At 37.2% G+C, this 57,671-nt stretch carries 48 protein-coding genes (1 of these 48 running past the window's edge); 12 read left to right on the plus strand and 36 right to left on the minus strand.

Annotated features, from left to right (window positions below; all coding sequences use genetic code 11):
* Positions 1–149: 149 nt before the first annotated feature.
* Positions 150–938 carry an IS3 family transposase gene (locus C1634_RS18115; protein ID WP_394337106.1) on the plus strand — a complete coding sequence of 263 codons (789 nt, stop codon included), beginning with the start codon at positions 150–152 and terminating at the stop codon, positions 936–938.
* Positions 939–1,195: 257 nt separating this feature from the next.
* On the opposite strand, the gene C1634_RS18120 is transcribed toward C1634_RS18115, so the two are convergent.
* From C1634_RS18120 to msrB, 8 genes are all read right to left on the minus strand, one after another.
* Positions 1,196–1,687 (minus strand): hypothetical protein, encoded by a 492-nt coding sequence (locus C1634_RS18120; protein ID WP_109738883.1) that lies wholly within the window; start codon positions 1,685–1,687, stop codon positions 1,196–1,198.
* Entirely contained in the window at positions 1,687–5,136 is a 3,450-nt protein-coding gene (locus tag C1634_RS18125; protein WP_109738884.1) for a DUF6443 domain-containing protein, read from the minus strand. The genes C1634_RS18120 and C1634_RS18125 overlap by 1 nt, the downstream gene beginning before the upstream one ends.
* A gap of 4 nt (positions 5,137–5,140) precedes the next feature.
* Entirely contained in the window at positions 5,141–8,554 is a 3,414-nt protein-coding gene (locus C1634_RS18130; protein ID WP_123921508.1) for a hypothetical protein, read from the minus strand.
* A gap of 6 nt (positions 8,555–8,560) precedes the next feature.
* On the minus strand, positions 8,561–10,180 hold the full coding sequence (locus C1634_RS18135; RefSeq protein WP_109739007.1) for a T9SS type A sorting domain-containing protein: 1,620 nt from the start codon (positions 10,178–10,180) through the stop codon (positions 8,561–8,563).
* Between the two features lie 480 nt (positions 10,181–10,660).
* Positions 10,661–11,473 carry a ferritin-like domain-containing protein gene (locus C1634_RS18140; RefSeq protein WP_103233458.1) on the minus strand — a complete coding sequence of 271 codons (813 nt, stop codon included), beginning with the start codon at positions 11,471–11,473 and terminating at the stop codon, positions 10,661–10,663.
* 24 nt (positions 11,474–11,497) lie between these two features.
* The gene (locus tag C1634_RS18145) at positions 11,498–12,208 is read right to left on the minus strand and encodes a ferritin-like domain-containing protein (RefSeq protein ID WP_103233457.1); all 711 of its coding nucleotides are present in this window, start codon (positions 12,206–12,208) and stop codon (positions 11,498–11,500) included.
* Positions 12,209–12,290: 82 nt separating this feature from the next.
* Complete coding sequence (locus tag C1634_RS18150) at positions 12,291–12,860, minus strand: fasciclin domain-containing protein (protein WP_103233456.1); 570 nt, start codon at positions 12,858–12,860, stop codon at positions 12,291–12,293.
* A gap of 119 nt (positions 12,861–12,979) precedes the next feature.
* Positions 12,980–13,495, minus strand: coding sequence for a peptide-methionine (R)-S-oxide reductase MsrB (msrB, locus tag C1634_RS18155; RefSeq protein ID WP_103233455.1), 516 nt, complete (start codon positions 13,493–13,495; stop codon positions 12,980–12,982).
* A gap of 90 nt (positions 13,496–13,585) precedes the next feature.
* Between msrB and C1634_RS18160 the strand changes: the two genes are divergently transcribed.
* Both C1634_RS18160 and C1634_RS18165 read left to right on the plus strand, forming a co-directional pair.
* Entirely contained in the window at positions 13,586–14,155 is a 570-nt protein-coding gene (locus C1634_RS18160) for an RNA polymerase sigma factor (RefSeq protein WP_228410106.1), read from the plus strand.
* A 1-nt stretch (position 14,156) separates the two neighbouring features.
* The gene (locus C1634_RS18165; RefSeq protein WP_103233454.1) at positions 14,157–14,981 is read left to right on the plus strand and encodes an anti-sigma factor; all 825 of its coding nucleotides are present in this window, start codon (positions 14,157–14,159) and stop codon (positions 14,979–14,981) included.
* A 281-nt stretch (positions 14,982–15,262) separates the two neighbouring features.
* Here the strand turns inward: C1634_RS18165 and C1634_RS18175 are convergent, their stop codons facing one another.
* The 3 genes from C1634_RS18175 to C1634_RS18185 all read right to left on the minus strand — a co-directional run bounded on the left by C1634_RS18175 (position 15,263) and on the right by C1634_RS18185 (position 18,285).
* Positions 15,263–16,660, minus strand: coding sequence for an alkaline phosphatase (locus C1634_RS18175; RefSeq protein ID WP_103233452.1), 1,398 nt, complete (start codon positions 16,658–16,660; stop codon positions 15,263–15,265).
* Positions 16,661–16,738: 78 nt separating this feature from the next.
* On the minus strand, positions 16,739–17,941 hold the full coding sequence (locus tag C1634_RS18180) for a GTP-binding protein (RefSeq protein ID WP_109738886.1): 1,203 nt from the start codon (positions 17,939–17,941) through the stop codon (positions 16,739–16,741).
* 5 nt (positions 17,942–17,946) lie between these two features.
* Complete coding sequence (locus tag C1634_RS18185; protein ID WP_103233450.1) at positions 17,947–18,285, minus strand: MerC domain-containing protein; 339 nt, start codon at positions 18,283–18,285, stop codon at positions 17,947–17,949.
* An 87-nt stretch (positions 18,286–18,372) separates the two neighbouring features.
* Here C1634_RS18185 and C1634_RS18190 point away from each other — a divergent pair, with 87 nt between their 5' ends.
* Complete coding sequence (locus C1634_RS18190) at positions 18,373–18,762, plus strand: Fur family transcriptional regulator (RefSeq protein WP_034697950.1); 390 nt, start codon at positions 18,373–18,375, stop codon at positions 18,760–18,762.
* A 67-nt stretch (positions 18,763–18,829) separates the two neighbouring features.
* On the opposite strand, the gene C1634_RS18195 is transcribed toward C1634_RS18190, so the two are convergent.
* Together C1634_RS18195 and C1634_RS18200 are read right to left on the minus strand one after the other, a co-directional pair.
* Positions 18,830–19,315, minus strand: a complete 486-nt coding sequence (locus C1634_RS18195) for a hypothetical protein (protein ID WP_109738887.1) — start codon at positions 19,313–19,315, stop codon at positions 18,830–18,832.
* 351 nt (positions 19,316–19,666) lie between these two features.
* On the minus strand, positions 19,667–20,881 hold the full coding sequence (locus C1634_RS18200) for a hypothetical protein (RefSeq protein ID WP_109738888.1): 1,215 nt from the start codon (positions 20,879–20,881) through the stop codon (positions 19,667–19,669).
* 214 nt (positions 20,882–21,095) lie between these two features.
* Here C1634_RS18200 and C1634_RS18205 point away from each other — a divergent pair, with 214 nt between their 5' ends.
* A complete protein-coding gene (locus tag C1634_RS18205; protein ID WP_109738889.1) occupies positions 21,096–21,587 on the plus strand; it encodes a hypothetical protein in 492 nt (163 codons plus the stop codon).
* Between the two features lie 33 nt (positions 21,588–21,620).
* Here C1634_RS18205 and C1634_RS18210 read toward each other — a convergent pair whose 3' ends face one another.
* Positions 21,621–22,475 carry an AraC family transcriptional regulator gene (locus C1634_RS18210; RefSeq protein ID WP_103233445.1) on the minus strand — a complete coding sequence of 285 codons (855 nt, stop codon included), beginning with the start codon at positions 22,473–22,475 and terminating at the stop codon, positions 21,621–21,623.
* 90 nt (positions 22,476–22,565) lie between these two features.
* Between C1634_RS18210 and C1634_RS18215 the strand changes: the two genes are divergently transcribed.
* The 3 genes from C1634_RS18215 to C1634_RS18230 all read left to right on the plus strand — a co-directional run bounded on the left by C1634_RS18215 (position 22,566) and on the right by C1634_RS18230 (position 25,089).
* Positions 22,566–23,549 carry a polysaccharide deacetylase family protein gene (locus C1634_RS18215; RefSeq protein WP_109738890.1) on the plus strand — a complete coding sequence of 328 codons (984 nt, stop codon included), beginning with the start codon at positions 22,566–22,568 and terminating at the stop codon, positions 23,547–23,549.
* 84 nt (positions 23,550–23,633) lie between these two features.
* A complete protein-coding gene (locus C1634_RS18220) occupies positions 23,634–24,020 on the plus strand; it encodes a DoxX family protein (RefSeq protein ID WP_103233444.1) in 387 nt (128 codons plus the stop codon).
* 574 nt (positions 24,021–24,594) lie between these two features.
* Positions 24,595–25,089 (plus strand): DoxX family protein, encoded by a 495-nt coding sequence (locus tag C1634_RS18230; protein WP_109738892.1) that lies wholly within the window; start codon positions 24,595–24,597, stop codon positions 25,087–25,089.
* 911 nt (positions 25,090–26,000) lie between these two features.
* Here the strand turns inward: C1634_RS18230 and C1634_RS18235 are convergent.
* From C1634_RS18235 to C1634_RS18325, 19 genes are all read right to left on the minus strand, one after another.
* Positions 26,001–27,518, minus strand: coding sequence for a TSUP family transporter (locus tag C1634_RS18235; protein WP_103234986.1), 1,518 nt, complete (start codon positions 27,516–27,518; stop codon positions 26,001–26,003).
* A 5-nt stretch (positions 27,519–27,523) separates the two neighbouring features.
* Positions 27,524–30,400, minus strand: a complete 2,877-nt coding sequence (locus C1634_RS18240; protein ID WP_109738893.1) for a TonB-dependent receptor — start codon at positions 30,398–30,400, stop codon at positions 27,524–27,526.
* Positions 30,401–30,786: 386 nt separating this feature from the next.
* On the minus strand, positions 30,787–32,463 hold the full coding sequence (gene cysI, locus C1634_RS18245; protein WP_109738894.1) for an assimilatory sulfite reductase (NADPH) hemoprotein subunit: 1,677 nt from the start codon (positions 32,461–32,463) through the stop codon (positions 30,787–30,789).
* Positions 32,464–32,499: 36 nt separating this feature from the next.
* Positions 32,500–34,212, minus strand: coding sequence for a diflavin oxidoreductase (locus C1634_RS18250; RefSeq protein ID WP_103234511.1), 1,713 nt, complete (start codon positions 34,210–34,212; stop codon positions 32,500–32,502).
* Complete coding sequence (cobA, locus tag C1634_RS18255) at positions 34,202–35,047, minus strand: uroporphyrinogen-III C-methyltransferase (RefSeq protein ID WP_109738895.1); 846 nt, start codon at positions 35,045–35,047, stop codon at positions 34,202–34,204. Before cobA ends, C1634_RS18250 begins: the two co-directional genes overlap by 11 nt.
* 23 nt (positions 35,048–35,070) lie before the next feature.
* Positions 35,071–35,982 carry a cysteine synthase A gene (cysK, locus tag C1634_RS18260; protein ID WP_103234510.1) on the minus strand — a complete coding sequence of 304 codons (912 nt, stop codon included), beginning with the start codon at positions 35,980–35,982 and terminating at the stop codon, positions 35,071–35,073.
* A gap of 29 nt (positions 35,983–36,011) precedes the next feature.
* Positions 36,012–36,842 carry a serine O-acetyltransferase EpsC gene (gene epsC / locus C1634_RS18265; RefSeq protein WP_103234509.1) on the minus strand — a complete coding sequence of 277 codons (831 nt, stop codon included), beginning with the start codon at positions 36,840–36,842 and terminating at the stop codon, positions 36,012–36,014.
* Between the two features lie 4 nt (positions 36,843–36,846).
* Positions 36,847–38,085, minus strand: a complete 1,239-nt coding sequence (locus C1634_RS18270; protein WP_103234508.1) for a sulfate adenylyltransferase subunit 1 — start codon at positions 38,083–38,085, stop codon at positions 36,847–36,849.
* Between the two features lie 94 nt (positions 38,086–38,179).
* A complete protein-coding gene (gene cysD / locus C1634_RS18275; RefSeq protein WP_103234507.1) occupies positions 38,180–39,088 on the minus strand; it encodes a sulfate adenylyltransferase subunit CysD in 909 nt (302 codons plus the stop codon).
* A gap of 12 nt (positions 39,089–39,100) precedes the next feature.
* Positions 39,101–39,814: a phosphoadenylyl-sulfate reductase gene (locus C1634_RS18280; protein WP_103234506.1), complete on the minus strand. Its 714-nt coding sequence runs from the start codon at positions 39,812–39,814 to the stop codon at positions 39,101–39,103.
* A gap of 82 nt (positions 39,815–39,896) precedes the next feature.
* The gene (locus C1634_RS18285; RefSeq protein WP_103234505.1) at positions 39,897–40,313 is read right to left on the minus strand and encodes an RrF2 family transcriptional regulator; all 417 of its coding nucleotides are present in this window, start codon (positions 40,311–40,313) and stop codon (positions 39,897–39,899) included.
* 298 nt (positions 40,314–40,611) lie between these two features.
* Complete coding sequence (locus C1634_RS18290; RefSeq protein ID WP_109738896.1) at positions 40,612–41,103, minus strand: GNAT family N-acetyltransferase; 492 nt, start codon at positions 41,101–41,103, stop codon at positions 40,612–40,614.
* Positions 41,104–41,249: 146 nt separating this feature from the next.
* Positions 41,250–42,227, minus strand: coding sequence for an alpha/beta hydrolase family esterase (locus tag C1634_RS18295; RefSeq protein ID WP_165835358.1), 978 nt, complete (start codon positions 42,225–42,227; stop codon positions 41,250–41,252).
* Positions 42,228–42,364: 137 nt separating this feature from the next.
* Positions 42,365–44,515, minus strand: coding sequence for a M43 family zinc metalloprotease (locus C1634_RS18300; protein WP_103235015.1), 2,151 nt, complete (start codon positions 44,513–44,515; stop codon positions 42,365–42,367).
* 81 nt (positions 44,516–44,596) lie between these two features.
* A complete protein-coding gene (locus tag C1634_RS18305) occupies positions 44,597–45,862 on the minus strand; it encodes an NAD(P)/FAD-dependent oxidoreductase (protein WP_109739008.1) in 1,266 nt (421 codons plus the stop codon).
* Between the two features lie 8 nt (positions 45,863–45,870).
* Positions 45,871–46,869, minus strand: coding sequence for a 4-hydroxyproline epimerase (locus C1634_RS18310; protein WP_109738898.1), 999 nt, complete (start codon positions 46,867–46,869; stop codon positions 45,871–45,873).
* Positions 46,866–48,356 (minus strand): aldehyde dehydrogenase (NADP(+)), encoded by a 1,491-nt coding sequence (locus C1634_RS18315; protein WP_262509923.1) that lies wholly within the window; start codon positions 48,354–48,356, stop codon positions 46,866–46,868. The genes C1634_RS18310 and C1634_RS18315 overlap by 4 nt, the downstream gene beginning before the upstream one ends.
* 16 nt (positions 48,357–48,372) lie before the next feature.
* Entirely contained in the window at positions 48,373–49,278 is a 906-nt protein-coding gene (locus C1634_RS18320; RefSeq protein WP_103234011.1) for a dihydrodipicolinate synthase family protein, read from the minus strand.
* Between the two features lie 91 nt (positions 49,279–49,369).
* Positions 49,370–50,251, minus strand: a complete 882-nt coding sequence (locus C1634_RS18325) for a helix-turn-helix domain-containing protein (protein WP_103234010.1) — start codon at positions 50,249–50,251, stop codon at positions 49,370–49,372.
* A gap of 184 nt (positions 50,252–50,435) precedes the next feature.
* Between C1634_RS18325 and C1634_RS18330 the strand changes: the two genes are divergently transcribed.
* The 3 genes from C1634_RS18330 (at position 50,436) to C1634_RS18340 (ending at position 54,892) form a co-directional block, all read left to right on the plus strand.
* A complete protein-coding gene (locus C1634_RS18330) occupies positions 50,436–51,830 on the plus strand; it encodes an aminopeptidase P family protein (protein WP_109738900.1) in 1,395 nt (464 codons plus the stop codon).
* A gap of 14 nt (positions 51,831–51,844) precedes the next feature.
* Positions 51,845–54,016, plus strand: a complete 2,172-nt coding sequence (locus C1634_RS18335; RefSeq protein ID WP_109738901.1) for a S9 family peptidase — start codon at positions 51,845–51,847, stop codon at positions 54,014–54,016.
* A gap of 270 nt (positions 54,017–54,286) precedes the next feature.
* Entirely contained in the window at positions 54,287–54,892 is a 606-nt protein-coding gene (locus C1634_RS18340) for a DNA-3-methyladenine glycosylase (protein WP_103234007.1), read from the plus strand.
* Positions 54,893–54,895: 3 nt separating this feature from the next.
* On the opposite strand, the gene mug is transcribed toward C1634_RS18340, so the two are convergent.
* Positions 54,896–55,399: a G/U mismatch-specific DNA glycosylase gene (gene mug / locus C1634_RS18345; protein WP_103234006.1), complete on the minus strand. Its 504-nt coding sequence runs from the start codon at positions 55,397–55,399 to the stop codon at positions 54,896–54,898.
* A gap of 276 nt (positions 55,400–55,675) precedes the next feature.
* Between mug and C1634_RS18350 the strand changes: the two genes are divergently transcribed.
* Positions 55,676–55,993, plus strand: coding sequence for a DMT family transporter (locus C1634_RS18350; protein WP_103234005.1), 318 nt, complete (start codon positions 55,676–55,678; stop codon positions 55,991–55,993).
* A gap of 189 nt (positions 55,994–56,182) precedes the next feature.
* Here C1634_RS18350 and C1634_RS18355 read toward each other — a convergent pair whose 3' ends face one another.
* The gene (locus C1634_RS18355) at positions 56,183–56,884 is read right to left on the minus strand and encodes a LytR/AlgR family response regulator transcription factor (RefSeq protein WP_185145146.1); all 702 of its coding nucleotides are present in this window, start codon (positions 56,882–56,884) and stop codon (positions 56,183–56,185) included.
* On the minus strand, positions 56,865–57,671 hold the 3' portion of the coding sequence (locus C1634_RS18360) for a sensor histidine kinase (RefSeq protein WP_109738902.1). It continues 267 nt past the right edge of the window; the window shows 807 of its 1,074 coding nt (coding positions 268–1,074); the start codon falls outside the window, past its right edge; it ends in the stop codon at positions 56,865–56,867. Before C1634_RS18360 ends, C1634_RS18355 begins: the two co-directional genes overlap by 20 nt.

The raw sequence follows: 57,671 nt of genomic DNA on the forward strand, positions 1-57,671 counted from the left end.
TGAAAGAAAAAAACAGGAAGGAAAACATTCCCTCCTGATTATAAATAATGTGAAATGCAAAATTATAAGCCGAGCATTTGCTGTAATATTCCGTAATACACCATTTGTAAATACTTATAAATTTGTAGCTTAAATTTTAAACTTTTTATTTGCTTTTTGTCATAGAATGCGCCAGCGGGGGGGATGAGAAGGTATTGGCAATGGTATTGTCAATTCGTAAAAAGATGCCTAAAATAGGAACCCGAAAACTTTATTTCTTACTTAAAAATGATTTCGAAAAGGAAAACCTTCGTATAGGAAGAGATCAGCTATTTAAGATTTTAAGGGCAAATTATCTTTTAATACCCAGAAGGCACAGTTACTTTAAAACAACAAACTCCAGACATTGGATGAAGAAATACCCCAATATTGTTAAAGAGAAAGAGTTGCAATGTTCAGAAAAAGTCTGGGTTGCAGATATTACTTATCTGAAGACTAAAGATAAAAATTATTATCTTCATTTGATTACCAATGCGTATTCAAAGAAAATTGTAGGATATGAATTGAGTGATAATTTACAAACCAGTTCCACATTAAAAGCATTAAAGCAAGCCATAAATAGCCGGGTATACAGACATTCCTTAATTCATCATTCAGACCGAAGTCTGCAGTATTGCAGTAAAGAATATACAGAAATATTAAAGAAAAGCGACATCCTTATCAGTATGACAGAAAACTCGGATCCTTATGAAAATGCTATAGCAGAGAGAGTAAACGGCATTTTGAAATATGAATTTGGATTGATTGATACTTTTGAAGACTTTAAGAGTCTCTCACAGCAACTTGACCAATCAATTTATTATTACAATAATTTAAGACCTCATTTTTCCCTGAATTATAACATCCCTAGCCAAGTACATATGAAAAACAAAATCAGAATAGGAAAATTCCTACTCTGATTTAAGTATATTTGAAATATTAAACTAGTCAACCTTTTTCAGGACTAGTCAATCTGCGACACGATATAATTGTATGGTAGCAAGGAGGCATTATTTTTTTTTCAATAATGATATTATTATCCATATAATATTAACCAATATAAATAATAAGATAATCCTATATCCTAATATATGGGAAAAACGTCCAATTAGATAGAGAACAATTAAAAAAAATAACACAGCTATTTGTTTTCTAATCATTTTATTTATATTTCAAATTAATTATTACTTATACTAAGATAGTATTCTAAAGAATTTAAGTAATCACTGTTTACGGTTACTATTCTTATTTTGTCATATTCAAATTTTTCCTCTTGGAGATATTCTGCTTTGACACTTAGCATATTAAGAAAAAAAGATTTTTCATTAATATGTTGAATATTTCCTATTATAGAGTAAGAAGAACTTTCTAACGTTAGTTCGACCAATTTCGATTGATTATAATGGTATTTTATAGTATCATAAATCGTATCAAAGGATTTATAACCAATAAAGCTATCGACATTTATTTTATGTTTGAAAATAACCAAGCTAAGTAAATCCTTAGTTTTTTCTATATTTTTTATATATTTTTTATTAATAAAAAATATCCCATCCAACATGTAATCAACTGGATTTGATAAAATTATTAACAATTTCTCATTTTCATATAATTTTACCCCTTTAATTATTTCAGGAAAACGACTAATTTTAATGTTTAATATTTCCATTATTTTCTTCTATATGGCATTTGTTTGGGGTTATCTTTCTTTTCACCTTCCTTATCTCTACTTTTTCTTTCTTGACCTTTTTCATGTGTCCCTTTAGTACTATTTTTTGCACCTTTTTTATGTTCTGCCTCATTTCCCCATTTTAAAGAGCCTCTCCTCTCTATAACGGTTTCTATGTCATCTATTGTTACTGGGTCGTCACTAAGGCTTTCTTTTAGTCGATCATACCAAGCATTATCGCTATACTCTACACCATCTCCCCATATATAGCTATTTCTATCTAAGTCAAATTGACTATTTGAGTCAAGTTCTAATTGTGCTTGATAATCTTCTTCAGAATATTCAGAAGAAGGAATCATTTTCATTACAAAATATCCTCGACGAAACTCTTTTCTATTTTTGGTACTTTCGTTAGCATTAGGATCCTGAACAAACAACCTATTAGGTGTATCATCGCCTGTGTCAACCGTTACTGTTTTTACAGTCTCACCCTTTTTATTTTTAAACAAATACTTATCTTCTCCATCTTCTGCAGAAATAGTATTTTGCATCTTTTCTTGAACAGGGCTAACTTGCATTCCATCAGGATCAGTAAATCTGATTGGGTTATTCACAGTATAACTATAAGGTGAAAACCTACGATATTGTTCCGCCAACGGATCAACTACTCCCCATCTTCCAATATCCGGCATGTAGAATCTTGCTCCATAATCATACATTCCTGTCTCCTGAAGCTCCTTCCCGTTGTACTTATACTGATATACATTCTGCGTTGTCTCTGTATAATTATGTATTAATCCAAAAGGATAATAATTGTTTGTCTCTACAATTTCACCAGGTTTCCAAACATTAAAACATATCGGAGAACTACCATGTCTCGGTCTGTCACAGACTCTTGATAGATATTGCCTTGGTTGTATTATACCATCCTTATTGGTATCAGTATAACTTAATCTTACATTTCCTAAATGGTCTGTAAAATTGTATATATACTGATCCAACAGTGCATCATAATATCCTTCTGTTGTTGGGACAATTCTCAGTATCACCTCAGGGGTTTCATTAGGATCTATTACTCCGTACATTTCTGAAGGTCTGGTAGATTTGTACTGGAATCCATCCAAATAATTCGTTTCTAAATCTCCAAAGAGCTTCTTAACCTTTACTCCATCTGCCCTATAGGTGTATTGGGTGATATTGGTGTTTTGGGTAATCTCTTTAGGTAAATTTAAATAATTATATTGAATTGATGAAATCCCTTTATCAAGATGACTTATCATATTTCCGTTTCCATCTCCGGTATCATTATCATATCCTATTATATTAGGAGTTGATGAGTAAGGATAACCCGATGGGTTCTGCTGCAGCTCAGTAACTTTCACCAACTTGTTCCCTACATAATCATACTTTAGATTATCAATCATTAAAGTAGTATTAGCTCCCGGAAGCAACCCCTCAGTTCTCACAAGATTCAAAATATTTCCATTTACATCATAAGCCAGAAGCTCATTATACTCTTTAGCATAGGGATTCGTATCTTTTTGGTAAAAGCCTGCCGTGAGCCTGTTTAATGGATCATAAGCATATCCATACCTTTTTAAAGGTTCATTATCTTCAGTAAGGGTTTTCCAGGATACTTCAGCAATATTTCCATTGTATTTCGGTTTTACCTTTTGATTAGGATAATCTCCATTAGGAATTTCCAACCCTTCTACTTTGTTATAATTAATCTTATACCCAAACAGATCACTTCCTAAGTTGGCTGGATCATTGATCTGAGTCAGCCACCCTCTGATATTATACTTATAATCTATTTGCTGAAGTGGAGAAGCCGCTGCAATTCCTCCTACCTTTTTAAATTCTAACTGGGAAATTTCATTATACTTGTTTTGAGTCAAGTATTCTACCGGATTGCTGTCAATCTGATGCTTATGAACCAATAATCTGTTCTGATCATCATAATCAAAAGTTTCCGTAATCACTCTTTCCGTATCAGAGTCTAACCGCTTGTGTCTGGTAATGGTTTGTTTTGATAAACCCGCAAAATCAAGCTTGGATTCTGTTCGGGTAAACCCTCCTAAATGATTGATAGAATGGCTTCCAATGGCTTTTCCTTTGTTGTCATAATAAGTATAGTTCTTGGTCCAGTTATCGTCTTCAATATTTTTTACCACGCTCATCAAAGGAAGGCCTTTGGTACTTCTTCCATCAGCAGAAGAGGTATCCGTTAAAACAGTCATATCTGTTGTATTGGCAGGAAGTGCAGGATTGAAATTGTATCCCGGATAGGTGTCATAATAGTTTACAGATAGCAGGCTAACGATAGAGGAACCCTGAGGGTATGCAAAGTCTCTATTTCCATAATATACATCCATTCCCTGGCCGGAAAGACCTACAGTACCCGTTCTGTTAACGTTATTGAATCCAAATGTTTCTGCTTTAGTCTGTTCCTCTGCTCTTGTTCCTCCGGTACTGATTCCTGTATAAGCTACTCTTCCAAGCTCGTCATATTTGGTGAACAGCCATTGTCCTTTTGTATTTAATTCAGCATCCTGAGTTGCCACCAGCTTATCCTGTTTGTCATACACCATAAACTCCCAGCCTTTACCGGGAAGCTTTTTTCCTACCAGTCTATTTCTTCCGTCATAGCGGTATTGATAGGCTAATGCGTCATGCTCAGGTGTTCCCCAACTGGCTAATTGGGACAAAAGCGGAGGAATCACAAAAGCCAACTGATCATATTTATTATAAACGTAATAGGTATCGGCATTTTCTGTAGCGCTGATCACTTTCCTGACCAATACAACCTGACCTCTGCTGTTTTTAAACTCAATCGTTTTATTTTCATCTTCATCAGCCACCGTATTTTTATACAGCTGAAAGTCTCCATAGATTCCATCATTACTGATGGTTGATGTGGTAATTCCGTTGGCAAGGGTTGTGGGAGCTCCAAATTTCCTTACTTTATCACCTGTAGTATTAACGTCATAGCCAAATTTTACAGGTTTTGTATTCCAGTCATTACCCACTTGCTTCTGCTCCAGAACCCTATCTAAAGGGGAGTTTTCAATTATTTTTTCTGTGTAAATCTTTTCCGTACCATACGGAGTACTGCTTACATTACTAAAAGGATCAGAAACAAGGGTTCCATTGGATGTACCACTTTGAGGAATAGGAAGATAGTCTTTTATCTGCCTCCCAAACTGATCATATACAATAGGAACTACTACATCCTTTCCTAGCGGGGATGCTTTTATATTGATTATTTGCTTGGGTCTTCCCAATCCGTCCAGGTACTGAACCGTTTCTGAAGATTTTGTGGCGGAGGCTCCGTTATAATCAAGATACGTTTTGGTCTGAACATAGTTTTCTGTATTGGGAAGCTGGGAAAGCTGGGACTTGGCAGTTCCCATGATAAGGATTCCTATAGGGATTATGATTTTTTTCATCGGTTTAGTTTTTATAATTGTATTTCATTTCCTTCAACACTTTGCCATCCATATTGATCACTTTTTCAAGTCGGCCTGCTGAATCATAGATGTAATTTTCTCTGATTCCGGATGGAGGGGTTATACTGGTTACCCCAATTAATAGGTCGTGGGTATAGGTGATAATTTGAGGAGTTCTTCTTGGAACAGCCTCAATGGCTTTTCTGAAAGTAACCAAATCATTTATTAAAGCAGATTCATTGGCCGGATTGACAGCATCTGCATTGGACGAATTGACGACAGCAGTAATGATGGCTTCAGGAATTTCGCTTAAGGTGATCCCTACGATTTTAGCAATAGGAAGGGTTTTATTATAGCCCCATATAATAACCGTTGAAATACCATCTTTTGTGGCGTATTGCTGAAGATTTCCCTTGGAATCATATTGATCATACGTAACTTCGGTAGAAATAACATTTTGTAAATCAGTAGATACTACAGAGCTTGGAAATAAGTTCAATGGGCTATCATACTTCGTTTCCACATTTGACACCACGACGTTATCCTTTTTGGTGATTGTCTGTAACGGAATCCCTATGATATTGGCGTTGATAAGCCGCTGATCATTTTTCTCATGAGCATAGCTGGAAGTAGTTTCCGAGGTTGTATTATCTGCAAAAGTAGCTTTTTGCTTTATGGGATAATCTCTGGTATTATACGTAATATCTTCAACTGTTTTTAAAGTCTTCCCGTTAAAATATTCTATAGTCTCAGAATGGGTAGGATTTGCTCTTCCTATAATCTCTTCCACCGGAAGAATGCGCATCATGCTGCTAACATTGGTACGGTTATCACAAAATGCATTTAATCCCTGATCTTGTATACAGCCTGCATAATAATTTTCATAGGAGTTAAAATGACCTGCATACAAATACTCTGAGTAAGGTGAACTGATGTAACTTATATTAAGCCCTGTGAGAATTCTTGAATCATAGATCGTATATTCTGTATCTTTTTTATACAGGCTTACATTCGTATTGTCCTTTTTTTCATCCTTTGTCAATAATCCTCTTTTGTAATCGTAGTTATCTACAGGAAGAAATGGAGGTAGCTCAAAATTGATATAGTGTGAATCAGGATTAGGCTTATCAATAGGTGAAGTGTAAGAATATTCTGTTCTACCTTTATCCGTTTCTGAAACCGTTATATTCTGATATCCTACATCAGAACCCTGCGTTTTCTGAACAGGAAGAAAGCTCTGAGAGGAATAGATTGCAAATTCATTGGCATAAGGGTATTGACAGAATCCTATTGACATCCCTCCACAACCCGAAACGAATTTATTACTATATCCATACTGATAAGTCAATAAAGGTTTGGGAAACACCAGAGCACCACTGCTCTTTCCTGAATCCGCAAATTTGTGATAAGAAAAGGTAACTTTCTTTTGAGCAGTGGCATCATTTGGATTGTCATAATAACTGATCGCATTAATTCTTATACCCCCTCCGTTAAGCCATTGCTTTTGTACAGGATTTTTGGTCTTAAATGAATAATTAACGAGAGCAGTTCCCTGATCATTTGAATTCGTCCATGTAAATTTAATTCTATAAAAATATCCGCCTTCTAAGTTGATTTCTGAATTTGTCCCAATTAAACCATATGACTGTACCAACTCATGATTCAGGTTTAATTTTTCTAAGAATAAAAACCCGATGTTATCGGCATTGCTTAAAATTTCACCGCTTTCCAGCACCAATATTTTATTCTGAAGAATCTTTCCTAAACTGTAAGTAGCAGAATCAAAAAAAGTACTCTGTAATGTAACATTATTCACATCACTATACGTCCAGTTTTCAATATTATCATCAAAATTGGTAATAGGTGCTCCCAAATGATCAGATGAATACGTATTGGTTCTAAAATCGAAAGTCCTTAGACCTCCTGAAGGGAGCTTCATGCTTTTGAGGATATTCACATTGATACAATCCGGTGAAACGTATTTTGCCAAAAGAGGATTAGCATTAGGACGAGGACAGTTAAACCACCCCCATGAATCTATTCCCAGCTTACGATCCTGTGGATTGGATGTATAATCCAATACATAATCATATTCTTTATTGGAAGAAGAATCCAACTTTGTTACTTTGGAGAGTGATAACGTTTTGTTAGGTACATTTACTCCTGCTAGATTATAAGTAAAATAGCTGTAAGATAACTGGTGTGTTTCCAATAGCTTTCCGGATGCATCAAAAACTTTAACCTTATCTAGCTTTTGCAGCTGCTGAGGCAGACCATAGTTTGAATCTTCTCTTCCTTGTAGATAAGTAAAATTAATTTTCCCTTTTCCCGGTATTTCTATTTCTTTTAAACTTCGAACAAATGTATTGTTTGTTATCGTGTTCGTTTCGGAAGAAGCCGGCATCTGGCTATCGAAAGTCGTTGCTACAGGCAAAGTGTTTACATCTTCACTTGCCAACTTATTTCTACTTATATTGGAATGATCAGTATATTGGATTTCAGAAGGAGGATAATACTCCAGCTTTACCAATTCTGTATTGGATGTATTTGCAATTTTACTTAGGTGAAAAGCCGTAGTACTTTCACCAGAATCTTTTAAATTGGTTTGATACGAATCATAATATCCTATTTTATTAGATATACTTGATCTTTGAGTTCTCTCTAATACATCAAAAGTAAAACTATTTCCATATTCATCAAGAATTACAAAAGATGCCACTTCTAATGCGTTATTAGGGTTAGTAGAACCTATGGCAATTTTTAGATTATTTTTATCTAACTTTTTAACATATAAATTATTGTCAGAAGATTTTTTAATGATAAATCGACCGGTATAACCCATAAAATTGTATTGATAAAGGTCGTACTCCGTATCATATCGGCTAAAAAATAAGGCATCAAATAAAAGTCTTTTATACTGATCCGTATGATATACCCCACCTACAGCTAATTCATCCAGATATTTTCTTGTATAATTGGTGTGGGCTCCTGCATAGTTATATTCATCATAAAGAATTCCTACCCTTTGTTCAACGCCTTCAAAATTACGGTCATCCGCACTTCCTCTTATGGTTTTGGTGATGGTTCCTCCCGCAAAAAGACTCCATCCTAATCCTTCTTCTCCGGATTTTTCAAGAGGTTTTGCATTAAGAGGGTGATAATTTAAGGAAACATTCATAGCAATTTTAGAATCACTTGTTGGAATGCCTGCAAGTGGGATCTTAATATCCGGGATTCCTGTATAGTAGCTTACAGGAACTTCTTCAAATTTCATTAAACTATTGGCAGTGGGAGCAGCCGGATAAATTTGTTTGATATTATCCAGCGGACTGCTTGCTGAAGCTGGATTTGAATTTGTAGTCTGTGATTGTAAATACTGCATGAAAAACAATGGCAGTATTAAATATTTTTTTCTCATTGTGTTTTATTTCTTGATTAATTTGGCATTCGCTGTTTTATTGGTATCCGTTTTTATCGTCACCAGATAAGCTCCCTGAATCAAAGTTTGGGTATTGATCTTAGTCACTCTGTTCTTGGTTTTTATACTTTGCAGCTGTCTTCCGCTCATATCATACAATAGAATATCAGCATCCTTGAAATCAAAGCCGATTTCTACGTAAGCATAATCAGAGACTGGGTTTGGATAGATCTTGATATCGTATTTTTCGATCAACTGGTCAACCTGTTTATCACCCAGTTTTACAATCTTCCAGTTCTCTTTTCCCAATTCTTCTGCACTGGTTCCGGCCAAAACAATCGAACCATCTCTGTTGAGTTTTAAATCGGAAAGTCTTTCTTCTTTCTTTCTGGATTCTCCGATGATATGTTTTCTCCATTGTTCATTGCCATTTTGATCCAAGTACAGCATCCAGAAGGTTTCATCATCGGTTTGTATCCTTCCTTCAGCCTGAGTATAACCTCCCAACAATATTCCTTTTGTAAAGTCTTGATTCTTGGATCTTGCATCCTGACTCTGAATTACACTCATTCCCATCAAAATATCACGGTTCTTGAAGTTGTAGGATTTCTGCCACTGCTCATCACCTCTTTCATTTAAAGATATCAACCATAAGTCTGTGCCTTCTTCAATGCCTACGGTTTTGTTTCCTGATCTTTCTGATCTGGATTCGCCACCAATGATGAAACCATTTGAAGTTAAAGCCAGTGTTCTGATATGATCATCCCCTTTCCCACCAAAGTTCTTTTCCCATTCTACTTTTCCGGTTTTATCGAGCTTTACAATCCAGTAGTCGCCTTCGCCGAAGTTATCCGTGGATTTTGCGATGCGGGATACGGGGTTCGTGGCAGTGGTTTCACTGGTTTTAGTTTCAGATCCCGAAACACGAACCTCGGAACTTCTGGAGTAGATTCCCAATAAAGCCCCACCATCTTTTGTTGGAATCATTTTCTCGACTTCGTCTAAGCCTTTTCCTCCTAAAATTAATTGTGAAAGTTCTTTTCCATCCTTATCCAGTCTCGTGATCAAAACGTCTTTGGAACCGTAACCTCTTGCAGTATTCTGTACATTTCCGGCAACAAAGAATCCTAAATCGGTCGATTGAATCACAGCTCTAGATTCTTCATCAGAAGAACTTCCCAACGTTTTCTGCCATAGTTCATCTCCGAATTCATTGATTCTAATCAACCAGATGTCTGATCCTCCTTTGGAATCCTCTTTTTTATCCAGCCCTTTTCCTGAATAGGAGGTTCCGGCTAAGAGAAATCCACCCTCCTGCGTGGTAACTGTAGCTGATAAATAATCATGATTTTGTCCGGAAAAGTATTTTTCCCAGACTTCATTTCCTTGCTGGTTGAGTTTGACCAAATGGAAATCATAGCCATTGTTTTGTTTGCTTCCTGAAGTCTGCTGCTTATTGCTTTGAATAGAGCTTCCAGTAATAAGATACTGCTGGTCGATGGTTGTGGTGACCTGGCTTAGAAAATCCTGAGTAGAGGATTTGATATCTTTCTGCCATACCACTTCCTGGGCAGAGATGCCCAAGACAGTGCATACAGTAAATGCACCGGTATAGAATTTTTTCATTCCTGTGTTGTTGTTTTCTGAGTTAGTAATTAGTTTATTGAACCCGTGTGAATTTAATAGTTTTTGAAATACGAAAATCAACTTAATGCAGTTTGCTGTAAATCATACTATTAATAATTAAATCTTCTTTATGATGGAGTAAAGTCTGCGTTATTCTGATGTAAAATTATCTCTATACAACGACAGAACTTCTCGTATAAAAATCTCACCAGAACTTTAACCCCAATTACGATATTATATCATATAAAAAGCGATTACAAGTAAACAATAAAACCTTTATTTATTATTCCTCTACCTTTCCAGTATAAAAATAAAAAAGTACCGTATCATCAGATACGGTACTTTAAGTATGAATTCGGGTGAATTGAAGCAGTTGATTATGTGTTTTTTTAAGGCCTGACGAATGATCTTTTTTGAAAAGTCCATTTCCGGGGGCATCTCCGGAAATGGACACACCACTTTACATCATCCAAATCACAACTAAACTATGAACAGGGAAGCGATAGTTTGTGCATCGCTACCGCTTAAAACTTCGTCGTACGCTGCAGAACCTGCTGCTGCACCAAATAAAGTTGATGTATTGTAACCTGCCTGGTTTACATTGTCTTCTCCAGCATAAACCGGATTGGTGGCTGAAGGCATGCTTCCCCCATCGGCAAGCTCAATCCATCCTTTATTAGCTCTCATTCTTCTTACCTGTGAAGCGTGTCTTGCTTCAACGGAATGAATCTGTAAGGCAGCCTGAAGCACTACTTTATTGGACATGACGTTTCCGGCCTGTCCTTTATAAGCTCTTACTCCGGTATCTTCAAAAGCCTGAGCAAGAATAAGAAATTGATTATAACTTGTAAAAGGGGTGAAATTTCCGCCTGCTGTAAAATCGAAAGTAGGTTTATTCCCCGGAGTTGTTCCTAAAGAAGTGAGGGTACTTTTCAGGAAGCTGACATGAGCTGATTCATGTTTTGAGATCTGCATAAAGACAGTTCTGTCACCGTTGGGAATCAATCCCGGTGTAGATAATCCTATGCTGTAATATTCATTTTCAAGGTATTCCAGTACCAATGCCAATTGTAAAGCATCTGTCAGCGTACTTTTTAGCGCAGCACTTGTTAATGTTTTTGTAGTTTCTGCTTTGGCAGGAGTAGCCATCAGCGCTCCCAAACCAAGCGGCACCGCTGCTGTAGCTGCTTTTTTTCCGAATAATGACATATTCGTAATGGTTTCCAGCCTTGAAGCTTCTGTTGTGAAAAACTTATCATAAGAAAGTTTATCCAGTAATCTAAGAATATTCATAATGTGAGTTTTTAAGGTGAATGATTAGTTGATCCCTCTTTCTTTCCAGGTAAAAGGTGTTTTGATAAATGCTCCGGCAGCCATTACAATGTCTTTAGGCTCTTTAGCCAGATCAAGTCCGTTAGCATCAATGACATCATCTCCTGAGAAGTCAGCAGATCCGGGATTGATTAGATTTCTGATTGCAGAAGCATGTCTTGCTTCCACTGAAACTATTTTACCGGCAATGACAAGGTAAGCGGGATTGGTAATGTATTTTCCGGCACCATTATAGGCTGCTACCCCAGTATCTTCTAATGCTTTCGCAGTAGCCAGCACCGAGTTTCGGTCATTAAAATTCACATTAGGATATTGGAATTCCAGCTTAGGAAGCACATGATCTGTAGCTCCGCTTATCGCTGCTTTGAAAAAATCCCTGTGTATCACTTCATGATGATAGAGATCTGTAAAAACTTCTTTTTCAATGCTGGAAATTCCTGTGTAAAAATTATTCACCACTTTCGTATAGAAATCTGCTTCCAGCTGCTCAAGGGCGTAGGCATAATTTAAAACTCCTACATCTCCTGTTCCAAGATCATACTTGGATTCTTCTATAATCTGAAAATCATCATTGTCATCACAGCCTATTAAAGTCAGACCTGCGACAGCCAATCCTACTCCACTTAGTTTTAAAAAGTTTCTTCTGCTGGTATCGAGAGTTACTCCCTGATTAGAAACCTGAATTGGTTTTTTCATAATATTAATTTTTTAGTGTTAGGATAAATAAAAGAAAGAAAAACAGCATATTGAAATATGCTGTTTGAAATCTTACAAATTGTTATGGCATTAAAACTGTATCTATTACATGGATAACCCCATTAGATTGGTTCACATCAGCAATGGTTACTTTTGCGCTGTTTCCTTTGGCATCTTTTATATAAAGATCTTTTCCTTTTGTCCAGAAAGTAAGCTCCTCACCCTGTACTGTTTTCATCATGCTTTTTCCGTTTCCTGCTTTTACAGCAGCCCATATATCTTTAGCACTGTATTTTCCAGACAAAACATGATACGTTAATATGGAAGTAAGCATAGCTTTATTTTCCGGTTTTACAAGGTTTTCAACTGTTCCTTTCGGAAGTTTTGCAAAAGCAGCATCTGTAGGTGCCAACACTGTAAAAGGTCCTGCTCCCTGTAATGTTTCTACTAGACCGGCAGCTTTTACAGCAGCGACAAGAGTTTTATGATCCTTGGAGTTGACAGCATTTTCAATGATATTTTTAGAAGGATACATAGGAGCTCCTCCTACCATTACTGTTTTTTCTTTCATCGTTTGTGCAGTTACCTTTCCGCTGAAAGCAAATGATAAAGCTACCATTGCTAAAACTGTGATTTTTGATTGTGTGTTCATTGTGTGATTATTTTTTAATTAATTATATTTAGTTGTGCTTTTAATGTCATTTACGAGGTTGGTTTTGTTTTAGATTGAAAAAAAGCAAAACTTATTTTAAAGTACTATAAATCAGCGTATTATTTTTTACCAGGAACAAATTCAAGACAGACAGAATTCATACAGAAACGTTTTCCTGTGGGTTTTGGGCCATCATCAAAAACATGTCCGAGATGAGAATCACATCTGCCACACAGAACCTCTGTACGTTCCATATGATAAGAAGTATCTTTTCTGTATTTGACACTGTTTTTACGAATAGGCTGATAAAAAGAAGGCCATCCGCAGGTGGTTGCAAATTTGGAAGTTGAAATAAATAGAGCATTTCCACAGACAGCGCAATAATAAGTGCCTTTTTCATCGAACTCATTATATTTCCCGGTAAAAGCCGTTTCTGTGGCTCCTTCTCTGGCAACCTGATAGAGTTCGGGTTTTAAAATTTTTTTCCATTCACTATTGCTTACTTTCAGCGTATTTTCTGCGGTGCGGGAGTAATAGGGATTTTTAATTTTAAAAAGGTTGCTTTGTGCTTTGTAGGTCCCTAAGGATAGTGTAAAGCAAAAGGCAAGTATGGTTTTTGAAACTAATGTTTTCATATTGACTATTTTTTAATTATTTTCTTAAAATCATGTACGAAATAAAAGTTGATGCGGATTTTTTTGGGAATATGTTTTATTTTATTACATTTGGAAAGAAAAATAAACGCTATTAAAACAACCTATTCTGAAGAAGAACTTATCGTTTTACTAAAAGAAAAAAACGAAAATGGTTTTCATTATCTGTATGACCACTATTCTGGTGCGCTGTACGGGATTATTCTTCGAATCGTTCAGTCTAAAGAATATACAGAAGAAATTATTCAGGATGTTTTTGTTAAAATATGGAACTCTATTCATCAGTACGATGCCTCTAAAGGGAGATTTTATACCTGGATGATCAATATTGCAAGGAATACAGCCATCGATTATTTAAAATCGAAAGCATTCCAGAATGAACTTAAAAACCAATCACTTCCCGATTTCGTATATAATACTGCAGAGCTTTCAACAACCAATAATTCTTCCGATTATATCGGATTCAATAATGTACTTGAAGGCCTTGAAGTAGACAAGCAGGAGCTTATAAATCTTGCTTATTATCAGGGATATACCCAACATGAAATATCCGAAAAACTGAAAATACCGCTGGGAACGGTAAAAACGAAAATGCGTAATGCATTGATGAAATTAAAAGATTTGTTAAAAGATTATCAATAAATTGAACACTAAAGAATACATATCATCCGGAATTATAGAATCTTATATTCTAGGCCATGCTTCTCCTGAGGAAGCAGGGATTTTGGAGTGTGTGATGAAGAATAATGCTGAAGTAAAAACGGCTTTTGAAGAAGCACAAAAAACTTTGGAAAGTCTTGCTACAGCACAGGCTATAACACCTCCAAGAGATTTGAAATCTAAGATTTGGAACAAAATTCAACAGGAACAAATTGTTGAAGAAGTATCTCCTATTCTTTCGGCGGATATTACTGAAGCAAAAGATCAGACAGAAATTAGCACAGACAGGCAGAATATTCAGGGAAATACCCATTGGAAAACCTATGCAATAGCGGCTTCCGTATTGTTCCTTGTGAGTGTTGCCGGAAATTTATTCTGGATGAATACTCAATCTGACAATCAAAAGGAAATGTCTCTGCTGGTTGCAGATCAACAGGCTAAGAATCGGGAAATGCAAAAAATGAATCAGAAGCTTGATATGTTCTCCAATCCTGATATGCAGATGGTGATGCTGAAAGGAGTAGAAAAGCATACGGATGCAAAAGCTATGGTTTTCTGGGATAAAAAAACAAAAGAAGTCTATCTGAATGCAGAAAAGCTTCCTAAAGCTCCTACTGGAATGCAGTATCAGCTTTGGGCTATTGAAGATGGAAAACCGGTAAGTGCAGGAATGTACACTGAGGATAAAGACAGTAGGATTGCTTTGGCCAGTATATCAAAAGCTCAGGCTTTTGCAATTACTCTTGAAAAAGAAGGCGGAAGTACAGTACCTACTATGGAAAATATGTTTGTAATGGGTGGAATTTAATTCCACCCATTTTAATTTGTTATAGATCGCAAGACTGTTCAGAACAACTGCAAAGCAATCAGATAGAAGAATTCAATAACAGTCATACCAACAATCCAAAACGGAATCAGTTTGCCCAGAATCAACTGCCGTTTCTTCATAGGAGTCACATTGATTGGCTCAATGGTTCCTATTTCTCTTTTACATTGGTTAATATAAAATAAAGCAGAGTGAATTTTATTCACTCTGCTTCCTCAACCTGTTAAAAATGTAAAATATGAATATGAAAAATATTGTGTCGTTTATATTGGAGATGCCTTCAGCATCAAATCATGCAAATCTGTATTTTTAATAAAGGGTTGTAAAAGTTCATTTCCAGGACCATAGGCTACTACTTCCACATAATCTCCGGAGTGATCCATACTGATCCATCCTACAGAATTTCTGCTTTTCTGTATTTCTGAATAGAGTTTGAAAGGCAGTTTTTTATAATTATACAACCCAGCATCCTCTTTTTCAAGTCCGTTATAAAAGCTCATCAGATGCCTGGCTTCATCATCATTCAGAATAATTTTATTGCCCTCATAAATCCAGTCTTTAATATCTTTCATCGAATACTCTTTTTGAATCTTGTTCAGAATATATTCATTGGTGTATTGATACTCTGAAATGCTGTTAAAATTCTTGGTTGCATCGTTTCCGTAGATGGTTCCCGGATTGGCATTTCCATGATCTGTTGTGATGATTACCAGAGTATTTCCATCTTTTTCTGCAAAATCCATTACCGCTTTTACGGCTTCATCAAATGCCAGCTGATCATGGATGAGTGCGGCTACATCATTAGCATGCGCAGACCAGTCTACTTTTCCACCTTCTACCTGAAGAACAAAACCATTGGGGTGTTCTTTCATCTGATCGATGGCCGTTTTTGCCATTTCGGCAAGAGTGGGTGTGTTTTTGTATTCCGAAAGATGAGCTCTGTCAATACTATAAGGTAAAGCACCTGCATTAAAAATTCCTAAGAGCTTCTCCCCTTTTTTGATTTCTTTCAAGTCATTTTGTGTCTTCAGAACTCTGTATCCTTTTTTACTGTAGACGGAATAAAGGTCTTTTTTGTCTTCTCTTTTTGCAGGATTAAAGAATTCATCTCCACCTCCTAACAAAACATCCAGTTCAAGTTCGGCATACATTTCTGCTATTTGAGGTTCTGCATTTCTTTTGGCTGAATTTATACAGAAACCTGCAGGAGTGGCATGGGTAATGGTTACAGTAGTCACGCAGCCTACTTTTTTCCCTGCTTTTTTATATTTCTGCCATATGGGAAGGTGCTTTTCGCCATTGGCTCCCATGTTCAGAACTCCGTTTTTAACTCTTATTCCACCACCGAAAGCTGAACTCGCCGCCGCAGAATCTGTGACAATAGAGCTGGCTGAGGCTGTATCCATCAGAGCACGGGTCACTTTTTTCTCCTGATACAGATTCATCCAGTTACTTCCTTTTCCCAAAATATTACGGGAATACAAATCTGCCATAGAGAGGGTCCCGAGACTCATCCCGTCACTTACCATAAAGATGATATTCTTTGCTTTTCCGGCATGCGGTTTTTCAATATTCCTCCCAAAACTCCAGAGATCTGATGGTGATAAGGTCAATAACCCTGAAAGTAATGCTGAACCTTTTAGAAATTTTCTTCTGTCCATATTGCTGTAAAAATAATGCTGTAAGGTATGCTATTTAGATTTTTATCGTAACATTGTTGCATTAATTAAAGGTTAATTTTAAATATTCTCTGGAAAAGGATCTTCAAAATCCTGTTTCTTATCAAACTGCTCTTTTTCCTGATCATTAATAAGGCAGCTTTGAAGGTCGGATAACATTTGATCTTTATCCAGGTTCTGACCAATAAATACAAGTTCATTGATTCTGTCCCCCCAATTTTTATCCCATCTGCTTTCAATGAATTTCTGATTTTCTTCAAAAGAAGAATACTGGACTCTCTGATGCATCGGCATACTGCTCCACCAGACACCTGCCTTTTCCAGACGGAAAGAACCTCCTGCCTGAGAAAAATTCAAGGCATCATCGGGTCTCGACGCCAGCCAAAACAAGCCTTTCGCTCTGATGGCCCCTTCCGGATAATGATGAGTAAGATACTGCCATAGTCTAACAGGATGGAAAGGTTTTTTGTCTCTAAATACAAAAGAACTTATGCCATACTCTTCCGTTTCAGGAGTATGATGTTCAGCCTGTAATTCCTTTTGCCAGCCGGCAGAAGACTGTGCTTTATCAAAATCAAAGAGCTGGGTATTTAAGATCTGTTGTGGATTGATCTTCCCAAATTCCGAATGAAGAATAGCAGCATCAGGATTTAATTTCTTTATAGCAGCTGTTAAAAAGCCAAGTGTTTCAACATTGATAAGATCTGTTTTGTTTAAAATAATAACATTGGCAAACTCTATCTGGTCCGTAAGAAGATTGACAATGGTTCTGTAATCTCCCTCCATATCAGTAAGGTCACGATCTGTCAGAAGTTCATTAGACCCAAAATCTTTCATAAAGTTGAAACAATCAACCACCGTAACCATTGTATCTACATAGCTGAAACGGGAAAGATCAATACCGCTTTCTTCATCGATATAAGTAAAGGTTTGGGCAACCGGAATGGGTTCGCTTATTCCGGTACTTTCGATCAGGAGATAATCAAAACGATTTTCGTGAGCGAGACGTTCTACTTCTACCATCAGGTCTTCGCGAAGTGTACAGCAGATGCATCCGTTGCTCATTTCTACCAGCTTTTCTTCTGTTCTTGAAAGTGTATTTTGATTTTCAATAAGGCGCGCATCAATATTGACCTCACTCATGTCATTCACAATTACAGCTACTTTTAAGCCTTGCTTATTATGAAGGATGTGGTTCAGTAATGTGGTCTTGCCAGCTCCCAAAAAACCGCTGAGTACTGTTACAGGTAATTTCTTAGTCATGTATCTTAATGTTTATGATTTTTAAAATTGATGATATGACCTGCAATTAAACCAGCAGCTCCCACATAAATCAGAGGAATATGAATCTCAAATATCAGATCTGTGAGTACAGAGATGAAAATAAGGCTCACAGATATCCAAAATAAAAATTTCAACCAGCGGCTTTCCATTTTTTTAGTTACCCGGAATACAACCACAGCACCTATACAAAGGAAAGCCAGATCGATGTAAGGGTTATGCGATATTCCCAAAGGAACAATCAGTAATAATGGAAAGATAATACAATGAATCTGGCATAAAACAGCAGCGGAGATTCCTACAGCATCAAGAATTTTTGATTTCATAATAGTATGGGATTAATTTTCTTATCGTAACTTTGTTGCAAAAGTATAGATAAAAATTTAAATAACGCAACTTTGTTGCATTAAAATATGAAACAGGTTAGAAACACCCATGCTAAAACTGAGATTTTAAACCTTATTAATGGTTCAGATATAGCGCTTACCCACTCTGATATTCAGAAAAAATTGGGAGATCTCTGCAATAGAGTAACCATTTACAGAGTATTAGAAAGGCTTGAAAATGAAGGGGCTATACACAAGATCGTCAATATTGACGGAGTGGTGAATTTTGCAAAATGCAGTGGAAAATGTACACATGAGCAGCATTTTCACAATCATGTTCATTTCAATTGTAAGGAATGTCATTCTGTAACCTGCATAGAAAATGCGATTCCGGAAATCAGTTTACCTGAGCATTTTATTGCGCAGGAGTATAACTTCATTATCAGCGGAATTTGCCCAAAATGTGCTGATGCCTAGAGATATAAAAAGTAAAAAGGCAAAAAATCAAAGTTGATGATCTGCCTTTTTACTTTTTAGACTCTTGTTATAAAGAAGAGATGTATACTTCTATTTTGGTACCGTCATAATTGAAAGTGCCGTCAGAATTCTTTTTACCTAATACCCATTTCATATCTACGGGTACAGACCATGCAGATCCTAATGAAAATCCATTAACAGATCTTATTTCATTTCCATTTCCTGTGGTAATTGCTGAATGAAAAAAAGTTTTATCGATAAGTCTGTAGAAACCAATCGCTTTTCCTGCAGGAATAGGTGAATATCCGTCCCATTTTTCTCCTGCCGGATAATTAAATAGAGTTAACCATTTTTGTCCGGCTGATTCTGCCAGTTGAGAAGGACTGATCCTGGCTCCGCGCATATACAAAGCATAGGCAACCACATCATGACATACTCCACTGTTATATTTCGAGATATTCTCTGCTCCTGAGAGAACGGCATGAGCAACGGGTGCTCTTTCGGCAAGGGATAGCTGAGCCTTCCTGGCTCCTTCCGGTGTTATAAATGACATATTGTAATATTTTGTTTGGTAGTGTAAAGATACAGCTTTAAAACTTAATCACGATTGTAGGAAAATTACATCTGTTTATTAAGTTTTGCTAAAGCCTTTGTTGTGAACAATAATAAAATAAACGGGCTGAAGCCCGCCTCTATTGATATATAAATCATCTGAAAATTTCACTCTTAATAATTGTACATATTCACTAGGAACGGGCTTTAGCCCGTTTTAATAATAAGAATAAAATCCTATGGATTCAGCCAAAACTTAATACTTGCTAAGTAGTGGTTAAAGCCTTTATTGAAAACAAAAAATAAGCGGACTTTAGCCCGCTTCTATTGATAAGGATGATTAAACATTTATTTAACAATAAAACATGCATTCGTAGCTGAAAAGCTTTCCATCTTTAAAAGTGAAAATAAAGAGTCCTGCATCCCCATTCTGAATCTGATATTCATGTGGGGAAGAAATCCATCGGGCAGAAAGCATATCACCAAAACGGGTTACAAAATTCTTTTCATCATAATTGGAATCCATACGCTCATTTCCCAAAACCAAAGCTTCTCCATTGCTGAAGGACATTTTGTAAATACTCCCGGAAACTTTCCCTTTATATTCTTCAAAAGCAACAATGATATTAGGGTTTTTATAAAAATATTGTGGCTCCCAGCCACATTCCGGCATATTGGGAATATCTTTAGCTTTCTGCATCTCCAGTTGTTTCATCTGTGCATCTGTAATTTTCCCGTCAAAGAGTTGGGTATCCTTCCATATGAAATGCATATTCAGGGCTTTCAGCTTTTTTTCATAAGCTTCTGTTCCAGGTTTTTTTGCAAATTGATCCGCCAAAAGGATTTCAAAGTTGATATCTATTTTGGGATTTTCTACCCCTGCATTTGCATATGATTCTTTCCAATATTGTAAAGCTTGTTTAAGGTTTTTCTCTTCCAGCCATGCAATTTCACGCAATCTTCCAACCTGAGTGAGTTCCTTTTCTTTGTTTTTGCCTTTCACTGCCAGATATTCTTTCAGAACTTTATCGTAAGTAAGTTCACTACCCAGATATTTCATTTGGATATATTCAGGATTTTCGTGGAAATGATCTCCAATATACACCCAGCCATCCTGATATAAAGGAACATAATCTATACAGGCCATCTCATTTAAAGCAGCCCTTCGTGTTGCCGTGCTTTCTGTTGTAGGGGCTTTCCGTACACGAAGTTCAGACACCTGTATATAAAAATGCGGACATTGGTGTCCTTGTGATCCCCGATAAAAATACTGAACCGGTTCTCCGGAAGATTTTTTGCCACGCATGGTCTTTTGCAAAGGCTGGTGGTCTATAAAACCAATATCACCATTACTCACCTGCACTTTATATTGTGTTTGCGTAGAATCTAACAGGTAAACAGGAGCCTCTGTAGAAAATATTCCTAAAAGATCTTTAGTATTTCCATTTTCGCGATAGAGATGTCCCCATTCTGAGGTATAGACCGGATGTGCTCCGGCGCTCTGGGCCTTGATATTGTAAAAGCAGCACTGAATGATTCCGGCTGCCAATAGTATCTTATTCAACATATTGTAATTTGTATTCGCGAAAAATTTCATGTCTTTCGCAGGTGGATTTGTTATTGTTTGTATGGTTATTCCTTCAAAAATACTGAAAAAAGAGAGCTTGTCCTAAAGTTATCGTTATTCAGAATGGGTATAAATTCCATCCTATTCACAAGCTTCCGTTGGGTAACGCAAATAAAAATACTATTTTTATCGGCCAAAAAAGGAAATACTAATTATGCCGACTGATGCTTCTCATAAGCTGATTCCGATGACCACTTTCGTGCTTGAATATTATTCACACGAAGGATATGCCGATCTTCAGATTTTAAATCTGATGAATAACTACGCCAATTTTTTAAAGAAGAATTTGACTCTTGGAATGTTTGTTCCCGTAGACCGTGAAGGAAATGTCCTGAAAGAACCTAAAAATTATGCTGAATGGAAATCTCTTGATCATAATGATGGAAAAAGAGATGATATCGCGGGGTTTGAAGAATACGGCGAATACCAGAAGGCTGAACAGAACTGTATGTTTGAAGGTTTTAAAGTGGATTATAACGGCTATTCAAAAGTGCGTATCATTGCTTCTTATGATCCTTCTATCGAACTGTCTTTTAATAAAAGTGACCTGATCCCTTCAGGATTCAATGATGTAGAATCACTTACTGTTTTTGATGATATCTTTTTAACTTCCAGTGCATTAAGCGCGATTGGTATCAAAAGATAAATTGAATTTCTGCTCCATATACTTATTAACCAATTACTTTGATGTTGATTTCTTCTTAAACTCGGAAGGAGACATTTCTTTATACCCTTTGAAAATTTTATTGAAGTGGCTGGCATCATTAAACCCCAGTTTATCTGCAATTTCAGTGATGTTATAATGACTTTGGAGTAAAAGTTTTTCCGCTGTTTTTATTTTATGCTGCATCATATGCTGCTGTATGGAAAAACCTGTCTGTTTTTTAATGTAAATACTGATATAATTCGGGGAAAGCATAAATTCTCTGGCAAGGTTTTCAATTTTCATTTTATCCGCATCCAAAGCATTCACATTGATATAATATAAGATCCTTTCAATTCTGCTTACATTTTGTGTGATCCAGTTTTTGGTGGTGCTATTGTCCATCGTATTTCGGATCAGAATGGTAATGATGCTTGAAAAAAGATCGGAGGTAATCTCTTTATTATATGTGTTTTTATGGCTGAACTCATACAAAAGAATCCGGGCCAGCTGCAGCAGGTGCTGTCTATCCGTTTTACACTTGATCACTGATTCATAAACAAAAGATTGGTCTTCCATCAAAAGTTGAATAACCTTTTTTAGTTCATTCTTTTTATGAGATAAAAGGTTCTCCCAGATATACTGTTCCGTGAATTTTATATAGATGAAGCGTGTTTTACTTGTAATGGAAAATTCATGCCCATCACTGGGTCTGAGAAGAAAAACATCTCCTTTTTTATAAGGGAAAGTAATATTGTTGAGATGATGTAATCCTTTTCCGTTTTCTATAATAATCAGTTCATAAAAGTTATGATTGTGATACTCTACATCCCAAATTTCTTTTTCGATACTGAAAACATTAAAAGAGTTGAAATTGACGATTCGTTTCATGAAAGAATGGATTTTTACAAATTTACCATTAATTATTACAATATATACGGATAGATTATTGATCAATTTTGTCCTATCAATCCATTACAAATGAAATACATAAAACAATCCGTATTGTTGCTTGCTTCAACAATCGTTCTGATGTCCTTTTCTGATCGTCATGATAAGGATAAAAGACAGAAAAAAACTGAGCATGAAACACAGACTTCAAACAAAAAATACTGGCCTAATGGGGCTCAACTGGTTATTTCTGTCTCTATGCAGTTTGAAACAGGAGGACAGCCTGAGGGTGCTGAGAGTCCTTTCAGTGGAACTCCCCTTCCCAAAGGACAACCCGATCTTCCGGCAGAAAGCTGGTACCGCTATGGAGGAAATGAAGGAATTTACCGGATGCTGGATCTATGGAAAAAATATGATATCAAGGTAACTTCTCATGTGGTAGGAACAGCTGCAGAAAGATATCCTGAAGTGGCCAAAGCTATTGCAAACGGAGGGCATGAGATTGCAGCTCATGGTATTGCCTGGGACAATCAATGGAATAAAAATTACGCAGACGAACTGAATTTCGTGAAGCAAGGTGTAGATGTTGTTGAAAAAATTACTGGACAGAAAGCGGTGGGTTATAATTGCAATTGGCTGAGAAGGGGCCCCAACACCCTTAAAGTGTTACAGGAACTCGGCTTTCTGTATCATATAGATGACTTAAGCCACGATGAACCTTTTGTTACCAAAGTAAAAGGGAAAAATTTTGTCGTCATTCCTTATACCCTTCGCAACAATGATATTGTCAATATTGAAGGGAAACACTGGAGTCCTGATCAGTTTTTGGCACAATTGAAATTTGAGTTTGACCGCCTTTATGAAGAAGGAGCTTCTAAAAGAAGAATGATGAGTATCAGCTTTCATGACAGAATTGGTGGAACACCTGCAATGATGCATGCTATGGAGGAATTCATCAAATATACCAAAGAAAAACAAGGCGTAGTCTTTATGAGAAAAGATGATATTGCCAAAATGGTGATGAATGATCCCAATACTCCTGTTGATAATAGCGAAGAAAAGTATAATAAATAAGAAATTTGGAGGCTATAAAATCTTTTTAAGACCAATATAACTTCCAGCCTGCAACTTCCCACACCCAACCTAAAAATTACCTCTATGAATACAAAAACAGCTTATTTTTTCCTCCGTGTGTCTATGGGAATCAATCTTTTAGGACACGGATTGGTCCGACTGGTGAAACTACAGGATTTTGCATCAGGAATGATGAAAGGTTTTGAAACAAGCTGGCTTCCACAGCCATTGGTACATCTGTTTGGAGTTACACTCCCCTTTTTTGAATTTCTCATCGGATTACTGTTAATGCTTGGTTTTAAAACCCGTATCGCCACTATAGCCGGAGCTTCTTTGATTATCCTGCTGCTTTTTGGATGCAGTACTGTTGAAAACTGGGAAGCAATGGGCATTCAGATGATCTATGCAGGGTTGTTTTATATTCTGATCAGCAGAATGGAGGACAATTATCTGGCATTGGATAAGAAATAAAAGATAATACCAACCCTATCTAGCTCAAAGGCAAGTATAAATATTTTATTATATTTGCCTTAATTCTATGGGGTTTATGGGGAGAAAAAATGGATTATCGCATTATATACAGGTATTTAATATATGTTTAATGCTCATTCATTTGTTGATCCTAAAAACAGAAAACACCAGCTTTTCTACGGCAGAAATAAAGAGCCAATATAGTCTGAAAGAGACATCTCACAAAAAATGCAACAAGATTTTTCTTGAAGAAAATAACAAGACTCCGATCAAGTGCAACAGTAATTATTGTTCCAATTTTTCTCTGTTTTTTACCGCTTCCTTCCACTCTTTTGCATTTGAAAAATTTATGGATCAGAAAATAAGCAATCGCCATTTTCTGTATGATGATCCACCTTATTCTTCATTTTTTAATTCTATCTGGATTCCTCCTAAAATATAATTTCAGATCGTGTTATTTTACCGATCTCTGAAATTTATATAAGCAATCTATTATCTAAACCAGAATTACATGACCAGCTGCTGTTCATGGCTTTGCCGTGGTGATGTAATCAAAAAATGAATTAAAAAAATAATGAAAACAACAATATCAAACCTCGAAAAAAATACTCATACTATCTATATAATATGCAGAATATTAATTGGATTATTCTTTTGTATAGCAGGTTTTAACAAGCTTTTCCATCCTATTTTCCAAGGGTATATGTTCAATACCATCAGTACGATAGGATTTCCTTTTCCTCAGTTTACCGCCAACTTTACCGCTTTTTGTGAATGTATATTTGGCTTATTTTTAATGCTCGGTTTTTGGACAAGAATAAGCTCAGTATTTCTGATCATCATTATCCTTGTCGCGTTATTCACACATGATCTGAGTTCCATTCCAAAAGAACTTATTCCCATCAAATCTGAAACCGGAGTGTATGAAATGGATCCTTTTACATGGCTAAGTTATTTTCTATATCTGCCTCAAACATTATATCTCTTGTTTCTGCTCCTGTTCTTATTTCAGGGGTGTACAGGATTCGGACTTGATACTTTTAGGAAAACAAAATCTAGAAATAGTTAATGATGATAAACAGCTCTCTTTTTGGGAGCTGTTTTTAGTATAGTTTTTAATGGGCAAATGATTAAAGATTTTGAAAGAAAAGGAAAATAAAAGCGCAAAGTTTAATGATTTATCTCTTCATTAAAGTGAGCAAAGGCAGCGACAATGTCGCTGATGAAGCTTAGTGACTATGTATTTGCTTAGAAAGAATCAATATAATTGATTCCTCTCTTTTGCTTCCTTGAAATTTGGAAGTAAAAATTAAAATCTTTGCGTTTAAGATAATGCTGTATTCTTTCTTTTTGTGTTGGAAAGTTGCAAGGTTTTTCTAAATTGTATGCACGATTTTTAAAGTGTAAGAAAATCAGAGATTTTTAATAAAACATGTGTTATAAATTTTCTCGCAGATAAAACAGATTACGCAGATTTTATGTAAATATCTGCGTAATCTGCAAAATTAGCGTGAGATAAAAATAAACGATGCTGTATTCAATTTTATCGCAGATAAAATCCTTGCGCCTTAATATAATCCTTGTTTAATATCATTTTTGCGCCTTTGCGTATCCAAAACATTTTTATTAAAAAAAACGCAAAGTTTTAATGGTTTCAGATTTTTACTAAAAATGAGTAATGATTGTGTCAACAGACTCTATCATTGATTTTTCCCTATGATACCTCAAAATAAAGTAAAACATTAAAATCTTTGCGTTAAAAATATGTATAAAGGCATATAAAAAACGCATAAATCAACGATTTAAGCCTTTTAAAGGTGGCGACAATATCACTGATTAAGCTTTATGCATATGAATACGCTTAGGAAAAATCAATGCAATTGATTCAAGCTTTGCACCCTTAAAATAATAAGAATTTATAAATTAAATCTTTGCGTTAAAAAAATACACTTTTTACGAAACTTGATTATAATTGGTTTATTATGACAAAATTGATTTTGTTATGGTAACAAGACTCATCAGGATCACTACTATTCCTACCACAATAAACATTTTCTTCGTTGGAAGTTTTGAGGTAAGCATTGCCGAAAAAGGAGCCGTAAAAACACCACCCAGCAAAAGCCCTAAAACAATATTCCAGTGATGAATACCGATGGTAAAAATGAAAGTTATGGCACTGGTAATGGTCAGTAAAAACTTGGCAACCGTCGAACTTCCCACTACATAACGGGGAATTCTTCCTTCTTTGATCAGTGTTCCGGTCACCAATGGTCCCCAACCGCCCCCTGCAAAAGAATCAATAAAACCACCTACCAATCCCAATACTCTGAGATTGGTTCTTCGTTTGGTTTTACCTTGCCCTGATTTTTTATCTTTAAATGCATTTTTTAAGATGTTTATGCCTAAATACAGTGTGTAGCAGGCAATAATAGGTTTTACAATATGAGCATATTCTTCGCCATAATGAGACAGCGTTAATGCACCGATAACAGAGCCTACAATAGCCAGCGGGAACAAGATCCACACCATTTTTTTATTGACATTTCCCAGTTTATAATGACTGAAACTTCCGGCTGCCGTAGTAAAAGACTCCGCAGAGTGAATGCTTGCACTCACAACGGGTGGCGGGACATTTAGCAGTAAAAGAATTGTGGTACATATGACTCCATAGCCCATTCCCATAGATCCAGCAACAATTTCTGCCATAAAACCGGCAAAAAGCATCCAGTAAAAGATATGACCGTCTTTATTCAGAAAATACTGAATATCAACAGAAAGATTGAACTGGTACACCACAAGCCCGAATAATCCAAAAAGAAGCAAAACTCCAATAATGGCAAGGTAAATATTAGCTTTTCTCTGAGCGATTTTGGTAATATTGATCAGTTTTTCAATTTCCATATCCGGTTTTGAAGAAGCTTTTCCGTCAGACAGATATTCTGTAGTAATTTTGTTGAGCTCTTTCACTTTATAATTGAAATCTCCGGTGAGCTGATTACGAATATTCTGCATATTGTCCAATACATGATCCATTTCATCTGGAATAACTTCTGTAAAGGTTTCTCTTAATCTTTTAGCAATGGTCGGGGACTTTCCGTTGGTGGAAATGGCAATTTTGAGACTTCCCTTTTTGACAATGGAACCTAAATAAAAATCGCACAGATCCGGCTTATCTGCAATATTGACCAGTACGTTTTTTTTCTGGGCTTTTTCCCTGATTTCCCCAGCAAGTTCAATATCATTTACCGCAATGATGGCAAGATCCGCATCATTAAAATCAAGATCATCATAGGCTCTCTCATGCAGGATTATATTGGAAAACTGACTTTGTAAGGTTTTGACCTCAGGGATAATTTCTTTAGCTACCAGCTTGATGGACGTTTCCGGTGAATTGCCCAGTACAGATTCCAGCTTTTCAAGAGCAACCTTGCCACCACCGATGATCAGCAGTGACAGGTTTTCAAGTTTTAAGAATATGGGGTATAGTGAATTGCTCATCTTGATTACAGTTTTAAGTCATACGTAAAAGCGAGATAATACAGTCCTCCGATTTCAGGACCAGCTGCATACTGGAAATAACGGCGGTTCAGTAAATTGGTTGCCCCAATTTTAATATTCGCACGGATTTCAGGAAGCTTCCATGTAGCCTGCGCATCAATCGTATAATAAGCCGGAATGGCTCCTGATGCTAAAGGACTTTCCCACATAAAGCCACTCTGCCATCTTGCAACAAGCGTAAACCCTATATTTTTAACAATTTCTCTGTTTCCTACACTTACATTCACCATCCATTTTGGGGTGTTGAAAGCGGTAATAAACAGGTCTGAAGAATTGTTGGAAGCAAGATCATTATAAGAAACATTGGTATTGACATTGTAATTTCCTGTAATATTATAACGAACCCCTAAAGACGTTCCGTAGCTTTTGTAAGTATTGTTGCTGTTCGTATAAACCCTGTAACGGTCCTGTTTGCTTCTATCAAGCATTGCAAGAACAGCGGTATTGCTTCCTACCTGGCTGTTTTTTGGAACTGCCACTTCTACCTGTCCAAGAAATCCTTCGTAAATATTGTAATAGAAATCCCAATCCAGCACCAGTTTATTATTGAAAAAAGTAGACTTATATCCTACTTCAAACGAATTGATTTTTTCCGGTTGTAATTTTTGCAGATTGGCTACAGTTAAAAGCTGTTTGTTGTCCTGTGCTGCTTGAGCCTGGGTTTTTCCTCCATCTACATCTGCATTTACTGCTGAAGTGAATTTATCAATGGAAGCTAATGTGTAGGAATTCTCCAGATAACCCAATCCGTCATTTACTTTTGAAAGGCCGCCCACTCTTCTTACATTTCCGTTATTTACGAACGAAAGTGCTTCAAACAAGGATGGAAAACGATATCCATTCTGGAAAGAAGCTCTGAAATTATGTTCTTTAACCGGAGAATAGACCACACTTATTCTCGGATTCAATTTGGCTTCAAATTCCGGGTTCCTATCGATCCGTAAGGCAGCGTTGATTTTTAATTTATCATCAAAGAAAAGCTTGGTAATCTGTGCAAAAACTCCATATTTCTGATAGATAACATCTTTTCCGAAGGTGCCGTTGGCTAAAGGAATGTTTCTTTCATTCACCGGACGGTCGAAATCAACAAAATTGTTTCCATCCGGAGTAATGCTGTACAAACGGTAATCTACACCAGCGAGAAGGTTGAATATTTTCACAAATCTGCTGAAATCGTAGGTAAGTTCGCCCTGATAAAAGCGAGATTTCTGTTCAAGTTTTGCCCCTCCTGTTGCCGGAGCTCCTGCTACTCCTCCATTGGCCGAATCCCAGTTGTTGATTCCGATGATGGTGTTTTTCAACTGTTCGAAGGCTGCAGTTCCCGGTACGACTCTGTTTTTATCTGCCTGTTGGCGAGCAAGAATAAAAGCGTCATTAAGATTAGCTCCTGCATTCAGATTATTCTGAAGAGCCGTTTGGAATATATTTCTCCAGTTGGTATTGGAAAGATTGGTGAGATCAAGATTATCTGCCAAAGGTTTCAGATTATAAGAATCTCCTGTATTTTCTATCGATACATAAGCCCTGAAAGTAAGTTCCTTTCCTGTCAGTTCTATTTTATGGTTCTGAACAGTAGCATTCTGCAAACGGATTTTATTTCCTCTCTGGAAAGTTCCATCCAGTAGACCATAGCGGTATACGTAAGATGTTCTCCACTGATCCCCAAAACGGTAGTATAACCCTGCATCGAACTTAATGTTTTTTACATCCGGACTTACAAGATCTTTTTCCAGATATCCCGTTCTTGAAACGTTGAATGTAGTTGGTTTCCCATTGTAATCCACTTTTACGGCTACACGGTTATTTCTTTCATCACCGTATTTATTCCAAAGGTCTTCAGCCGGATTATTGGCAAGAGCAAAATTAGGATTAGCAGTGATTAATGATCCGGGATTCTGATCGGTCAGATTGTTGGAGATCCAGTCTGTTCCGCTGAAATAAGAGGCATTGACTTTTACCGCAAAGTTTTTATTGATCACTTTTGCAAAACGGATGGCACTTTCTCCGAGAGAACTTATTTTATGATTGACATTGTCTACATGATTCACCCCGCCACGGAAATAAAGGCTTATTCCTTCAGAAGTAAACGGATCTTTGGTCTGTAAACTTGCCAATCCGTTGATGGCATTCATTCCGTACAATGCTGAAGCGGCTCCGGGAGTGACTTCCATAGATTGGATGTCGAGTTCTGTAGGACCTATTGCATTTCCCAATGGTACTCCCAACGTTGCCGATTGTACATCTACTCCGTCTACCAGCTGCATGAATCGGAAATTATTAGGCGAATTGAAACCTCTGGAATTAGGGATTTTCAACGTAAGACTTGATGTTAAAAGCTGTAACCCCTTTACATTTTCCAATGTTTCATAGAATGAGGCTGCAGGACTTTCCCTGATGGTTTTAATATCAATTTTTTCAATGGCTATCGGTGATCTTAATATCTTTTCCGGAACTCTGGATGCTGAGATCACGACATCATCAATAATCGTATTTTGTGGGTTTAACCCTATCGTTATTTTGTTGGAAGGTGAAAGGATCTCAACAGTTTGACCGGTAAAACCATCTTTCTGAATCACCACCCGGAATGGAATGGTAACCCTTGTTCTAAGCTTAAAGTTACCCAGCTGATCCGTTAATGCGGTATCCTGTGTATTTTCGATCTGTACTTTTACAGAGTCGAGACCTTTGCGTGTTCCTGTATTTTTGATGCTTCCGCTAAGCTCTATAAGCTGCTGCTGTGCTTCTGCCAGGTTAAAAAATAGAAATGTGAATGCGATAATGCCTGCTTTAGGTAGAATATTTCTCTGCTTTTTGTTTTTCATTTTTTCTTCATTTTTTAGGTTGAGAATGAAGCTGTCTGAACTTTTTATCTTGATTATTTTTTACCACAAAAGGCACAAAAGTTTTTATTTTGAAACACTTTAGTCTACTTAAGTAAGTTTAAAATGATGCCGCAGAAAAGCTCACATTAGATGAAAATCAAAGATTTTCACAAAACTTAAGTGTACTTATTATGCACAAAGTTTGGCTCTTAAAAAACTTAAGTGTTTATAATCTTTTGTGACTTTTGTAGTTTGATTGAAAAGTTGAAACAGCTTTGATTGTATTGTTACTTGAGAATCAACAACACATACACATTCGTCTGCCTAAAAGAAGAGGTTTAGTTTTTTTGTTTTTTTTCAGATCATAATGAAAATTAGCCATATAATTAATTTAAGGTGTGTAAGTAACGGTATGAAAAATCGCCAAATGTTTCTTCTGTAAGCCTTTTCTGTACATAAATCCCGAAAAGTTCATCCAGAGTGGTAAGAATGTCTTTCTCACCAATATTTTCTTTAAATTTTGTATTCAGTCGCATTCCTAAACGGTCTCCTCCGATGTGAAGATTATATTTGCCATATGCTGTCCCCACAAATCCTATTTCAGCATTGGGAGATCTTCCGCAGCCGTTAGGACAGCCCGTCATACGGATGGTAATATCTTCTTCCAGCAGACCATATTTTTCAAGAATAGGTTCTATTTTGGTCACCAAGGATGGCAGATAACGCTGCGCTTCTGCTAAAGCCAGTGAACACGTGTTCAAAGCCACGCAGGCAACAGAGTTTTTACGCAGGGCACTTGCTCCATTGGTATACTCTGAAATTCCATGTTCTTTTAAAATATGTTCAATTTCAGGTTTATCTTTCTCCTCAATATCAGCCAGAATAAGGTTCTGATTACAGGTAAAACGGAAATTAGCTTTGCCGATTTGTGCGATTTTTAATAACCCTGATTTTAAAGGATATTCTGACGTGTTAAGAATTCTTCCGTGCTCTACAAATACGGTATAAAACCATTTTCCTTCATGATTCTGAACCCAGCCATAGCGGTCTTTTCTCTGTTCAAACTTAAATTCTCTGGCAGGTTCAAAGTTGAATCCTGTTCTTTTTTCTACTTCAGCTCTGTATTGATCAATACCCAATTTATCAATGGTGTATTTTAATCTTGATAATTTTCGGTCGCTTCTGTTTCCGAAGTCTCTTTGAACCGTGATGATTTCGTAGACAGCCTTCAAAACTTTTTCTTCTGTATCTACAAATCCAAGAATAGAAGCAAGACGGGCATAAGTGGCTTCATTTCCATGCGTGGCTCCCAATCCTCCTCCGGCAGCGATATTGTAGCCAACGATTGTATTATTTTCGATAATAGCAATTAAGGCAATATCATTGATAAATACATCTACATCATTATTGGGTGGAACGGCAATTCCTATTTTCAGCTTTCTGGGAAGATATCTGTCCTGATACAATGGATCTTCTTCAGCTTTTCGGTCTACCAGAAGTTCATCATCAATCCAGATGTCGTAATAGGATTTGGTTTTGGGAAGACACATTTCACTGATTTTTCCAGCGAGTTCATAAGCTTCCTTGTGCAAAGGTGATTCCGAAGGATTCGCAGTACAGGTTACATTTCTATTGACATCTCCACAAGCCGCAATAGAATCCAGATGCTGAAGATTGAAACTCTGAATGGTGGGTCTTAAATGAGATTTTAAAATACCATGCAGCTGAATCGTTTGTCTTGTCGTTACTTTAATGGTTCCTGTGGAATGATCTTCAGCAGTTTCATTCAATCCTACCCATTGTTCCGGAGTTAAAAAGCCACCGGGAAGCCTTAATCTGATCATATAAGAATACAGCCATTCCAGTTTTTTGGAGACACGCTCTTCCCTTCGGTCTCTGTCGTCCTGTTGGTACATTCCATGAAATTTGATGACCGTTTGATCATCTTCCCTTATGGCTCCGGTAATCGTATCAGCAAGGCTCTCTTTTAAAGATCCTCTGAGCCCGTTACTGCTGGTTTTAATCCTTTCTACCGGTGAAAGGTTTTCTTTATCGTTGTTCATAACTGTTTCCTTTAATTCTTACGAGTACTTCTTTTTTTAATACACATCTTTAGCATATCTGCCGCTCAGCTCCATATCTTCCAGATAAAGTACAGCGTCTTCTTTGCTGCGCTTTCCTTCATTTTGGATAATTGTGAGAAGCTTTTGTTCTACGTCGTAGGCCATTGGTTCTTTGGCTCCGCATACATACACAGAGGCTCCACCTTCCAGCCAGTAAAATATTTCCTGAGCTTTTTGTTCCAGTCTGTGCTGAACATATACTTTCTCGGCTGTATCTCTTGAAAAAGCAAGGTCTAAATGTGTCAGACTGCCTGTTTTAAGAAAATCCTGAAGTTCGGCCTGATAAAGGAAGTCTGATATGAAGTTTCTGTCTCCGAAGAACAGCCAGTTTCTGCCTTCTGCCCCTGTGGCATCACGTTCCCAAAGGAATGATCTGAAAGGAGCTATTCCCGTTCCCGGTCCAATCATGATGATATCTTTATCTGCTTCCGGCAATTTGAAGTGTCCTGCACCTTGAATATAAAATTCCACCTCTTCTCCTTCTTTGAATTCACTCAGAAAACCACTGCATAATCCGTTGTGTTTCTGATGATCAATAAGGAATTCTGATTTCGCAACCGTAATATGAATTTCCGTATCACCATGGGCTTCCAGAGAGGAAGAAATTGAATACAGACGAGGAGCCTGGGCGGTTAATATCTGTATGATTTCTTCAAATTCATCTGCATTTTTCACGGGATAAATTCTAAGCAGATCAAGAAGGCTTAATCTTACTTCCGGAATGGAATGTCCTGTTATTTTTGCATACTGAGCAACCACAGATTTAAGCAGATAACTGATGTTAAGATGCTTATACAGTAGTTCTTCTACTTTATCTGTAATTTTTGTTGTTTCTATCTGTTTTTGAGGATCAATTCCTGTCAGGGTAATAATTTCATGTACAACTTCTTTCGAGTTGAACGGAATCACTCCCAAAGATGCACCGGGCTGATATGCAAGTGCTTCTTCTGTTTCAATTTCAATGTGATAGGTTTCTTTTTCAGAGGTAATATCGTTCAGATTAATGATGGCTGAAACTTTTCCTTTGTATTTCTTCCTTCCGGTAGAAACCTTTGGAACTGAAACATTTTTTGTACTCTGACCAGCATTTTTATTGACGGTTTCAAATACATGCTCTATCCAATGAGAAGCTTCCTGTTCATAATCAATATCACATTTTTTTAACGGAATGATGCGCTGAGCTCCCAATATTTCGAAACGTGAATCTACATCTTCTCCGGTTTGGCAGAACAGAGGATAACTGCTGTCTCCTAATGCCAGCACTCCAAATTTGAGTCCGCTGAGATTAATTTCATTTTCATAGATATAATCGTAGAATTTTTTGGCAAGAGCTGGTGGTTCGCCTTCTCCCTGAGTACTGATGACTACAAAAAAGAACTCTTCTTTAGCCAAATCTTTGGGTTTGTATTGGGAAAGGTCAGCCAGTTTTACCTGGATACCCTTTTTCTTGATAATTCCGGCAAGTGTTGTTGCTAATTTTTTACTGTTTCCTGTTTCTGTACCATAAGCCAGCGTTATTTTCTTTACGGCATTCTGGACAATAGTATTTGTCTCTTGTGGAGGCAAAACGGCTGTAAATGACGATCCTCCGGCAATACCGGCAAGATACCCGCTAGCCCAGATGGCTTCGTCTCTGGAGAGGTCTCCGGATATTTGTTTTAATACATTTAATTTAGTTTCAGACAGCATATTCAAAGAAATTTTGAGTGGTAGGGATTAGACTTCCGTTTTCTACTGATTTGAAATAAAGACCTTCCTGTTCTGCATTTTCCAACCATGAAAACTCTTCATGGAGATTCACAATTTTGCCGACAACCACCAATGAAGGTGAAGCAAAGCTTTTGTCCCCGAATTTTTCATTAAAATCATCAAATGATGACGTGTACACCTTTTGAAAAGGAGTCGTAGCCTGTTCAATGACTGCAATTTTTTTATCACCTGAAATCTGAAGTGCTTTCAGTTTTTCTACTAGAGGGCTAAGATTTCCTTTAGACATATAAAAAACAAGAGTATCATTGGTTAAAGCAAGCTCTTTCCAGTATTCCTCACTTACGATCTCTGATTTATAATACGTCAGAAAACGAACGGATGTGGAATATCCTCTGGCTGTTAAAGGCATCCCTGAAAATGCCGCAGCTCCTAAAGCGGCTGTAATTCCCGGAATGATTTCGTAGGGAATATGATTCTGTTTTAAAGCCTGCAATTCATCCAGAATATTGGAGAATATGGAAACGTCGCCTCCTTTCAGTCTTACAATGGTTTTGTTCTGAAGGGCATACTCCACCATCAAAGTATTGATATGAGACTGAGGCGTGGAAGCATTTTTGCTGCATTCTTTTCCTACATAGATGATTTCTGTATTTTCATTGACGTAGGTTTCGAGAATTTCCGGACTTACAAGGCGGTCACATAAAATAACGTCCGCATTTGCGATAGCTTTTACTGCTTTTACAGTGATCAGTTCAGGGTTGCCGGGCCCTGCACCGATAAGGTAAACCTTTGGTGATTTTATATTTGTTTTCATTGAAGTAGGTGTTAATTAAGGATTTAGAAGAGTTCTTCTACAGACAGATATCTTTCTCCGGTATCGTAATTGATGGTAAGGATTTTAGCGTTAGGTTGTATTTCCGGTAAATGTTTGGCGATGGCTGCTAAAGCGGCTCCAGTGGAAACTCCAACAAAAAGACCTTCTTTTTTAGCGGCATTAAGGGTATATTCATAAGCTTCTTCCTTGCCTACCGTGATTACTCCGTCCAAAAGGGTAATATCCAGAATGGAAGGAACAAATCCTGCTCCTAATCCTTGTAATGGGTGTGGCGCCGGGCTTCCTCCGCTTAATACAGGAGATAATTCAGGTTCTACGGCAATTACTTTTACGTTAGGATATTTTTCTTTTACCGTTTTTGCTATTCCGGTGATGTGTCCTCCGGTTCCTACTCCTGTAATGATATAATCCAGCCCGTCCGGGAAGTCTTTTAAAATTTCCTGAGCGGTGGTTTCTACGTGTACTTTTACATTGGCGGGATTGTCAAACTGTCTTGGAATCCATGAATTGGGTGTTTCTTCAGCCAATTCACTGGCTTTTTCTATAGCGCCTTTCATTCCTTTTTCTCTTGGAGTCAATACGAATTCAGCACCATATGCTTCCATGATTTTGCGGCGCTCTATACTCATGCTTTCCGGCATGACAAGGATGAGTTTGTATCCTTTTACAGCAGCTACCAAAGCCAGTCCTATTCCCGTATTTCCGCTTGTAGGTTCTATGATGACGCTGTCTTTATTTAATAATCCCTTTGCTTCTGCATCTTCAATCATGGCCAGTGCAATTCTGTCTTTAATGCTTCCGCCAGGATTGCTTTTTTCAAGTTTGATCCAGATTTCATGATCTGAATTGAAGAGTTTATTAATTTTTACGACGGGTGTATTTCCAATCGTTTCTAATGCATTCTGAAACTTCATATCAATATACTTTTTATTTTTGTTTTTTCTTAAATCACAAAGGTTAATGATTCCGGTAATGAGCTATTATCCTTTATTTTTATTTCACTTTTATGATAGACCAGAGAGTTGGCGGGGACATCCTGTGTTACCCACACATTTCCTCCTATGACACTTTCTCTACCTATGGTGGTTTCCCCTCCCAGAATAGTGGCTCCCGAATAGATAATCACATCATCTTCAATATTGGGGTGTCTTTTCTGATGGGCTTTTTCTTTGGAAACATTCAAAGCTCCGAGGGTTACTCCCTGATAGATTTTAACATTGTTCCCGATAACGGTAGTTTCTCCAATCACGATTCCTGTTCCGTGGTCAATGAAAAAAGACTTTCCAATGACCGCTCCCGGATGAATATCAATCCCGGTTTTACTGTGGGCATATTCAGAAATGACACGGGGTAAAATTTTTACTTCCTGAGTCCACAGCTGGTGCGAAATACGGTAGACATAGGTGGCAAAAAAGCCAGGATATGCCAGGTATACTTCTTCCAGAGAATCGGCGGCAGGATCAAATTCCAAAATGGATTTTGCATCCAGAACCAGCTGATTGTATAATTCCGGTAAAGCCTCAAAAAACTGTCTGACCTGTTTTTCAGTAAGGTCTTTATCTCCTGTTACCGTATTGATCTGATCAGAAAGTGTTTCCTGAAGTGCTTCAAAATTTCTTTTCAGCTGGTCTTCAGTATTCTCATTTTGAGGGAGAAAGAGTGTTTCGTACAAATCCTTCACCCACTTTTTGGTCTTTATTTTATCAAAGAATCCATGAATATTATTTTGTTTGGTCTGATGAATTCTTTGTATTAATTGATCGGAAATTGCCATTTTTCTATTGAATTATACAGGCTGCTACCGTTGAATTGGACGTTTCATCTACCAAAATAGCCGAGCCCGTTGTTTTATTATTGGTAAAGCTGTCATACACCAGAGGTTGTGCCGTACGGAGCGTAACTTTTACAATTTCGTTCAGCTTAATTTCGCCATCGGTCTGTTCCCGGATCAGGGTATTGACATTGATCTTATAATCTACCTCTTTTACAACTGCTTTTATAAGTCTGCTGTTTTGCTGCAGAAGGTATTTATTCCCTGGCTGCAGCGGTTTCTGATCAAGCCAGCATAAAAGAACTTCAAGGTCTTTTTCAACGGCAGGAACATCTTCTTCTGTAGCAAAAACATCTCCCCGGCTGATATCTACATCATGGGCAATGTGAATAACGGCTGGCTGGCCTTCAAAAGCTTCTTCTTTTTCAATGCCATTGATCTCAATTTTGGTGATTTCAGTGGTCAGATCTGCTGGAAGAATATGGATTCTGTCTCCTTTTGAAAATTTTCCGCTTAATATTTGTCCGGCATATCCTCTGTAATCATGCAGTTCTTCCGTTTGAGGACGGATTACATACTGAACCTGAAAACGGCTTCCGTTATTTGTTTCTTCATTTAACGTTACTTCTTCAAGATATTCGAGAAGTGAATTTCCTTCGTACCATTCTGTTCTGGACGATTTTGAAACAATATTATCTCCTTTCAATGCTGAGATCGGGAAATAACTGACATCGTTTAATCCCAGATTTTCTGCAATTTTTGAATATTCTGATTTAATGGTTTCAAAAACTTCTTCGGAATAATCTACCATATCCATTTTGTTGATGGCTACAGCTACTTTTTTCAATTGTAATAAAGAAGCGATGATAGAATGTCTTCTGGTCTGTTCAATCACGCCTTTTCTTGCGTCGATCAGAATCACCATCAGGTCAGAATTGGAAGCTCCTGTTATCATGTTACGGGTATACTGCACATGTCCTGGAGCATCAGCAATGATAAATTTTCTTTTTGCGGTTGAAAAATAACGGTAAGCAACATCAATAGTAATTCCCTGCTCTCTTTCCGCACGCAGACCATCCGTTAAAAGGGCAAGGTCTACCCCGTCTTCATTTTTGTTTTTAGAGTGTTTTTCAAGGACTTCCAATTGATCCTGTAAAATACTTTTGCTATCGTAAAGCAGTCTGCCGATAAGGGTACTTTTACCGTCATCTACGCTTCCTGCTGTTATAAATCTTAATATATCCATCCGATTTTTGTTATAAATGATAAGTGATAAATTATGAATGATAATTGATGAAAATACTTGGTGTAATCATTGATCAATTATCTTTTATCATTGATTAAAAGTAACCTCCTTTTTTTCTATCTTCCATTGCGGCTTCTGTTACCCTGTCGTCAATTCTGGTTTCGCCACGTTCTGAAATTCTGGTTGCTACAATTTCTTCGATGACAGCATCTATTGTTATGGCATGAGATTCTACAGCTGCAGTGCATGTCATGTCTCCTACAGTACGGTAACGGATTTTCTTTGTGGTGATGATATCTTCCGGCTCTAGGAAAACGTGTGACGAATTAGCAAGCCATTGACCATTAAAATCTACCACTTCCCTTTCGTGCGAGAAATAGATGGAAGGAAGTGCAATTTTCTCCCTGCGGATATAGTTCCAGATGTCTAGCTCTGTCCAGTTGCTGATCGGGAAAACTCTTACATTTTCTCCTTTATGGATTTTTCCGTTGAAAATATTCCACAACTCTGGGCGCTGAAGTTTGGGTTCCCACTGCCCGAATTCATCACGAACTGAGAATATTCTTTCTTTGGCGCGGGCTTTTTCTTCATCTCTGCGGGCTCCTCCAATGCAGGCATCAAATTCAAATTCTTCAATGGTATCAAGAAGAGTGTAGGTTTGCAGCCAGTTTCTACTTGGAAATTTACCTTTAGCCTCAGTCAATTTTTTACTTCTAATAGTGTCTTCCACTTTTCTGACCGCCAGATTGACATCCAACTGCTTTACCAACTGATCTCGGAAATCCAATACTTCCGGAAAATTGTGCCCGGTATCTACATGAACAAATGTGAATGGGATTTTTCCGTGAAAGAATGCTTTTCGTGCCAGATGAGCCAGTACAATACTGTCTTTTCCTCCGCTGAATAATAAGGCAGGACGTTCAAACTGGCCTGCAACTTCTCTTAATATGTAAATAGATTCGGCTTCTAACTGATCTAAATAGTTTAACTGATGTATTGACATTTTTTTCTTTTTTTATTGATGAATATGCAGACCGCATTCTTTTTTGTTGGCATCTTCCCACCACCATCGGCCGGCTCTGAAATCTTCCCCTTCTTTGATCGCTCTGGTACAGGGCTCGCATCCTATGCTGACAAATCCTTTTTTATGAAGATGATTATAAGGCAAATGATGATCTTTTACATACGCTGTCACCTGTTCAGAAGTCCAGTGAAGGATGGGATGATACTTAATAATTTTGTTATCCGGATCCCATTCCAATTGAGGCATATTCTGTCTGTTGGCAGAATGTTCAGACCTCAGACCGGTAATCCATACTTCATAGCCTTCCAGTGCTTTTCTTAAAGGATGAACCTTTCGAATGGTACAGCATGCTTTCCTCTTCTCTACGGATTGATAAAAAGAATCGGGTCCATTTTCTGTTACAAATTCTCTGAGCTCTTCCATATCCGGATAATAGGCTTTGATTTTCTTTTTAAAGAAAGCTTTTGTGGATGTCCAGGTTTCGTAGGTCTGTTCAAAAAGTCTTCCTGTATCCAGGGTAAATATTTCAATAGGTAAATCTTTTATCAGATGAGTGATGACCTGATCTTCATAGCTGAAGCTGGTTGAAAAGATCACTTTACCCGGGAATTTTTCAGTCAGTATTTCCAGCCCATTGGTTTGAAAAGAAGCTTCAGAAGCCGCTTTCAATAGATTATCGTATTCATTTTCAAGACTGTTTTCCATGTCGAATTGAGATTTTAGTCTTGCAAATATATATAAAATCCTATAACTCCTATCAAAATAGTAGAATTTAAATGAAAAAAAATTATTTGTTGTTGATAAACTTAGTCAGAGTGGCTTCCATCATGCTTGTTCTGGTCTTTTCACGAACGATCATTAATTCTTTTCTCAGATAGCAGACTGCTTCATCTACACAATCATCACAGGCTTCGTAAAAGTTTAAAGATACACAAGGAGTAAGAGCAATAGGTCCATCGAAAATACGGTAAATGTCTGCTAATGAAACATCATCAGGAGATTTTAATAAGTAATAGCCTCCTACTTTGCCCTGCTTACTGTTAACCAGTTTTGCTCTTTTCAGTTCAAGAAGAATTTGTTCCAGAAATTTCTTAGGGATGTTCTCATCTTGTGCAATAATAGAAGTCGCCAGAAAGCCCTGGTTATAATTCCTTGCTAATCTGACCATTGCTTTGAGTGCGTATTTGCAACGTTTCGACATCATAATCTCTGCAAGTTATGATAAATTATCTGATAAATGAAATGTTTTCCGTGAATGGCTTTGATTATGCCTTAACCACAAATCGAAGATTTAACGAAGTTAAAAGTCATAAAAGATGATAAACACTTAAGTTAATCTTAAGTTACAAATAAGCTGCTGAGAAGTTCACTAAAGCTTAAAAATCAAAGATTTTTATGGATACTTTATGCTTAGTTTTGGTAAGAAGAATATATCTGGGTAAATCTGTGGGAGAACTTATTCAATAAGGGATTGCTGGGCTTTTCATTTTTCTTTGGATTTACTATTTTTGTAAAATAAAGTAAGCCAATTCTTTGTCCTCACGAACCAGATTTTCAGTTCTAATGAATCCATTTTTAAGAAGAACTTTTTGTGATCCAATATTATCGAGATCGGTTACCGCTACGATATCTTTATTGTAATTCAATGATAGACAATGGTCTAAAAGCGCTTTGCATACCTCAGTTCCGAGTCCTTTACCCCAGTAATTTTCTCCTAAGGTATACCCTATTTCTATTTGTTCAGGGTTGTCTAGAAAAACTCTGGCAAGGCACATTCCAACAAAATCCTGAGTCTGAGCATTAAATATTCCCCATCTGCTGAATGGACCTTCTTTATAATCTGCTAATGCTTTATCAAACATTTCCTTATATTCTTCAGGAGTCTTGTAAGGAAGATACCGGGTAACGTTTTCATTTTCAAAAAGGGTAGAAAACAACGAAAATTCTTCAGGAGTAAATTCGCGGATGATGATGGTGTCGTTTTTATAATGCATTGGAATTGTTATAACAGAATAAAAGTACATAAATAAATGAAAAAAGCTCATGAAAAAAATAAAAAATTGGGCTTACAATGAAGCCCAATCCACTGCATATGAATACTAAACTATTATTCATATTACTGAGAAAAGTGTTTTGTTATTTAAAAAGTTTTAAACCAGTCTGTAACTGCCTTGAAATAATAATCAGGAGGTTGGTGGCCAAGAAGACTTCCCTGTCCGGAATATTGTCCTCCTTGATATAATGTAAGTTTAACCTGTGAAGTTCCGGGATAGGTTTTAGTTACATCTCCTTGGTTTCCGATTGATTTTGTAGTAAACTGATTAGGATTTCCATTATTTTTTAGAATCCAAAAATCAGCCTGTTCTTTCCCAAAAATTCCATTAGGACTTGTGCTGCCAAAATGATCATCATTCAATCCAAAGAAAACCCAGACTGCTGTATTTCCCAGGTAACCAGGTTCATTAATGAAGTTTCCATTATCTTCAAACCAAAAAGGTCTATTAGAGGCCACTGGAGCAATGGCTCTGAATACTCCTTTCAGAAAATAAGCCGTAACATTAGTCATATCTCCGCCCCATGAATGTCCTGTCGCGAAAATACGATTGTTATCAATTGAATAAGTGTTTTTGATGAGATCTAAAAGTTCTTTGGTAAACTGTATATCATGCATTCCTGCATAGTATTCACCATAATTTCCCAAAGCCCAGCCTTTATCACCATCCCACACATATTTTTGATCGGGATAAACAAAGATGGTATTTTCCATTAATTTCTCCAGTCCAAGATTATTCCAGCCAAGTCCAGCCCAATCATACATTGATTCTCCTGTAGAATCGGTACCCGCAAAGAAAAATACAAGCTTATATTTTTTTGTATTGTCATAATTGGCAGGTACAGAAATGTAATAACTCCTTTTTCCACCGGCTGCAGTTGAAAAAGTATAAGTCTTTTGCCCGCTTCCTAAACCGTTCTTTGAAAAATTTGAAGATGGTAATTTTGGTTCATCTTTGCTGATAACCAAATCCTGATTTTCAACGGAACAGGAATAACAAAAAAGGAAACTGAATAAAAAGGAAATCTTTAAAAGATTAATCCCTAAAAAAGCTGTTGTTTTCATATGTATACTATTTTGTATGGTATTGTTAATTAAATCTTTCAGGATTAGAAATGCTGATATGAACAGTGGGTTTCTCTTCATTAGCAATTTCAGACACTGTTTTTCCAAAAATGGGTCCTAGGCTTAGCGTTTTGATCCTATTTTTTAATGAATTTTTGGGAAGATTTCCCTAAAGAAGTTTCAATATCAATTAAATAAGTTCCGCTTAGGAAGTGTTTAACATCAACCTTATCACCAATAACTTTAGCATTCATTTTTCTTCCAAACATATCATAAACAGAAATTGACTTAATTTTCCCTTTTGTTTTAATATTTAATACATCAGAAGCTGGATTTGGATAGATAGATGTTTCTGAGTTTGTTGTATCAACGTCTGAAGTGGATAATGATGATAATGCACAAGGGGTTGTAATACTGCCATATGGTTGTGTATTATATCCAAACTCAGTTACAGAATAACCTGAACCATTGGCCCCAACAATCAGTTTGAAATAGCCGTTAATATTGTAACCTTCGAATTGGTTTCTAAAACCAACATAAGCGGTTTTACCAGACCAGTTAGTGTATGTAGGGGTGTACACGTCAAGTTGTCCGGGAGTCCCAATTGGGTAACCTATATTATTTGCATTAGTTATAGTGGTGCAGGCCGGAATTAAACTGATATTTCTTGTTCCTGTTTGGCATACTAATCCTTTCCAATAGGTTTCAAATTTTAATTGATTTGCGCCATAGTACCAAGCACCATATCCTGCATCATCACTAAGTTCCGGGTTAATGATAAAATATTTCCAAGGTGCTCCGGAGTTGGTTATTACTGTTGTTACTGTTGGGTTGGCATAGCTTTCCAGAGGAGTCCCTGTAACTATTTTATAGGGATCTTTGTAAGAAAAAGTTAATGCCAAAGCTGTAGTTGATCCTAATGAAGTTACACCTCCTGTTATAGCTGGATTCAGAAACGTAATTGATGAATTCAGGACCTGACTTTTAGGGTGACTGGTTGCAGCACCATTTATGGTAAGCGTAGCAGTAGTAGGGCTTGTAACTGCTATAGTTGCTGTTAGTCCTGCTGGTAATGAAGAAGTGAAATGTGTTCCTGCAGTAAGAGTTGTTCCATTTGATACGGCAAATGTTGCTCCGTTTAGCGTAATCGTTGATGTAGGAGCAGAGGCTACTGTTCCATCTAATGACACCCTACCACTATTGTCTAAGTTCTCTGTAAATGTACTGTTGCTAAGGGTTAGCCTAGGTGGAGTATTAGCAACTCCGGTTGCAGCTAAGTTGGCAGGCTGCCATAAATTCATTCGCGAAGGATGGTTTAATGCTGCTAGCATTCTGTTAACCTGTCCAGTGGTAAACATTTTATAACAACCGGCAGAACCGTTGTATCCCATATAGTTTTCAACGTTTACTTTCTGTCCAAGACAATTGTTACCCGCTGTACATCCTAATCCGGAAGAATTATTTTCTACAGGTGTGTCAGCAACTCCGTCACCATCATTAGTTGGGTTTGCAGTTGAACATGGAACATTAAACGTGTGTTGAAGATTTAACCAATGCCCAAATTCGTGAGTAAATGTATCAGAAAACTCGTTTGAAGCCACTGTTCCTGCAGCATTAAATATATAACGTCCATTATAAACAACTCTGGCTGTATTTACTGAAGTCATGTATGAATCCGGATACCAGGCAACTCCTGATTGATATAAATCTTTATTAGCATATAGGTCATTTTGGATATATACATTCATATACTTTGTATTATCCCAAGCATCGGTGCCAATTTCTGTATCATATCCGCCTCCATTACCATATCCTCCTTTGAAAGGGTGAAATACCACTCCACTTGTTGCTTTTCCGGTTGGATCAATTTTAGCTAATCGAAATTCAATACTTAATGCGCTTCTAATAGATTGGAAGTCAGAATCTACAGTGTTTGAATCAGTGTTGATTCCATTGAAATTTAAGTTGATTTGTTCCAGTAAGTCAACTACTTTTTGGTAATTTACTTTTACATTACTTTGAGATTCTCCATACACATGAAAAACCACAGGGATGATGTAGGTTGGGTTATTGATACTGTTATTCAATGACCTTTTGCCTGAACCCATTTTTTTCATGAAATCTTGAGTGTATTTTTCAAAATTTTCATATTCAGCCTTAGATTCAGGATGCAGTTCAAAATGTTTTTTCATCATTTCATCTGCTTTACACTCATGAGGTCTATTTTCTTGAGCAAAACCTATTATTGGGAAGAGGGAAACAAGTAGTAGTAATTTAAATTTTTTCATGATTTTTGGATTTGTTTGTTAATAAATTATTTAAATAATCAAATTGTTTTGGGCTTAATTTTGTGTGTTATGTGATGTTTTTTAATTAAATCTTTCAGGGTTGAATATCTTTATCTCAACCGTTGGCTTTTCTTCATTTACAATTTCGGAGACTGTTTTCCCGAAAATAGGTCCGAGACTTAATCCCATCATTCCGCCGCCGCCTGCGATAATCAGATTTTTCAATTGGGAAGATTGACCTAAATATGGAAGTCCATCCGGAGCACAGGGCCTGTAGCCAAACCAGATTTCAGATTCTTTGGGCATGTCCACTTGAAAATCGGGTAAATATTTAGGAATGGACTGTATGATCCCTTCTACCCTTTTCCTATTAATTTTGTCATTATGGGAAGCCAGTTCCATGGTTCCGCCAAAACGGATCTGTCCGTTCATAGGAGTTACTGCCACTCTTGCCTCAAGTAATAATGCCGCATGTTCCATTTTGTGTAAAGGATTTATGGGACTATGCATGAATGAGTAGCCTTTTCCGGGCATTAATTGAATTTTAAGACCTGCTTTTTGAGCGAGTTCCGGTAAGAATGAACCTCCTGTCATAACAAATCTGTCTGCGGTAAACTGTTTCCCATTAGCAATAACTGTTTTAATATTATTTCCGGATGTTTCAAAACCTGTTACTTTATGATGGGTATGGAAAATGACGTTGTTATTCTTAAGATAAGAAATCATTTGTTTCATCAGCTTAACCGGATTCATATGACCGTCACATTTATAATTGATCCCTCCGATAACATCCAGCTGAATATTGGGTTCGAGTTCCTGAATTCCTTTTTTATTCAGAATATCCACCGATAATCCCATCTTGATTGCTTTGTGGGCAAGCTCTGTCTCTTCTTCTGCTACTTTTTCTGTTTTATAAAGCATCAGAATGCCATTTTGATTAAGCTCAAAATCAAATTCATCTTTTGCTGCAATGTCATTATAAAGTTGGCTGCTCGCAAGATTAAGATCCCGGATGGCCGCTGCAGAATGATTAACATGTTTCTGATTAGAATGTTTCAAAAACTTTACTCCCCAGGATATCAGATTGGCGTTGAGAGAAGGTTTTACATAAAACGGACTTTTACTGTCAAACATCCAGCGGATTCCCTGTGCAACGACTCCCGGTGCGGCTAATGGGGTAAAATGACTGGGCACAATCATTCCTGCATTGCCATAAGAGCAATTGTTGGTAAGATCGTTTTGTTCAAGAATCTCTACTTGCCATCCTTTCTGTAAAAGGTAATAGGCTGAGCTTAATCCCGCTATTCCTGCACCAATGATGAGTGCTTTTCCTTTATTCTGTGTCATATATTTGTTTACATTACCTGAAATCCCAGCCAATAAGGATCTTCATCATCTATAATAATCTGATTATATCCGGTAATTCTTGCCCACCCTTCTACTGACGGAATAATCGCCGGCCTTCCGTCTAATGCAGCTGCCTCCTCAATTCTCCCGATAAACTGAGAACCGATATAGCTTTCATGGATAAATTCTTCTCCTTTCTTTAATTTTCCCTTAGCATACCATTGAGCCATTCTTGCAGAAGTTCCGGTGCCGCAAGGTGAACGGTCTAAAGCATTTTCACCTACCAGCACTGCATTTCTTCCGCTGGCTTTAGGATCTGTAGGCTTACCGGTCCACTGAATATGGCTTAATCCGGTAATGTGTTCTATTTCAGGATGAACGAATTGATACTTTTCATTGAGTAATTTTCTGATGATCTTTCCATAATGAATAAGCTGGCTGGCCGTAAAATCTGAAATATCTCTGAAGTTTTCCTGAGGATCTATAATGGCATAAAAGTTTCCGCCATACGCTACATCAGCGGTTATTAATCCCAGATCCGGACATTCAATTTCCAGGTTTTCAGCATACAGAAAAGATTTTACATTGGTCAGTTTTACAGATTTTACTTTTTTTCCTTCCTGTACGTAATCTATAAGAATAAGTCCTGCGGGGGTCTCAAGGCGTAATTTTCCTGGAATTTTAGGAATAACAAGACCTTCTTCAATAGCAATGGTAACGGTTCCAATTATTCCGTGGCCGCACATGGGAAGACATCCGCTGGTTTCAATATATAAAACTCCGATATCATTATTCTCATCAATAGCAGGGTACAGAATACTTCCGCTCATCATGTCATGCCCGCGGGGTTCAAACATTAATCCTTTTCGTATCCAATCATATTCTTTCATGAAATGAAGCCGGCGCTCCATCATTGAATTTCCTTTCAAAATAGGAGCACCTCCTGCAACAAGGCGTACAGGACATCCACAGGTATGTGAGTCTATACAAAAAAATGTTCTGTTCATGTTGTCTGTAATTTTAATGATCCTGAATTCATTTTCCCATCTACTATTCTGCTGATTTGCAATGGGTTGTCGTTTTTCAGCTCTTCCGGCAAAAATTCATCCGGCCAGTTTTGGAAAGAAATTGGACGAACAAAGCGTTTGACAGCATCCGGCCCCACAGAAGTAAACCGGGAATCGGTAGTAGAGGGAAATGGCCCGCCATGTTGCATGGCATAGACAACTTCTACCCCTGTAGGCATTCCGTTAAATAATAGTCTTCCGCATTTATCTTTCAGAATATTGATCAGCTTACTATTATCACGAGCATCTTCATCAGTAGCTGCTACTGTAATTGTCAATTGTCCTTTTAGCTGTTCTGCAATTTTCGTTATTTCTTCAGATGTTTCACATGCTACAACAATACCAAATGGTCCAAAAACCTCTTCACTCAGTACAGGATTATTGATAAAGTTCTGGGCATTGGTTTTTATAATTAAAGCACTTCCTTGCCAACCTTCTGCTTCTGTATTGACTTCTGCAATTAATTCAACATCAGGTTGTTTTGCTGCGACATTCTTATGTTTCTCAAAATTTTCAAATATACCTTTGTGAAGCATATTCGAGGGAGCAACGTTCTGAATCTCATCTTTTAATACATTTATAAATCGGTCAAGTGATTTCCCTTTCAATGCAATCAAAACTCCCGGATTTGTACAAAATTGTCCTACTCCTAATGTTAAAGAAGCAATATATCCCTTCGCTAATGTTTCTGCTTTTGTGTCAAGCAGACGCTGAAGGGCAAATACAGGGTTGATACTTCCCATTTCTGCAAATACAGGAATAGGATTCTCACGGCGGTTTGCCATATCAAACAAAGCCTTTCCACCATTGAAAGATCCGGTAAATGCAACCGCCCGAATATCTGAATGTTGGGTCAAATAAGCCCCGATCTCGTAAGAAGTTCCGGTAATATGACTAAAGATCCCTTCAGGCCATCCAAGTGCTGTAACAGCTGTAGTTATCGCATCAGCCATTATTTGAGAAGTCTTAGGGTGTGCCGGATGTGCTTTTATAATTACAGGACAACCAGCTCCGATAGCACTCGCGGTATCCCCTCCAGCTGTAGAAAATGCAAACGGAAAATTGCTCGCCCCAAAAATGACGACAGGTCCAATGCCTACATTGTATTTTCGAAGATCCATTTTTTGCTTTTCGGGCTGAGGAAGATCAATTCTGGGTTCTGTATATATTCCTGTGGCTACAGCTTTCGCATACATTCTCCATTGTCCCACTGTTCTGGCCTTTTCACCAGTAAGTCTTGCTAAGGGTAATGAAGTTTCGGCATGAGCTGTTGTCAAAAGTTCTTCTCCCAAAGCTTCGATCTGATCTGCAACAGCATTCATAAATTCTGCCCGTTCATTGATCGTTGTATTCTTCAGGAACTGAAAAGCTTCAACAGCCAGCTGAATTCTTCTGTCAATATTTTCTGTTGATGTTTCTTCAATCATAGTCATATTTCTGGTATTAATTGAGTATCGGACGCTTAGCTCTGCTTTCTTCAATGATCTTTTGAATTTTTTCTGCTTCCTCTCCATGAAGTTCAAGACGTGGGGCTCTCACATAAGGACTGCTTATTCCTTCTGATGTAGCAGCCAGTTTGATGTACTGAATAAGTTTAGGATGAATGTCCAGCTCCAGCAATGGCATAAACCATCTGTAGATCGCTATTGCTTTGTCATACTCACCTGCTTTAACAGAATTGTACATGGCCATTGTTTCATTAGGAAATGCATCTACAAGACCTGCTACAAGGCCGTCAGCTCCAAGCATAAGTGTTTCCAGACAGATGGTATCTACTCCGCCAAGAATTTTGATCCTTTTCCCGAAACGATTGATCATTCTTGTGACATTAGCCAGATCTCTCGTTGATTCTTTAACCGCTTGAATGGTTGGATACTCAATAAGTTCCTCAAACATTTCAAGGGTTACATAAATTCCGTAATCTACAGGATTGTTGTAAATAAGAATAGGAAGATCAGTAGCAGAGGCTACGGCTTTAAAGTATTCTAAAACTTCACGGCTGTCGGCTTTATAGCGCATAGGAGGAAGAAGCATGAGTCCGTCTGCACCCAATTCTTTTGCTTTCTGAGCAAAGTTTACTGCATTTTTAGTTGTATTTTCAGAAAGATTGAGAATGACAGGAATTCTTCCCTGTGTTATTTTTTTTGCGTATTTCAGCAATTCAAATTTTTCTTCGGTTTCCAAAGCGCTGGCTTCCCCCAATGTTCCTGCAAGGATAATTCCATGAACACCTGCTTTGATCTGGGCTTCTGTATTTTGAGTGAACATTTCAAAATCAATCTCACCATCTTTGGTAAATGGAGTTAATACAGCAGGATAAATACCTTCCCAGTTTAGTTTTGTACTCATATCAAATAATATTTATCCAAAACTAGCAGAATTTCAAAATGACAAATGTTAATATTTTAATAGATATTAACCATATTTTAACAGGTTGTTTTTATTGCTCTATGGTAGCCTCTTTATAGTGTTTAAGGTATTCTTTAGGTGAATATTTCATAATGGACTTGAAAACCCGGTTAAAATTGGTAAGGCTGTTGAACCCACTATTGAAAGCAACAGAAGAAATACTGTACATGCTGCTGGATGTCAAAAGTTTGCAGGCTCTTTGTACACGAAGTTCATTAAGATATTCAATATAAGTAATGCGGGTACGTTTTTTAAAAGAGCGACAAAAAGCCTGAGGAGTCATACAGGCTTCTTTGGCAATAAGGTCGAGGGTAAGTTTAGTTTGGGCAAAATTCTTCTTAATAAAAGTCTGGGCATCTATAATTCTTTGATCATAGTCTGAAATATGATCAGGCAGCTTCTTTTCTGCGGATAAAGGGATATGGAGATGTCTGTTATGCATAAGGTGACTCAAAATCCTGATAAAATCTATGATCTGGTCTACTCCTTCTGTTTTTTGTAATGCTGCAATGTTTTCCCCGATGCTTATTTTTAATTTAGGAGCCACCTGGAAGCCTACTTCTGAATGGGCAATAAAATTTTTAAGTTCTCCGAATTCCGGTAAGTCGAAAAATGCAGCAATCTTTTTATAAGGATCAAAGAAAATAGAGATTGAATGAACCTTTTGTTTTTCATCTTTATTAAAATCACCTCTGAAAACATGAGATTGATTGGCTCCTAGATAGAAGATATCCCCCTCTTCAAAAGTAAAGAGGTTTTGTTCTATAGCTAGTGTCCCATGCCCTTTGATAATCCACATGATCTGGGTTTCCGTATGGCGATGGAAGTAAGGATAGAAATTGGGCATAATGTCTTCCTGGATGCGTATACTTTTGTTGGTGTCAGCAGGAACTGAAAACTGGAGACTCTTCATAGAATCAATATTTTATGAGCTAATGCAGTTAAAAGGTTAAAATATGACCGAATTTAAGCAAAATATGAACACTGAATATCATATTAAAATCCAAACTTTACATTATCTTTATTTTCATGAATAAAGAGCTGTCAATAGTACAAAATCGTAACTTTAAAACTTTAAATTAAAAAGTATTCATAATATGTTTTCAACACAAACCTATCAAGATAGAAGAACAGTATTACAACGTAATGTAGCCAACGGAATTTTATTGTTTTTGGGAAATATAGAGAACCCTGTGAATTTTGAACACAATCCTTATTATTTCCGCCAGGACAGTACCTATTTATATTATTTCGGGATTCAGGAACCCCGTATTGTGGCCATTATTGATATTGATGAGAATAAGACCATTATTTTCGGGGATGAATTAAGTATAGATGATATCGTATGGATGGGCAGACAGGAAACCCTGAAAGAGAAAAGTCTGAAATCCGGTGTACAGGAAACGCGTCCTTATGCAGAACTTTCTCAATATATTGTAAAAGCACAAACTTCTGGTAGAAAGGTACATTATCTTCCTCCTTATCAGTCTTCCAATAAAATTTTGCTGGCGGATCTTCTCGGAATTAAAATTGCTGAATTACAGCCTTCCGTAGAGATGATTAAAGCTATCGTAAAGCAACGTTCCATCAAAGAACCTCAGGAAATTGTACAGATAGAACAGGCGGTAGATGTATCCAATGAAATGCATTTACTGGCGATGCTTGCAGCAAAACCGGGGATGAAAGAATATGAAATTGCCAACGCCATCCAGCATCTTGCTGCCGATAAAGAATGTCAGATGTCTTATCCGCCAATCGTAACGATAAATGGGGGAATTCTTCATAATCATTACCGTCTTAATACGATGAAAGAAGGTGATCTTTTCCTGAACGATTCCGGAGCGGAAACAGCGATGGGATATGCAGGAGATCTTACCAGAACTTTTCCTGTGAGCAAAACTTTTACGACAAAGCAAAAGGAAATGTATGAAGTGGTTCTGAATGCTTTTAATCATGCTCAACAGCTTTTGAAGCCGGGAGTACGATTCAAAGATATTCACTTGAAGGCTGCACAGCATTTGGTAGAAGGACTTATTGACCTTGGACTGATGAAAGGAAATCCTGAAGATGCAGTAAAGAATCATGCTCATACCCTATTTTTCCAGTGTGGACTGGGGCATATGATGGGACTTGATGTACACGATATGGAAGATCTTGGTGAGCAATATATCGGTTACACTGAAGAAGAACCAAAAGACACCAAAACATTCGGGCTTAAATCTTTACGTTTAGGAAAATCTTTGGAATCTGGATTTGTAGTAACTGTTGAGCCAGGTATTTATATGATCCCGGAACTGATTGACATGTGGCAGGCTGAAAATAAAAATGCAGACTTTATTAATTATGATAAAGTCAATGAATACCGAAATTTCGGAGGAATCCGTGTTGAAGATGATTTCCTGATCACATATGACAGTTACAGACTCCTGGGGAATGGATTGATCAAAACAGTTGAAGAAATTGAAAATTACAGAGCTGAGCATTTAGCTTAATCCAAATAATATCTATGAAGAATATCAAAAAACTAACGATCATTGCATTGTATTTCCTGTGTCTGTCGCCATTTGCGGCACAAAAAACACAGTGGACTCCTGATGGCAATGCGTATTATTCATTTACTAAAAAAGGGGTTGAAATTGTAGATGTACTGCATCCCGGAAAAGATCAGACGCTCTTAAGCAGCAGTGAGCTGGTTCCTGCCGGAAGTTCTGAAGCACTGCAGGTACAAAGCTTTCAGGTATCTCCCGATGACAAAAGTTTATTGCTTTTTGCCAATACTAAGAAAGTATGGAGAGACAATACTCGTGGGGATTACTGGATTTTCGATAAAAATACTAAAAAGCTTACCCAGCTTGGAAAAGGCTTACCAGCTTCATCACTGATGTTTGCGAAGTACTCACCAGACGGTAAAAAAGTAGCTTATGTATCTAAGCATAATATTTATGTGGAAGATCTTTCCAACAATCAGCTTACCAAAATTACTACAGACGGCACAGATGGAATGATCAATGGTACTTTTGATTGGGTTTATGAAGAAGAATTCGGAACTCAGGATGGCTTCCGATGGTCTCCCGATGGAAACAAAATCGCTTACTGGAAGCTGGATGCACGAGGAACGAAAAATTTCCTGATGATCAATAATACCGATAGTCTGTATTCATTTACCATTCCGGTAGAATATCCAAAGGTGGGTGAAAATCCTTCCGGATGCAGTATCTGGTTTTATGATCTGGCTTCCAAATCTTCAAAGAAAGCTGATATTGCAGGAGATGAAATGCAAAACTATATCCCAAGAATGGAATGGGTACTGGATTCTAAATCCGTTATTCTGCAGCAACTGAACAGAAAACAGAATCAAAGTAAAATTATCGTAGCAGATGCGGGTTCTGGAAGCAGTAAAACTATTTATACAGAAACAGATGCGGCATGGATTGATATCAAATCCCGCTGGAACGACAATGATCCAAGCGGCTGGGATTGGATTGATAATGGAAAAGAGTTCCTATGGCTTTCTGAAAAAGACGGATGGAGACATATTTATAAAATAGATATGAGCGGTAAAGAAACATTGATTACAAAAGATGCTTTCGATGTGATTAAGCCGGAGTTTTTTGATGTTCAGAACAAGCAGATCTACTTTTTGGCTTCACCGAATAATGCTACCCAGAAATATCTGTACAAAGTAAGCATGAAAGGAGGAAATGCCCAAAAAGTAACGCCTGGAGCCTATACAGGTTCTAATCAGTATACAATATCGCCCAATGGGAAGATCGCGATGTTTACGAATAACAGCATCAATACCATTTCAATAGGCTCTGTAGTTTCGCTTCCTGAGCATAAAGAATTGGTTGCCGCCAAAAGATCAGCAAAAGCAGATCCTGCAAGATCTAAGGCAGAGTTTTTTCAGGTTACGACTCAGGATGGAATTACTCTGGACGGATGGGTAGTAAAGCCTAAAAATTTCGATCCTAATAAAAAATACCCGATTGTTTTCATGGTATATGGAGAACCGGCAACACAAACGGTAACAGACAGTTTTTATACAGGCTGGAACGAATTATATGTCGGAGATATGGCTGAAGACGGCTACTTATATGTTTCCCTTGAAAACCGCGGAACTCCTGCACCAAGAGGCCGTGAATGGAGAAAATCTGTGTACCGAAAAATAGGACAATTGAATATCCGAGATCAGGCAATGGGAGCTAAAGCTTTATTCGCAAAATGGCCGTATGCCGATACTTCAAGAGTTGCCGTATGGGGCTGGAGCGGTGGTGGTTCTTCTACCCTGAACCTTCTGGGACAATATCCTGATATTTACCAGACAGGAATTGCTATTGCCCCAGTTGCCAATCAGTTATTCTATGATAACATCTATCAGGAACGATATATGGGCCTTCCACAGGAGAACAGAGAAGATTTTGTAAACGGGTCTCCACTGGCTTATGCTAAAAATCTAAAAGGAAATCTTTTACTCGTTCACGGAACAGGTGATGACAATGTACATTACCAGAATACTGAGGTTTATATCAATGAACTGGTAAAATACAACAAACAGTTTCAGCTGATGTCTTATCCTAACCGTACCCATTCTATTGATGAAGGAGAAGGAACATCATTGCACCTGGCGACCATGTTCACCAAGTATTTGAAAGAACACTGTCCTCCGGGAGGAAAATAATAATGAAAGTCTCACATAATGTGGGACTTTCTTGTTTCAGGATTAAACAAAAATCCCCCGGATTGTTCCGGGGAATAATAGTGTCAAAAACTGATATTTTTTATAATGATGTAAAGTGATGTTACATTAACAACAACAATGGATATGCCAAATTAATCACTATTTTATGAAATGTGACTTTTTGTGGTACCTTTTTTACCTGATCCTTCAGCTCTTTTATTTTTTACAAGATTATCACTAAATTTGAGTGAATCATTTCTAAAACCATTCATGAAACTACCACGCTCCTATTATTCCAATCAGGATGTTCTTTTTTTAGCTCAGGACCTTTTGGGAAAAGTTCTCTTTACTGAAATCAATGGTGAGATAACAGCCGGAATCATTATAGAAACAGAAGCCTATTTTGGTGTTCAGGATAAAGCTTCCCATGCCTATGGTGGCAGGCGTACAGACCGAACTGAAATCCTGTACAACAGTGGCGGAGTTTCTTATGTGTATCTATGCTATGGAATTCATCATCTTTTCAATATAGTGACTTCTGTGGAAGACGATCCTCACGCTGTTCTGGTAAGAGCTGTTGAACCTTTGATCGGCAAAGAAATCATGGAATTGAGGAGAAATATGCCTGCTTCTAAAGCTGCTATTTCTGCTGGCCCGGGATCTGCTGCCAAAGCATTAGGAATTGACAGGTCATTCAACAAAAAAGATTTAACGGAAAATGAGATCTGGATTGAGGATCATGGTATTTCGTATACTAAGGCTGAAATTGTTACAGGACCTCGTATTGGTGTTGCCTATGCACAGGAACATGCGCTTTTGCCATGGCGTTTTTTTGTGAAAGGAAATAAATATGTGAGTAAGCCCAATAAAGGATAACCATCAGGACTCATGAACAGAATCATAAAACTCTTTATAATAGGTAACCAGACTTTCAAGAGAAAATCCACGGTTCAGGCCGCTGGTATTGGGTAAAACCCACACTTTTGCTCCACAAAAATCCTCATGCTGTTCTCCCCACAGAATTTCTTTCTTTTTAGAAAAAGCTTTGTAAGCAGCTTTACCAAGAAAAGCGATATATTTCGGTTGATATTTTGTTATTTTTAATGTAAAACTTTCAAGAGATTCATCAAATTCCTCCTTAGAAAGCTCATCCGCACGGGAAGTCGCTCTGGCTACAGCAGTCGTCAGTCCATATCCGAAATCCAGAAGAGAAATATCATTCACCGCTTCAATCTCGTAAGGTGTAAACCCTGAAAGATGAAGAACCTTCCAAAAACGGTTGCTCCTGCCCGAAAAATGATGTCCGTCATTGGATGATTTTAAACCGGGATTGATTCCACAAAAAATAACATTGATTTGGGGGGAAATAATGTCTGTCAGCATAATAAAAATGAATTGGCTATATAAGTATTTTCATTGCTTAAAGGTATCAATATTTGTATTATTCTGAGATAGATTTTATATCAAAATAAGATACGTTTCACCTTCTTTAAAATACGTTTTATCTTTGATTTTTGCGGTGTCACTCAGTTTATATTATTGGATATGAACAGATAGCGGTAATTTTGCAACAGTAATTAAGATGTTGTATTCTATTGTAAAGAACTCATTTTTAACTCTATTCTTTCAACAGTAGAAAACATCATTAAAATAAATAATATGAACTGGATTGCATTAATTATTGCAGGAATTTTTGAAATCGGATGGCCTTTAGGGCTTAAACTCTCTCAACAGCCGGAAAATAATAAATGGAGCTGGATCATGTTTTCAGTATTGTGTATGACCATTAGCGGCGGATTTCTCTGGTATGCTCAGAAAAGTATTCCTATCGGAACAGCATATGCAGTCTGGACAGGAATTGGTGCCGTAGGAACTCTATTGGTAGGGATTCTGTTTTTTCAGGACTCTGCAAGTATTTTAAGGTTACTTTCTGCCTTACTGATTGTTGTTGGGATCGTGGGTCTTAAACTATTTTAAAAAAGAAATTGGCTTAAGATTATTGCTAATCATTAAGCCAAATCATTATTCAACATTGAAATAATACACTAACTCTATTTATAATGGCAGACCTTTGGATTGAACGGTTGAGAATTCCCCTCTTTTGGAGGGGTGGCGAAAATTCAAAGAATTTTTGACGGGGTGGTTTTAAACAATTTCATTCCAATCTTAAAGCTCCAGCAGCGGTTTATAAGTCCTGCCTACAGGCAGTTTTTTCCCATTGATCTCGATAACATTGGCCGACTTTACTTCAATTTTTGATTTGGATATGATATATGATTTATGAATGCGGGCAAACATTTTAGGAGGCAACGTTTCCTCCATTTTGCTGATGGGCATTTTGAAAGTAAAAGTTTCTGTCTTTGTATGAATATGAATGTATTCCCTTAAACTTTCGATGTAAAAAATATCCTCTAAAATGATTTTAACCTGCTTTTTACCACTGTTGATAAAAATATAATCACGTTCAGATATTTCCAGTAAAGCATCTTCAGCTTCCATTAAATGCTTGAATCTTTCGATGGCTGTCAGAAAACGGTCATACGGGATAGGTTTCATCAGATAATCAGCAATATCCAGCTCATAGCCTTCTACCGCATACTGATGATAAGCTGTCGTAACGATAACAAATGGAGGATTTTTTATCTTCCTCAGAAAATCAAAACCTTTTACCACTGGAAGATGAAGATCCAGAAACATCAGATCCACATTATGAATGCTCAAAAGACTGCTGGCATATACGGCATCGGAACATTTTCCTACCAGATTCAGTTCCGGATCCCGGGATACAAAGCTCTCCAGAATTTCTGCGGCAATAGGTTCATCTTCTACAATAATGCAGTTGTATTTTTTAGAGGCTGAGTGTATCATGGAAACCTATGGTTAGTTTTACAGTATAGTAGTCATTATGATCTTCTACAAAAAGGGTATGCAAAGGATAAAGGAGTTCAAGCTGTCTGCGGATATTTTTCAGACCTATCTTCGTAGAATGCTCGTGAGGCCTTCCTTCTTTGGAATTTTCTATGAAATACGTAAGGATTTTGTTTCTCAACTGAATATCAATGGTGATAAATGTATCTCCTAAACTTTCGGAAACTCCATGTTTGAAGGCATTTTCTACAAACTGTATCAATATCAGCGGTGAAATTTCCTGAGAAGGATGATCAATATCCTCTTTAAAGTTCACCGTAAGCTGGCGGTGTCGTATTTTCTGGATCTGTATAAAATCTTTGATATTTTCAATATCCTTCGCTATGGAAATAGTTTTCTCTGCCGCTTCATAGATATTATACCGCATTACCTTCGAAAGTTGAAGGATAACATCCGGAGTTTCATCAGCCTTTTTGAGAGCCATTCCGTAGATGTTATTGAGAGTATTGAAAAGAAAATGCGGATTGATCTGCGCTTTGAGCATCGTCAATTCCTGATCCAGCTTTTCCGATTTTAATTGTGAGATCTGTTCTTTTAAAAGATTCTTCTGCCTTGTAATCTCAACCCCGAAAATAAGTCCTACCATAAAAATAAGATCCATAAAAGAATTGAATGCCACATAACCATTGATAAATCCCGATGGCTGCTTACCATCCAAGGTTTCTGTGACGTTATAAATGTAAGGATAAATGATAGTATGGGCTAAAAACCGGTGTCCTAAAACAGC

Source organism: Chryseobacterium viscerum, assembly GCF_002899945.2.
GTDB lineage: Bacteria > Bacteroidota > Bacteroidia > Flavobacteriales > Weeksellaceae > Chryseobacterium > Chryseobacterium viscerum.

Excerpts from the sequence above, each read along its gene's own strand:
- C1634_RS18120 (WP_109738883.1), bottom strand. The coding sequence starts at position 1,687 with ATGGAAATATTAAACATTAAAATTAGTCGTTTTCCTGAAATAATTAAA.
- C1634_RS18125 (WP_109738884.1), bottom strand. The coding sequence starts at position 5,136 with ATGAAAAAAATCATAATCCCTATAGGAATCCTTATCATGGGAACTGCC.
- C1634_RS18130 (WP_123921508.1), bottom strand. The coding sequence starts at position 8,554 with ATGAGAAAAAAATATTTAATACTGCCATTGTTTTTCATGCAGTATTTA.
- C1634_RS18135 (WP_109739007.1), bottom strand. The coding sequence starts at position 10,180 with ATGAAAAAATTCTATACCGGTGCATTTACTGTATGCACTGTCTTGGGC.
- C1634_RS18140 (WP_103233458.1), bottom strand. The coding sequence starts at position 11,473 with ATGAATATTCTTAGATTACTGGATAAACTTTCTTATGATAAGTTTTTC.
- C1634_RS18145 (WP_103233457.1), bottom strand. The coding sequence starts at position 12,208 with ATGAAAAAACCAATTCAGGTTTCTAATCAGGGAGTAACTCTCGATACC.
- C1634_RS18150 (WP_103233456.1), bottom strand. The coding sequence starts at position 12,860 with ATGAACACACAATCAAAAATCACAGTTTTAGCAATGGTAGCTTTATCA.
- msrB (WP_103233455.1), bottom strand. The coding sequence starts at position 13,495 with ATGAAAACATTAGTTTCAAAAACCATACTTGCCTTTTGCTTTACACTA.
- C1634_RS18175 (WP_103233452.1), bottom strand. The coding sequence starts at position 16,660 with ATGGACAGAAGAAAATTTCTAAAAGGTTCAGCATTACTTTCAGGGTTA.
- C1634_RS18180 (WP_109738886.1), bottom strand. The coding sequence starts at position 17,941 with ATGACTAAGAAATTACCTGTAACAGTACTCAGCGGTTTTTTGGGAGCT.
- C1634_RS18185 (WP_103233450.1), bottom strand. The coding sequence starts at position 18,285 with ATGAAATCAAAAATTCTTGATGCTGTAGGAATCTCCGCTGCTGTTTTA.
- C1634_RS18190 (WP_034697950.1), top strand. The coding sequence starts at position 18,373 with ATGAAACAGGTTAGAAACACCCATGCTAAAACTGAGATTTTAAACCTT.
- C1634_RS18195 (WP_109738887.1), bottom strand. The coding sequence starts at position 19,315 with ATGTCATTTATAACACCGGAAGGAGCCAGGAAGGCTCAGCTATCCCTT.
- C1634_RS18200 (WP_109738888.1), bottom strand. The coding sequence starts at position 20,881 with ATGTTGAATAAGATACTATTGGCAGCCGGAATCATTCAGTGCTGCTTT.
- C1634_RS18205 (WP_109738889.1), top strand. The coding sequence starts at position 21,096 with ATGCCGACTGATGCTTCTCATAAGCTGATTCCGATGACCACTTTCGTG.
- C1634_RS18210 (WP_103233445.1), bottom strand. The coding sequence starts at position 22,475 with ATGAAACGAATCGTCAATTTCAACTCTTTTAATGTTTTCAGTATCGAA.
- C1634_RS18215 (WP_109738890.1), top strand. The coding sequence starts at position 22,566 with ATGAAATACATAAAACAATCCGTATTGTTGCTTGCTTCAACAATCGTT.
- C1634_RS18220 (WP_103233444.1), top strand. The coding sequence starts at position 23,634 with ATGAATACAAAAACAGCTTATTTTTTCCTCCGTGTGTCTATGGGAATC.
- C1634_RS18230 (WP_109738892.1), top strand. The coding sequence starts at position 24,595 with ATGAAAACAACAATATCAAACCTCGAAAAAAATACTCATACTATCTAT.
- C1634_RS18235 (WP_103234986.1), bottom strand. The coding sequence starts at position 27,518 with ATGAGCAATTCACTATACCCCATATTCTTAAAACTTGAAAACCTGTCA.
- C1634_RS18240 (WP_109738893.1), bottom strand. The coding sequence starts at position 30,400 with ATGAAAAACAAAAAGCAGAGAAATATTCTACCTAAAGCAGGCATTATC.
- cysI (WP_109738894.1), bottom strand. The coding sequence starts at position 32,463 with ATGAACAACGATAAAGAAAACCTTTCACCGGTAGAAAGGATTAAAACC.
- C1634_RS18250 (WP_103234511.1), bottom strand. The coding sequence starts at position 34,212 with ATGCTGTCTGAAACTAAATTAAATGTATTAAAACAAATATCCGGAGAC.
- cobA (WP_109738895.1), bottom strand. The coding sequence starts at position 35,047 with ATGAAAACAAATATAAAATCACCAAAGGTTTACCTTATCGGTGCAGGG.
- cysK (WP_103234510.1), bottom strand. The coding sequence starts at position 35,982 with ATGAAGTTTCAGAATGCATTAGAAACGATTGGAAATACACCCGTCGTA.
- epsC (WP_103234509.1), bottom strand. The coding sequence starts at position 36,842 with ATGGCAATTTCCGATCAATTAATACAAAGAATTCATCAGACCAAACAA.
- C1634_RS18270 (WP_103234508.1), bottom strand. The coding sequence starts at position 38,085 with ATGGATATATTAAGATTTATAACAGCAGGAAGCGTAGATGACGGTAAA.
- cysD (WP_103234507.1), bottom strand. The coding sequence starts at position 39,088 with ATGTCAATACATCAGTTAAACTATTTAGATCAGTTAGAAGCCGAATCT.
- C1634_RS18280 (WP_103234506.1), bottom strand. The coding sequence starts at position 39,814 with ATGGAAAACAGTCTTGAAAATGAATACGATAATCTATTGAAAGCGGCT.
- C1634_RS18285 (WP_103234505.1), bottom strand. The coding sequence starts at position 40,313 with ATGATGTCGAAACGTTGCAAATACGCACTCAAAGCAATGGTCAGATTA.
- C1634_RS18290 (WP_109738896.1), bottom strand. The coding sequence starts at position 41,103 with ATGCATTATAAAAACGACACCATCATCATCCGCGAATTTACTCCTGAA.
- C1634_RS18295 (WP_165835358.1), bottom strand. The coding sequence starts at position 42,227 with ATGAAAACAACAGCTTTTTTAGGGATTAATCTTTTAAAGATTTCCTTT.
- C1634_RS18300 (WP_103235015.1), bottom strand. The coding sequence starts at position 44,515 with ATGAAAAAATTTAAATTACTACTACTTGTTTCCCTCTTCCCAATAATA.
- C1634_RS18305 (WP_109739008.1), bottom strand. The coding sequence starts at position 45,862 with ATGACACAGAATAAAGGAAAAGCACTCATCATTGGTGCAGGAATAGCG.
- C1634_RS18310 (WP_109738898.1), bottom strand. The coding sequence starts at position 46,869 with ATGAACAGAACATTTTTTTGTATAGACTCACATACCTGTGGATGTCCT.
- C1634_RS18315 (WP_262509923.1), bottom strand. The coding sequence starts at position 48,356 with ATGATTGAAGAAACATCAACAGAAAATATTGACAGAAGAATTCAGCTG.
- C1634_RS18320 (WP_103234011.1), bottom strand. The coding sequence starts at position 49,278 with ATGAGTACAAAACTAAACTGGGAAGGTATTTATCCTGCTGTATTAACT.
- C1634_RS18325 (WP_103234010.1), bottom strand. The coding sequence starts at position 50,251 with ATGAAGAGTCTCCAGTTTTCAGTTCCTGCTGACACCAACAAAAGTATA.
- C1634_RS18330 (WP_109738900.1), top strand. The coding sequence starts at position 50,436 with ATGTTTTCAACACAAACCTATCAAGATAGAAGAACAGTATTACAACGT.
- C1634_RS18335 (WP_109738901.1), top strand. The coding sequence starts at position 51,845 with ATGAAGAATATCAAAAAACTAACGATCATTGCATTGTATTTCCTGTGT.
- C1634_RS18340 (WP_103234007.1), top strand. The coding sequence starts at position 54,287 with ATGAAACTACCACGCTCCTATTATTCCAATCAGGATGTTCTTTTTTTA.
- mug (WP_103234006.1), bottom strand. The coding sequence starts at position 55,399 with ATGCTGACAGACATTATTTCCCCCCAAATCAATGTTATTTTTTGTGGA.
- C1634_RS18350 (WP_103234005.1), top strand. The coding sequence starts at position 55,676 with ATGAACTGGATTGCATTAATTATTGCAGGAATTTTTGAAATCGGATGG.
- C1634_RS18355 (WP_185145146.1), bottom strand. The coding sequence starts at position 56,884 with ATGATACACTCAGCCTCTAAAAAATACAACTGCATTATTGTAGAAGAT.